Source organism: Microvirga sp. HS2, assembly GCF_055792805.1.
Window position 1 is genome coordinate 1 of the sequence record NZ_JBVVAJ010000019.1, and the last position, 57,036, is coordinate 57,036.

At 64.1% G+C, this 57,036-nt stretch carries 48 protein-coding genes and 1 tRNA gene (1 of these 49 only partly in view); 33 read left to right on the forward strand and 16 right to left on the reverse strand.

Going from position 1 to position 57,036, the window contains the following annotated elements; translation table 11 throughout:
• The first annotated feature begins 316 nt into the window (after positions 1-316).
• The gene (locus ACS5Q0_RS16405) at positions 317-1,306 is read left to right on the forward strand and encodes an SPFH domain-containing protein (RefSeq protein ID WP_473127727.1); all 990 of its coding nucleotides are present in this window, start codon (positions 317-319) and stop codon (positions 1,304-1,306) included.
• Positions 1,303-1,752: an NfeD family protein gene (locus ACS5Q0_RS16410; RefSeq protein ID WP_473127728.1), complete on the forward strand. Its 450-nt coding sequence runs from the start codon at positions 1,303-1,305 to the stop codon at positions 1,750-1,752. Before ACS5Q0_RS16405 ends, ACS5Q0_RS16410 begins: the two co-directional genes overlap by 4 nt.
• On the opposite strand, the gene ACS5Q0_RS16415 is transcribed toward ACS5Q0_RS16410, so the two are convergent.
• Both ACS5Q0_RS16415 and galU read right to left on the reverse strand, forming a co-directional pair.
• Positions 1,749-2,744, reverse strand: coding sequence for a KpsF/GutQ family sugar-phosphate isomerase (locus tag ACS5Q0_RS16415; RefSeq protein ID WP_473127729.1), 996 nt, complete (start codon positions 2,742-2,744; stop codon positions 1,749-1,751). The two genes, ACS5Q0_RS16410 and ACS5Q0_RS16415, sit on opposite strands and share 4 nt — an antisense overlap.
• A 49-nt stretch (positions 2,745-2,793) precedes the next feature.
• Entirely contained in the window at positions 2,794-3,660 is an 867-nt protein-coding gene (galU, locus tag ACS5Q0_RS16420; protein WP_473127730.1) for a UTP--glucose-1-phosphate uridylyltransferase GalU, read from the reverse strand.
• Between the two features lie 248 nt (positions 3,661-3,908).
• Between galU and galE the strand changes: the two genes are divergently transcribed.
• The 3 genes from galE to ACS5Q0_RS16435 all read left to right on the forward strand — a co-directional run bounded on the left by galE (position 3,909) and on the right by ACS5Q0_RS16435 (position 7,496).
• A complete protein-coding gene (gene galE, locus ACS5Q0_RS16425; RefSeq protein WP_473127731.1) occupies positions 3,909-4,895 on the forward strand; it encodes a UDP-glucose 4-epimerase GalE in 987 nt (328 codons plus the stop codon).
• An 81-nt stretch (positions 4,896-4,976) separates the two neighbouring features.
• The gene (locus ACS5Q0_RS16430) at positions 4,977-6,203 is read left to right on the forward strand and encodes a lytic murein transglycosylase (protein WP_473127732.1); all 1,227 of its coding nucleotides are present in this window, start codon (positions 4,977-4,979) and stop codon (positions 6,201-6,203) included.
• Positions 6,204-6,257: 54 nt separating this feature from the next.
• A complete protein-coding gene (locus ACS5Q0_RS16435) occupies positions 6,258-7,496 on the forward strand; it encodes an SGNH/GDSL hydrolase family protein (protein WP_473127733.1) in 1,239 nt (412 codons plus the stop codon).
• Positions 7,497-7,567: 71 nt separating this feature from the next.
• On the opposite strand, the gene ACS5Q0_RS16440 is transcribed toward ACS5Q0_RS16435, so the two are convergent.
• Positions 7,568-8,989 (reverse strand): glutamate synthase subunit beta, encoded by a 1,422-nt coding sequence (locus ACS5Q0_RS16440; RefSeq protein ID WP_473127734.1) that lies wholly within the window; start codon positions 8,987-8,989, stop codon positions 7,568-7,570.
• A gap of 18 nt (positions 8,990-9,007) precedes the next feature.
• Positions 9,008-13,726, reverse strand: a complete 4,719-nt coding sequence (gene gltB, locus ACS5Q0_RS16445) for a glutamate synthase large subunit (RefSeq protein ID WP_473127735.1) — start codon at positions 13,724-13,726, stop codon at positions 9,008-9,010.
• A gap of 495 nt (positions 13,727-14,221) precedes the next feature.
• Here gltB and ACS5Q0_RS16450 point away from each other — a divergent pair, with 495 nt between their 5' ends.
• On the forward strand, positions 14,222-15,298 hold the full coding sequence (locus tag ACS5Q0_RS16450; RefSeq protein ID WP_473127736.1) for a threonine aldolase family protein: 1,077 nt from the start codon (positions 14,222-14,224) through the stop codon (positions 15,296-15,298).
• Between the two features lie 300 nt (positions 15,299-15,598).
• Here ACS5Q0_RS16450 and ACS5Q0_RS16455 read toward each other — a convergent pair whose 3' ends face one another.
• Positions 15,599-16,057 (reverse strand): Hsp20 family protein, encoded by a 459-nt coding sequence (locus tag ACS5Q0_RS16455; RefSeq protein ID WP_473127737.1) that lies wholly within the window; start codon positions 16,055-16,057, stop codon positions 15,599-15,601.
• A gap of 190 nt (positions 16,058-16,247) precedes the next feature.
• On the opposite strand from ACS5Q0_RS16455, the gene ACS5Q0_RS16460 reads away from it, so the two are divergent.
• Positions 16,248-17,309: an alpha/beta hydrolase gene (locus ACS5Q0_RS16460; RefSeq protein WP_473127738.1), complete on the forward strand. Its 1,062-nt coding sequence runs from the start codon at positions 16,248-16,250 to the stop codon at positions 17,307-17,309.
• On the opposite strand, the gene hisN is transcribed toward ACS5Q0_RS16460, so the two are convergent.
• Positions 17,229-18,011: a histidinol-phosphatase gene (hisN, locus tag ACS5Q0_RS16465; RefSeq protein ID WP_473127739.1), complete on the reverse strand. Its 783-nt coding sequence runs from the start codon at positions 18,009-18,011 to the stop codon at positions 17,229-17,231. The genes ACS5Q0_RS16460 and hisN overlap by 81 nt on opposite strands.
• Before the next feature lie 103 nt (positions 18,012-18,114).
• On the opposite strand from hisN, the gene ACS5Q0_RS16470 reads away from it, so the two are divergent.
• Positions 18,115-19,383 (forward strand): MFS transporter, encoded by a 1,269-nt coding sequence (locus ACS5Q0_RS16470; protein ID WP_473127740.1) that lies wholly within the window; start codon positions 18,115-18,117, stop codon positions 19,381-19,383.
• A gap of 170 nt (positions 19,384-19,553) precedes the next feature.
• Here ACS5Q0_RS16470 and ACS5Q0_RS16475 read toward each other — a convergent pair whose 3' ends face one another.
• The gene (locus ACS5Q0_RS16475; RefSeq protein WP_473127741.1) at positions 19,554-20,444 is read right to left on the reverse strand and encodes an N-formylglutamate amidohydrolase; all 891 of its coding nucleotides are present in this window, start codon (positions 20,442-20,444) and stop codon (positions 19,554-19,556) included.
• Positions 20,445-20,618: 174 nt separating this feature from the next.
• Between ACS5Q0_RS16475 and cpdR the strand changes: the two genes are divergently transcribed.
• The 5 genes from cpdR to ACS5Q0_RS16500 all read left to right on the forward strand — a co-directional run bounded on the left by cpdR (position 20,619) and on the right by ACS5Q0_RS16500 (position 22,975).
• On the forward strand, positions 20,619-20,975 hold the full coding sequence (gene cpdR / locus ACS5Q0_RS16480; protein WP_473127742.1) for a cell cycle two-component system response regulator CpdR: 357 nt from the start codon (positions 20,619-20,621) through the stop codon (positions 20,973-20,975).
• 91 nt (positions 20,976-21,066) lie between these two features.
• Positions 21,067-21,141: transfer RNA gene (locus tag ACS5Q0_RS16485), tRNA-Val, on the forward strand.
• 42 nt (positions 21,142-21,183) lie between these two features.
• Positions 21,184-21,309 carry a type B 50S ribosomal protein L36 gene (gene ykgO, locus ACS5Q0_RS16490; protein WP_009763379.1) on the forward strand — a complete coding sequence of 42 codons (126 nt, stop codon included), beginning with the start codon at positions 21,184-21,186 and terminating at the stop codon, positions 21,307-21,309.
• A gap of 69 nt (positions 21,310-21,378) precedes the next feature.
• A complete protein-coding gene (locus ACS5Q0_RS16495; protein WP_473127743.1) occupies positions 21,379-21,978 on the forward strand; it encodes a tetratricopeptide repeat protein in 600 nt (199 codons plus the stop codon).
• 13 nt (positions 21,979-21,991) lie between these two features.
• The gene (locus ACS5Q0_RS16500) at positions 21,992-22,975 is read left to right on the forward strand and encodes an alpha/beta fold hydrolase (RefSeq protein ID WP_473127744.1); all 984 of its coding nucleotides are present in this window, start codon (positions 21,992-21,994) and stop codon (positions 22,973-22,975) included.
• Here ACS5Q0_RS16500 and pyk read toward each other — a convergent pair.
• The 3 genes from pyk to ACS5Q0_RS16515 form a co-directional block, all read right to left on the reverse strand.
• Positions 22,966-24,402 carry a pyruvate kinase gene (gene pyk / locus ACS5Q0_RS16505; protein WP_473127745.1) on the reverse strand — a complete coding sequence of 479 codons (1,437 nt, stop codon included), beginning with the start codon at positions 24,400-24,402 and terminating at the stop codon, positions 22,966-22,968. The two genes, ACS5Q0_RS16500 and pyk, sit on opposite strands and share 10 nt — an antisense overlap.
• A complete protein-coding gene (locus ACS5Q0_RS16510) occupies positions 24,399-24,866 on the reverse strand; it encodes a DUF1036 domain-containing protein (protein ID WP_473127746.1) in 468 nt (155 codons plus the stop codon). The genes pyk and ACS5Q0_RS16510 overlap by 4 nt, the downstream gene beginning before the upstream one ends.
• A 207-nt stretch (positions 24,867-25,073) precedes the next feature.
• Positions 25,074-25,997 (reverse strand): DMT family transporter, encoded by a 924-nt coding sequence (locus ACS5Q0_RS16515; protein WP_473127747.1) that lies wholly within the window; start codon positions 25,995-25,997, stop codon positions 25,074-25,076.
• A 107-nt stretch (positions 25,998-26,104) separates the two neighbouring features.
• On the opposite strand from ACS5Q0_RS16515, the gene ACS5Q0_RS16520 reads away from it, so the two are divergent.
• The 13 genes from ACS5Q0_RS16520 (at position 26,105) to ACS5Q0_RS16580 (ending at position 41,623) form a co-directional block, all read left to right on the forward strand.
• Positions 26,105-26,938, forward strand: coding sequence for an N-formylglutamate amidohydrolase (locus ACS5Q0_RS16520; RefSeq protein WP_473127748.1), 834 nt, complete (start codon positions 26,105-26,107; stop codon positions 26,936-26,938).
• A gap of 13 nt (positions 26,939-26,951) precedes the next feature.
• Entirely contained in the window at positions 26,952-27,257 is a 306-nt protein-coding gene (locus tag ACS5Q0_RS16525) for a DUF1244 domain-containing protein (protein ID WP_473127749.1), read from the forward strand.
• Positions 27,258-27,320: 63 nt separating this feature from the next.
• Entirely contained in the window at positions 27,321-27,578 is a 258-nt protein-coding gene (locus tag ACS5Q0_RS16530; protein ID WP_036361868.1) for a DUF2312 domain-containing protein, read from the forward strand.
• A gap of 529 nt (positions 27,579-28,107) precedes the next feature.
• Entirely contained in the window at positions 28,108-29,781 is a 1,674-nt protein-coding gene (locus ACS5Q0_RS16535) for a diguanylate cyclase (protein WP_473127750.1), read from the forward strand.
• A gap of 224 nt (positions 29,782-30,005) precedes the next feature.
• A complete protein-coding gene (locus ACS5Q0_RS16540) occupies positions 30,006-32,855 on the forward strand; it encodes a sensor domain-containing protein (RefSeq protein WP_473127751.1) in 2,850 nt (949 codons plus the stop codon).
• A 178-nt stretch (positions 32,856-33,033) separates the two neighbouring features.
• Positions 33,034-33,813, forward strand: a complete 780-nt coding sequence (locus tag ACS5Q0_RS16545) for a DeoR/GlpR family DNA-binding transcription regulator (RefSeq protein ID WP_473127752.1) — start codon at positions 33,034-33,036, stop codon at positions 33,811-33,813.
• Positions 33,814-33,962: 149 nt separating this feature from the next.
• Positions 33,963-35,489: a glycerol-3-phosphate dehydrogenase gene (glpD, locus tag ACS5Q0_RS16550; RefSeq protein ID WP_473127753.1), complete on the forward strand. Its 1,527-nt coding sequence runs from the start codon at positions 33,963-33,965 to the stop codon at positions 35,487-35,489.
• A gap of 11 nt (positions 35,490-35,500) precedes the next feature.
• Positions 35,501-36,589: an ABC transporter ATP-binding protein gene (locus ACS5Q0_RS16555; RefSeq protein ID WP_473127754.1), complete on the forward strand. Its 1,089-nt coding sequence runs from the start codon at positions 35,501-35,503 to the stop codon at positions 36,587-36,589.
• Positions 36,590-36,599: 10 nt separating this feature from the next.
• Complete coding sequence (locus tag ACS5Q0_RS16560) at positions 36,600-37,700, forward strand: ABC transporter ATP-binding protein (RefSeq protein ID WP_473127755.1); 1,101 nt, start codon at positions 36,600-36,602, stop codon at positions 37,698-37,700.
• A complete protein-coding gene (locus ACS5Q0_RS16565; protein WP_473127756.1) occupies positions 37,697-38,593 on the forward strand; it encodes a carbohydrate ABC transporter permease in 897 nt (298 codons plus the stop codon). Before ACS5Q0_RS16560 ends, ACS5Q0_RS16565 begins: the two co-directional genes overlap by 4 nt.
• 104 nt (positions 38,594-38,697) lie before the next feature.
• Positions 38,698-39,474 (forward strand): carbohydrate ABC transporter permease, encoded by a 777-nt coding sequence (locus tag ACS5Q0_RS16570; protein WP_473127813.1) that lies wholly within the window; start codon positions 38,698-38,700, stop codon positions 39,472-39,474.
• Between the two features lie 11 nt (positions 39,475-39,485).
• Positions 39,486-39,767 carry a DUF2160 domain-containing protein gene (locus ACS5Q0_RS16575; protein WP_473127757.1) on the forward strand — a complete coding sequence of 94 codons (282 nt, stop codon included), beginning with the start codon at positions 39,486-39,488 and terminating at the stop codon, positions 39,765-39,767.
• A 152-nt stretch (positions 39,768-39,919) separates the two neighbouring features.
• Positions 39,920-41,623 carry an ABC transporter substrate-binding protein gene (locus ACS5Q0_RS16580; protein WP_473127814.1) on the forward strand — a complete coding sequence of 568 codons (1,704 nt, stop codon included), beginning with the start codon at positions 39,920-39,922 and terminating at the stop codon, positions 41,621-41,623.
• A 217-nt stretch (positions 41,624-41,840) separates the two neighbouring features.
• Here ACS5Q0_RS16580 and ACS5Q0_RS16585 read toward each other — a convergent pair whose 3' ends face one another.
• The 3 genes from ACS5Q0_RS16585 to ACS5Q0_RS16595 all read right to left on the reverse strand — a co-directional run bounded on the left by ACS5Q0_RS16585 (position 41,841) and on the right by ACS5Q0_RS16595 (position 44,409).
• A complete protein-coding gene (locus tag ACS5Q0_RS16585) occupies positions 41,841-43,547 on the reverse strand; it encodes a PAS domain S-box protein (protein ID WP_473127758.1) in 1,707 nt (568 codons plus the stop codon).
• 140 nt (positions 43,548-43,687) lie between these two features.
• The gene (locus ACS5Q0_RS16590) at positions 43,688-43,828 is read right to left on the reverse strand and encodes a hypothetical protein (protein WP_473127759.1); all 141 of its coding nucleotides are present in this window, start codon (positions 43,826-43,828) and stop codon (positions 43,688-43,690) included.
• Positions 43,829-43,962: 134 nt separating this feature from the next.
• A complete protein-coding gene (locus ACS5Q0_RS16595) occupies positions 43,963-44,409 on the reverse strand; it encodes an acyl-CoA thioesterase (RefSeq protein ID WP_473127760.1) in 447 nt (148 codons plus the stop codon).
• Between the two features lie 138 nt (positions 44,410-44,547).
• On the opposite strand from ACS5Q0_RS16595, the gene ACS5Q0_RS16600 reads away from it, so the two are divergent.
• Complete coding sequence (locus ACS5Q0_RS16600) at positions 44,548-45,408, forward strand: urea carboxylase-associated family protein (RefSeq protein WP_473127761.1); 861 nt, start codon at positions 44,548-44,550, stop codon at positions 45,406-45,408.
• Between the two features lie 32 nt (positions 45,409-45,440).
• Here the strand turns inward: ACS5Q0_RS16600 and ACS5Q0_RS16605 are convergent, their stop codons facing one another.
• From ACS5Q0_RS16605 to ACS5Q0_RS16615, 3 genes are all read right to left on the reverse strand, one after another.
• Entirely contained in the window at positions 45,441-47,120 is a 1,680-nt protein-coding gene (locus ACS5Q0_RS16605; RefSeq protein ID WP_473127762.1) for a peptidoglycan L,D-endopeptidase MepK, read from the reverse strand.
• 136 nt (positions 47,121-47,256) lie between these two features.
• On the reverse strand, positions 47,257-49,008 hold the full coding sequence (locus tag ACS5Q0_RS16610; RefSeq protein ID WP_473127763.1) for a L,D-transpeptidase family protein: 1,752 nt from the start codon (positions 49,006-49,008) through the stop codon (positions 47,257-47,259).
• A 106-nt stretch (positions 49,009-49,114) separates the two neighbouring features.
• Positions 49,115-50,149 (reverse strand): sigma-54-dependent transcriptional regulator, encoded by a 1,035-nt coding sequence (locus ACS5Q0_RS16615; protein WP_473127764.1) that lies wholly within the window; start codon positions 50,147-50,149, stop codon positions 49,115-49,117.
• 171 nt (positions 50,150-50,320) lie between these two features.
• Here ACS5Q0_RS16615 and ACS5Q0_RS16620 point away from each other — a divergent pair, with 171 nt between their 5' ends.
• The 6 genes from ACS5Q0_RS16620 to ACS5Q0_RS16645 form a co-directional block, all read left to right on the forward strand.
• A complete protein-coding gene (locus ACS5Q0_RS16620; protein WP_473127765.1) occupies positions 50,321-52,165 on the forward strand; it encodes a M3 family oligoendopeptidase in 1,845 nt (614 codons plus the stop codon).
• Between the two features lie 88 nt (positions 52,166-52,253).
• Positions 52,254-53,621: an ABC1 kinase family protein gene (locus ACS5Q0_RS16625; RefSeq protein ID WP_473127766.1), complete on the forward strand. Its 1,368-nt coding sequence runs from the start codon at positions 52,254-52,256 to the stop codon at positions 53,619-53,621.
• A gap of 174 nt (positions 53,622-53,795) precedes the next feature.
• Positions 53,796-55,013: a glycosyltransferase gene (locus ACS5Q0_RS16630; RefSeq protein ID WP_473127767.1), complete on the forward strand. Its 1,218-nt coding sequence runs from the start codon at positions 53,796-53,798 to the stop codon at positions 55,011-55,013.
• 111 nt (positions 55,014-55,124) lie between these two features.
• Entirely contained in the window at positions 55,125-55,418 is a 294-nt protein-coding gene (locus ACS5Q0_RS16635; RefSeq protein WP_473127768.1) for an aa3-type cytochrome c oxidase subunit IV, read from the forward strand.
• A gap of 69 nt (positions 55,419-55,487) precedes the next feature.
• Positions 55,488-56,624, forward strand: coding sequence for a Re/Si-specific NAD(P)(+) transhydrogenase subunit alpha (locus tag ACS5Q0_RS16640; RefSeq protein WP_473127769.1), 1,137 nt, complete (start codon positions 55,488-55,490; stop codon positions 56,622-56,624).
• Positions 56,625-56,642: 18 nt separating this feature from the next.
• Positions 56,643-57,036, forward strand: partial view of a proton-translocating transhydrogenase family protein gene (locus ACS5Q0_RS16645; RefSeq protein WP_473127770.1) — the 5' portion only. It continues 56 nt past the right edge of the window; 394 of the gene's 450 nt are visible here — the first part of the coding sequence; its start codon is at positions 56,643-56,645; its stop codon lies beyond the right edge, outside the window.

Here is a 57,036-nt window from a genome sequence, read left to right on the forward strand (position 1 = left end):
AGTGCGCTCGCGGCGGGTGAGATCGACAAGATAGCGCTTGAGCATGGGAGAGCCCTCCCTCAGATCCGCTCAGTTTACACCCCCTCGAACCATCCCGCAGCTCCCCTGTGGCAAAGGACTAGCATGGCGTGCGGGACGCGGCCCTGGTCTTCGCCCCTGCGGATCTGAAGGGCCGCTTCAACGATGCGCTCTTCAAAGAGAGGAGCATCGGATGAGCCCCAAAAGTGCAGATCCACTTTTGGGTCCGATGCTCTAGGAACTTCTGCTTCCATCGGATAGCCTGCCCTGACTGCAACTGCGTTGCTTTGAGGGTTTCATGCTGCTCGGTGGATTCGACATCTTCGTCATCGTTCTCGTGCTCGTCGTCGTCGTGACGATCGCCATGGGCGTGAGAACGGTGCCCCAAGGTTATGCCTATACGGTAGAGCGGTTCGGCCGCTATTCGCGCACGCTCACCCCCGGCCTCGGCCTGATCGTTCCCTATATCGAGCAGGTGGGTAAGAGGGTGAACGTCATGGAGCAGGTGCTCGACGTTCCGAGCCAGGAGGCTTTCACCCGGGACAACGCGGGCGTCACGATCGATGCCGTTGCGTTCTTCCAGGTGCTTGATGCCGCGCGCGCCTCCTACGAGGTGGCCGATCTTCACCAGGCCCTCATGGTGCTGACCACGACCAATATCCGCACGGTGGTGGGGTCCATGGACCTCGATCAGCTCCTGTCCCACCGGGACGAGATCAACGAGAAACTGCTGCGCGTCGTCGATGCGGCGGCCTCTCCCTGGGGCGCGAAGGTCACCCGCGTCGAGATCCGCGACATCGTCCCGCCGGCCGACTTGGCTGGGGCCATGGCCCGGCAAATGAAGGCCGAGCGCGAGAAGCGCGCCGCCGTGCTCGAGGCGGAGGGGCTGCGGCAGGCCGAAATCCTGCGGGCGGAAGGCGAGAAGCAGGCGCTCATCCTCTCGGCCGAGGGCCGTAAGGAAGCAGCCTTCCGCGATGCCGAAGCGCGCGAGCGTCTCGCGGAAGCGGAGGCCAGGGCGACCGGTATGGTCAGCGATGCGATCACGCACGGTGATCTCGCGGCGGCCAACTTCATCGTGGCAGAGAAATATATCGACGCGATCCGCAGCATCGCCACGGCTCCCAACCAGAAGGTCGTGATCGTGCCCATCGAAGCGGCGGGCCTTGCCGGCACCCTCGGGGGCATCGCGGAACTCACCAAGTCGGTCTTCGGCGGCGATGGCGGTGCAACGGCGTCAAAGCCCTCACGCAGCGTGCCTGCCGTGACGAAGAGAGCGGAGCGCCCATGATCCGAGACGCATTCGTCAGCCTCGGCGCCTGGAGCTGGGTCATCCTCGGCCTCGTGCTGATCGGCATCGAATTGCTGGCGCCCGGCATTTTCTTTCTCTGGCTCGGGCTGGCCGCGCTGGCGACGGGCTTGCTCGATGCGGCGCTCGATCTTTCCTGGCAGGCGGCCTCTCTCGTCTTCGCCCTGCTGGCCGTGGTGGCGGTGATCACAGGGCGGTTCGTGACCCGATCAAAGGAGCCCCTTGAACCTTCGGCCGCTCATCTCAATCAGCGCGGTCAGGCCCTCGTTGGACGCGTGTTCACGCTCGAAACGCCGATCAAGGACGGGGAAGGGCGGATCCGCGTCGACGACAGCTCATGGCGTGTCACGGGCGCCGATCGTCTGAAGGGCGCAAGAGTCCGCGTCGTGCGCGTGGAAGGCTCGACCCTCGTCGTGGACGATCCTTAAGCGGCGCCGGCCCGCAGCAGGTCGAGATAATGCACGAGGCCGACGGGCCTGCTGTTCTCGACCACGATCAGCGCGGTGATGCGCGCGGTTTCCTCGATCTCGAGCGCGGTGGCCACCAGGGCATCCGGCGCGATGGTGCGCGGCGTGCGGGTCATGATGGCGGTCACCGGCAGGGTGCGGAGATCGGGGCGGAGGTTGCGGCGCAGGTCGCCGTCGGTGACGATGCCGGCGAGCGTGCCGTCCCCGTTCACCACGATGACCGAGCCGAAGCCCTTGCGGCCGATCTCTTCGATGGCCTGGTCCATGCGGGCGTCGACGCCGATGATCGGCAGGCGCTCGTCCTTGTGCATGATGTCGCGCACGAGCTTGAGGCGCGCGCCGAGCTTGCCGCCCGGATGGAAGACGCGGAAATGCTCCGCCGTGAAGCCGCGCCGCTCGAGCAGCGCGATGGCCAGCGCATCGCCGAGGGCGAGCTGAATGGTGGTGGAGGTGGTGGGCGCCAGCCCGTTGGGGCAGGCCTCCTTGGCCTTGGGAAGAGCCAGGCAGATATCGGCGGCCTGGCCCAGGGTCGAGCCCGCATTCGAGGTGAACGCGATCAACGGCACCCGGAAGCGCTTGGCATAGCCGATGACGTCGGCGAGTTCCGCCGTTTCTCCCGACCAGGACAGGGCGAGGATCACGTCGTCGGCCTGCACCATGCCGAGGTCACCGTGGCTGGCTTCCGCCGGGTGGACGTAATAGGCGGGGGTGCCGGTGGAGGCGAAGGTGGCGGCGATCTTGCGGCCCACATGGCCGGATTTGCCCATGCCGGTCACGATGACCCGCCCCTTTGCGGAGGCGATCGTCTCGATGGCCGCGGTGAAGAGGGGACCGAGCCCGTTGCCGATGGCTTCCATCAGGATGGTCAGGCCCTCGCGCTCGGTGTCGAGGGTGCGAAGGGCCGATGAGACTGCCTGGTCGGGCGAAGCGGATTGGGTCTGTGCAAGTGCCATGGCCGCCCTCTAGCATATCAGGGCGGCCATAGGTAACCCTGAAACCGGGTTACTTTTGGCGCAGGAAGGCTTCGAGTTCCTGGCGGAGGGCGGGTCCGAGATCCTCGCGCTCCAGGGCATAGGCCACGTTGGCCATCAGAAAGCCGATCTTGGAGCCGGTGTCGTAGGTCGTGCCCTCGTATTTCATGCCGAAGAACTTCTGGTCCTTCATCAGGCGGATCATGGAATCGGTGAGCTGGATCTCGTTGCCCGCGCCCCGCTCCTGGTTCGACAGCAGGTCGAAGATCTCGGGCTGCAGGATATAGCGGCCGGAGATGATGTAGTTCGAGGGGGCGGTGCCCTTCGGCGGCTTCTCCACCATGCCGGTGATCTCGAAGGTCTGGCCGAATTCCTGGCCTACCGAGACGATACCGTATTGATGGGTCTGATCTTCCGGCACTTCCTCCACGGCGATGATGTTGCCGCCGTGCTTCTCGTAGGCTGCCAGCATCTGCTCCATGGAGCCACGGCTGAGCATGTCCGGGAGAAGGACGGCGAAGGGCTCGTCGCCCACGAGCTCGCGGGCGCACCAGACGGCGTGGCCGAGCCCCAAGGGCTCCTGCTGGCGGGTGAAGCTCGTCTGGCCGGCCTCCGGCTGGTCCTTGGCCAGAAGCTCCAGCTCTTGGGTCTTGCCGCGGGCTTCCAGGGTCTTGTTGAGCTCATAGGCGATGTCGAAATGGTCCTCGATCACGGCCTTGTTGCGGCCGGTGACGAAGATGAATTGCTCAATTCCCGCGGCCCGGGCCTCATCCACCACATGCTGCACCACGGGACGATCCACCACGCACAGCATCTCCTTCGGCACGGCCTTGGTGGCCGGAAGGAAACGGGTGCCGAGACCGGCAACGGGAAGGACTGCTTTGCGAATGCGCTTCATCGATCAAGCCATGTTTGAGCAGGGAAGGGGGGACAATCTAAGGCAGGACAAGGAAAAGAAAACCGTCCACAGTCAAGCTTAGGCATCCTATAACACCGGATGCACTGCCTTGTTGCATCGGTGCGGATCTTCTTTGAAGCTCCGGACCTGAATCGAAGCTGAAGCGTTTGGGTTAAGCTGCGTGAACATTGGATAAGAAGCGGACTCCGCCCGGTGTTCCAAACAGGCAGCTTCCGAGGAGAACGGACATGGCGGTACTGGTGACGGGCGGAGCCGGTTATATCGGCAGCCACATGGTGCTCGAGCTCATGGATGCGGGCGAGCAGGTGGTGGTTCTGGACGATCTCTCCACGGGGTTCCGCTGGGCCGTGCCTCAGGATGCCGCTTTCGTCGGGGGCGACGTGGGCGACCAGGCCCTGGTGGCCAAGGTCATCGAGGAGCATGGGATCGACAGCATCCTGCATTTCGCCGCCCGGATCGTGGTGCCTGAATCGGTCACCGATCCTCTAGGCTACTATTTTAACAATACGGTGAAGACCCGGGCGCTCATCGAGACGGCGGTGCAGACCGGTATCCGGAATTTCGTCTTTTCCTCCACGGCGGCCGTTTACGGCAATGCCGATGCGGCGCTTCTGTCCGAAGACCGGCCGCTGGCCCCGATCAACCCGTACGGGCGCAGCAAGCTCATGAGCGAATGGATGCTCCAGGATGCCCACACGGCCCATGGCTTGCGCTATGCCATCTTGCGTTATTTCAACGTGGCGGGCGCGGATCCGAAAGGGCGCTCCGGCCAGTCGACGCCCCAGGCGACCCATCTCATCAAGGTGGCGGCTCAGGCCGCCCTCGGCCAGCGCCCCCATCTCGACGTGTTCGGCACGGATTATCCGACGCCGGACGGCACCTGCATCCGCGACTATGTCCAGGTGAACGACCTTGCCCGCGCCCATCTCACGGCTCTGAAGTCCCTGCGCGAGGGCGGCGATTGCGCCGTCATGAACTGTGGCTACGGCCACGGCGCCTCGGTGCTGGAGGTCGTGGAGGTGGTCAAACGGGTCTCCGGGGTCGATTTCGAGGTCCGCCTCAGTCCTCGCCGTCCGGGCGATCCGGCCCGGCTCGTGGCCCAGGTGGACCGGATTCGCGCTCTCGGCTGGCAGCCGCAGCATGACGATCTGGCGGAAATCGTCGGGCAGGCTCTGCGCTGGGAAAGGACCCTGGCGGAGCGGAAAGCCGCATAACCCACCACTATCAACCGGTTGTTAACTCCCTTAGTGTCGCAATGGCGGGACAATTCTGTCCTGTTTCCGTGAGCGACATTCATGCACCTGCCGCTTCTCCCGGTCCGCCGTTTCTGCGGCGCTCTCCTTCTCGCTCTGAGCGTCACCATGGGCGTGGAGGGCTCGGTGCAGCCGGCGCAGGCGCAAGCGGTGTCCGAGGCGGGGTTCCAGCGTTTCGTGCAGGGCCTGTGGCCCGCGGCCAAGGCGCGGGGCGTTTCGCGCGCCACCTTCGAGGAAGCCTTCCGGGGCGTGACGCCTGATCCGAAGATCATCGCGCTCACCAAGAAGCAGTCCGAGTTCGTCCGCCCGGTCTGGGACTACATCAACGGTGCGATTTCGGCCCAGCGTCTTCAGCGTGGCCGTGACATGGCCGCCGAATGGCCGAAAACCCTGACGGCCATCGAGAAGACCTATGGCGTTCCGCGCTCCGTCATCCTCGGCGTCTGGGGCATGGAAACCAATTTCGGCAGCTTCACCGGCTCCATCTACGTGGTGCGGGCCCTCGCGACGCTCGCCTATACGGGCTATCGGGAAGACTTCTTCAAGGAGGAGCTGCTGATCGCGCTCCAGATCCTGGAGCAGGATCACATCAGCCGCGACAAGATGCTGGGCTCCTGGGCCGGGGCCATGGGGCAGACCCAGTTCATGCCGTCGAGCTTCATGAAATATGCCGTCGACGGCAACCGGGACGGCGTGCGCGACATCTGGTCCTCGGTGCCGGACGCCATGGCCTCGACGGCGAATTACCTGCGCCAGCAGGGCTGGGAGCCGGGCCTGCCCTGGGGCTTCGAGGTCAAGCTGCCGCCGCGCTTCGATTTCCGTTACCTGAAGCTGACCTTTCCTCAGTGGCAGAGCCTGGGCCTCCGCCGCATAGACGGAGCGGCCATGCCCCGCGCCGGTGAGGCGACCCTGTTCCTGCCGGGGGGAGCCGGCGGTCCCGCTTTCCTGGTCACGAAGAACTACGACGTGATCAAGAGCTACAATTCGTCGGACGCCTACGCCATGGGCGTGGCCCATCTCGGCGACCGGATCATGGGCGGCCCGGCCATCCAGGGATCCTGGCCCAAGGATCAGCCCATGCTCGACAAGGACGAGCGCCACGAGCTTCAGCAGCGCCTCGCCCGGCTCGGTTTCTATGAAGGCGAGACGGACGGCAAGTTCGGGTCAAAGACCCGGGAGGCCATACGGAACTTCCAGCTCAGGCGCGGCTTGATTCCCGACGGCTACGCCGATGTCGCGGTTTTGCGCGAATTGCGCGCGGCCCGCTGACAGGTCCGGCAAAAGCTCTATAACCTGGGTGGTGCGGACCTTGTGGGAGCACCAATGCGGTTGCTGACGATCTTCCGTCTGTTTGTCTTGAGCCTGCTTCTCGTCCTGGGGAGCGGGGCATCGGTCGTGGCGCAGGGCTATTATTACCCGCCGCAACAGCAACAGCAGCAGCAGCCTTACCGCGATCCCCGGGCCTATCCGCCGGGCTATTACCCGGGCAAACTCGTCCAGCCGGCACAACCCCAGCAGGGCTTCAGCCTGCGCCGTTTCTTCGGCGTTCCGGACGACCCGCCGCCTCCGGCGCGGGCTCCCGTCGCAAAGCCGCGCAAGGCGCCTGCCCCGGCACCGGTTGCGCGTTCCGACAAGCCCAAGGTCAATCCCAGCACCACTATCGTCGTCTTCGGCGATTCCCTCGCCGAGTTCGCGCGCCAGGGGCTCGACGCGGTCTATGCGGACAACCAGGACGTGGCCGTCGTGGGCAAGATCCGGAACGGCAGCAATCTGGTGCGAAGCGACCCGGCGGAGTGGCCCAATTTCATCAAATCCACCCTCGATTCCGGCCAGAAGGCGACCGTCGCCGTCGTCATGCTGGGCCTGAGCGACCGCCAGAGCCTGCAGGAGGGCGATGAGCGGATCGAACTTCTCTCCGACCGGTGGAAGGACCTTTACGGCAAAAGGATCGACGGGATCCTGACTGCATTCCGGGAACGGAACATCCCCGTCGTGTGGATCGGCCGGCCGCCTATGAAGAGCAGCAGGCTTTCCGACGATCTTCTGGACATGAACAATGTCTACCAGGAAAGCGTGCAGCGCCACGGCGGGGCTTACGTGGATATTTTCCCCGGCTTCGTGGACGACGAGAACCGCTATACCTCCACCGGACCGGACGTGGACGGCGAGCCGGCGCGGCTGCGCACGGACGACGGCGTCTCCTTCACCAAGGCAGGGGCTCGCAAGATCGCCTTTTTCGCGGATGTGGAGGTCAAGAAGATCCTGGAATCGCTGCGGACCGGTACCCCGGTAGCGACCACCCCCACGGCTGGCTCGGATATAGAGGCGGCGCTTCCGGCGCCTCCAGACGCCGCCGCGCCGGTTTCGCTCCCCGTCAAGCCGCTCGTCGGCCCCGTTCTGCCCCTGACGCGCCAAGACGTGACGCCGGGCGGCACGCTCGTGTCCGGTGCGCCGAAGCTCAACGGTGATCATGCCTATCCGGTGAGGCGCGCCCTGCGCACGGGCATCGCGCCGAGCTCCCGCCCGGGTCGCGCTGACGATTTCCGCTGGCCGAAATCCTGATGGCTGCAACACACAACAAAAGGCGGCCGATCGCCCAGATCGGCCGCCTTTTTCTTGCTCGGATCTGAGGATCAGACGGGCAGGTCGCTCGATCCCGTCAAATAGGTGTCGATGGCGCGCGCGGCCTGGCGGCCTTCACGGATCGCCCAGACCACGAGGGACTGCCCGCGGCGCATGTCGCCGGCCACGAAGACCTTGTCGTTCGAGGTCCTGTAACTCTTGTCGTCGGCCACCACGTTGCCGCGCCGGTCCATTGCGACGCCCGACTGCTCCAGCAGGCCTTCCTTCACGGAGCCCGCAAAGCCGATGGCGATGAAGACCAGATCGGCCTTGAGCGTGAACTCGCTGCCCGGGATCGGCTGACGCTTCTCGTCGACACGGGCGCATTGCACGCCAGTCGCCTGGCCCTTCTTGCCGACGATGCCGAGCGTTGCGGCCAGGAACTCGCGTTCCGCGCCTTCGGCCTGGGAGGAGGAGGTGCGCATCTTCGTCGGCCAATAGGGCCACACGGTCAGCTTGTCCTCGCGCTCAGGGGGCTTGGGACGGATGTCGAGCTGGGTGACGGAGAGCGCGCCCTGACGGAACGCGGTGCCGACGCAGTCGGAAGCGGTGTCGCCGCCGCCGATAACGACGACGTGCTTGCCGTTGGCGAGAATCGGCTCGTCGGTGACGTCCTCACCGCCCACGCGCTTGTTGGACTGGGTGAGATAGGGCATCGCGTAGTGAACGCCGTTCAGGTCCTGCCCCGGCAGGTTCGGGTTGCGCGGATCCTCCGCGCCGCCCGCGAAGAGCACTGCGTCGTACTCGTTGTGGAGCGAGGCGAAGCTGCGGTCGACACCGATATTGACGCCGCAATGGAAGACGACGCCTTCGGCCTCCATCTGCTTCACTCGGCGGTCGATGTGGTACTTCTCCATCTTGAAGTCCGGGATGCCGTAGCGCAGCAGGCCGCCGGGCCTGGCCTGACGCTCGAACACATGCACCTCGTGCCCCGCGCGGGCGAGCTGCTGCGCCGCTGCCAGACCCGCAGGGCCGGAGCCGATGACGGCAACGCGCTTGCCCGTGGAGACATCGGCAGGCTCGGGCTTAATGTAGCCCATCTCCCACGCCTTGTCGGCGATGGCCTGCTCGATGGTCTTGATGATGACCGGCTGGTTCTCGAGGTTCAATGTGCAGGCTTCCTCGCACGGGGCGGGGCAGATGCGGCCGGTGAACTCGGGGAAGTTGTTGGTGGTGTGGAGATTGCGCGCAGCCTCCTCCCAGTCGCCCTGCCAGACCAGATCGTTCCAATCGGGAATCTGGTTGTGCACGGGACAGCCCGTCGGCCCGTGGCAGAAGGGGATGCCGCAATCCATGCAGCGTCCCGCCTGCTTTTTCAGATCGTTGTCGTCGAGCGGCAGCGTGAACTCGCGGAAGTGGCGCACGCGCTCACCGGCGAGCTGATACTTCTGCTCCTGCCGGTCGTATTCGAGAAAGCCTGTGACCTTGCCCATCGGTTTGCCCCTTGTTCCTTATTCCGCTGCCTGCAGGTTCCGGAGACGATCCATCTCCTGGAGCGCGCGACGGTATTCGACCGGCATCACCTTCACGAACTTGGTGCGGAAGGTCGCCCAGTTGTCGAGGATCTCCTTCGCGCGGGCCGAGCCCGTATAGGTGTGGTGATTGGTGATGAGCTGCATCAGGCGCTCTTCATCGGGGCCGGACATGTTGGCCATGATGTCGATGCGGCCCTTGGTTTCCAGATCGCCGCCGTGATGGTGGAGGCGGCGCATGAGGTCCTCCTCCTCCTCGACGGGTTCGAGATCGACCATGGAGAGGTTGCAGCGCTTCGAGAACGTGCCGTCCTCGTCGAGCACGTAGGCGATGCCGCCCGACATGCCCGCCGCGAAGTTGCGGCCTGTCTGACCCAGCACGACCACGAGGCCGCCGGTCATGTATTCGCAGCCGTGATCGCCGGTTCCTTCCACCACCGCGATGGCGCCGGAATTGCGCACGGCGAAACGCTCACCTGCCACGCCGCGGAAATAGGCCTCGCCGGAGATCGCGCCGTACATCACCGTGTTGCCCACGATGATCGAGCGCTCGGGAACCGCTTTCGAGCCGAGCGACGGCCTGATGATCAGCTTGCCGCCCGAGAGGCCCTTGCCGACATAATCGTTCGCTTCTCCCTCCAGGTTCAGCGTCACGCCGGCGGCCAGCCACGCGCCGAAGCTCTGACCCGCCGTGCCTTTCAGGTTCACGGTGATCGTGTCGTCGGGCAGGCCCTCATGGCCGTAGCGCTTGGCGACCTCGCCCGAGAGCATCGCGCCCACGGAGCGGTCGGAGCTGCGCACCCGCGCTTCGATGGCGATGGGTTCGCCCTTCTCGAGAGCGGGCCCGGCCTGAGCGATCAGTTCGCGGTCGAGCACGTTCGTGATGGGATGGGCCTGACGCTCCTGGTGACGGATTGCCACGTTCGACGGCACCTCCGGCTTGTGGAAGAGCTTCGTGAAATCGAGGCCCTTCGCCTTCCAGTGGTTGATGGCCGCGTTCTTGTCGAGCAGATCGGATCGGCCGATCATTTCGTCGATGGAGGTAAAGCCCATCTCGGCCATCATTTCGCGCACTTCCTCGGCGACGAAGAAGAAGTAGTTGATGACGTGCTCCGGCAGACCCTTGAAGCGCTTGCGCAGAACCGGGTCCTGCGTGGCCACGCCCACAGGGCAGGTGTTCAGGTGGCACTTGCGCATCATGATGCAGCCAGCGGCGATCAACGGCGCGGTCGAGAAGCCGTATTCGTCGGCGCCGAGAAGCGCCGCGATCACCACGTCGCGGCCGGTGCGTAAACCGCCATCGGCCTGCAGTGCCACGCGTCCGCGCAGACGGTTGAGCACGAGGGTCTGCTGCGTCTCGGCCAAGCCGATCTCCCAGGGCGAGCCCGCATGCTTGAGCGAGGTGAGGGGAGAGGCGCCCGTGCCGCCCTCGAAGCCCGAGACGGTGATGTGATCGGCGCGCGCCTTCGCCACGCCTGCCGCCACCGTGCCCACGCCCACTTCGGAGACGAGCTTCACCGAAACGTCGGCCTGAGGATTGACGTTCTTCAGGTCGAAGATCAGCTGCGCAAGATCCTCGATGGAGTAGATGTCGTGATGTGGCGGCGGGGAGATGAGGCCCACGCCCGGGGTCGAGTGGCGCACGCGGGCGATCTTCACGTCCACCTTATGGCCGGGCAGCTGACCGCCCTCGCCGGGCTTCGCGCCCTGAGCGACCTTGATCTGCATCATGTCCGCGTTGACGAGATATTCCGTCGTCACGCCGAAGCGGCCCGAGGCCACCTGCTTGATGGCGGAACGCTTGGAGCGCCCGTCGGGCAGCGGCTTGAAGCGCTCGGGCTCTTCGCCGCCCTCGCCAGTGTTGGACTTGCCGCCGATGGCATTCATGGCAAGCGCGAGCGTCTCATGCGCTTCCTTCGAGATCGAGCCGAAGGACATGGCGCCCGTGGAGAAGCGCTTCACGATCTCCTGCGCGGGCTCGACTTCGCTCAACGGAACAGGCGCGCGGCCCGTCTCTCCGGCGTTCTTGATGCGGAAGAGACCACGGATGGTCTTGAGCTCGTTGTCCTGCTCGTTCACGAGGCGCGCGAATTCGCGGTAGCGGTCCTGCGCGTTGAGGCGCACGGCGTGCTGGAGTGTGGCGACCGTGTCGGGATTCCAGGCATGCACCTCGCCGCGCTGGCGGAAGGCGTATTCGCCGCCCACGTCGAGCGCATGGCGATAGACCGGCGCGTCGCCGAAGGCGTCGCGATGGCGGTGCACGTTCTCTTCCGCCACCTCCTCCATGCCGATGCCTTCGATGGTGGTCGCGGTGCCGAAGAAGTCGCGCGCCACGAAATCGGACTTGAGGCCAACGGCATCGAAGATCTGCGCGCCGCAATAGGACTGGTAGGTGGAGATGCCCATCTTGGACATCACCTTGAGCAGGCCTTTGCCGATGGACTTGATGTAGCGCTTGATCGCTTCGTCCGCGTCCACCTCTTCCGGGAGCTCGCCGCGGGCGTGCATGTCGGCGATGGTCTCGAAGGCAAGGTAAGGGTTGATCGCTTCCGCGCCGTAGCCGGCCAGGCATGCGAAGTGATGGATTTCGCGCGGCTCGCCGGATTCGACCACGAGGCCGACCGAGGTGCGCAGGCCCTTGCGGATGAGATAATTATGCACTGCCGCGGTGGCGAGAAGCGCCGGGATCGGGATGCGATCCGGACCCACCATGCGGTCGGACAGGATGATAATGTTGTAGCCGCCGTGGACCGCCGCTTCCGCGCGGTCGCAGAGACGGTCGAGCGCGCCGTCGAGGGCGGATGCGCCGAGCTCGGCATCATAGGTGATATCGAGGGTCTTCGTGTCGAAGCGGTCCTCGAAATGGCCGATGCAGCGGATCTTCTCCAGGTCCTCGTTGGTGAGGATCGGCTGGCGCACTTCCAGGCGCTTGCGGCGCGAGGTGCCTTCGAGATCGAGAATGTTCGGGCGCGGTCCGATGAACGACACGAGGCTCATGACGAGCTCCTCGCGGATCGGGTCGATCGGCGGGTTCGTCACCTGCGCGAAGTTCTGCTTGAAATAGGTGTAGAGGAGCTTCGGCTTGTCCGAGAGCGCGGAGATCGGCGTGTCGGAGCCCATGGAGCCCACCGCCTCCTGGCCGGTCACGGCCATGGGCTGCATGAGCAGCTTGAGGTCTTCGGCCGTGTAGCCGAAGGCCTGCTGGCGATCAAGAAGCGACACGTCGGTGCGCGACTCGCGCGCCTGAACGGGCTTCAGGTCTTCCAGCACGATCTGCGTGCGCTTCAGCCAATCCTTGTAGGGATGGGCGTTGGAGAGCTGCTGCTTGATCTCGTCGTCCGAGATGATGCGGCCTTCCTGCAGATCGATGAGGAGCATCTTGCCCGGCTGCAGGCGCCATTTCTCGACGATCTTCTCCTCCGGAATCGGCAGCACGCCCATCTCCGAGGCGAGCACCACGAGCCCGTCGTCGGTCACGAGGTAGCGCGCGGGGCGAAGGCCGTTGCGGTCGAGAGTCGCGCCGATCTGCTTGCCGTCGGTGAAGCACACGGCGGCCGGGCCGTCCCACGGCTCCATGAGGGCGGCGTGGTACTCGTAGAATGCACGCCGGTCGTCGTTCATGAGCGGGTTGCCGGCCCAGGCTTCCGGGATCAGCATCATCATGGCGTGCGACAGCGAGTAGCCGCCGCGCACCAGGAATTCGAGCGCGTTGTCGAAGCAGGCGGTGTCGGACTGGCCCTCGTAGGAGATCGGCCAGAGCTTGGAGATGTCGTTGCCGAAGAGCTCGGAATCGACCGAAGCCTGGCGCGCGGCCATCCAGTTCACGTTGCCGCGCAGCGTGTTGATCTCGCCGTTATGCGCGACCATGCGGTAGGGGTGCGCGAGCTGCCAGGTGGGGAAGGTGTTGGTGGCGAAGCGCTGGTGCACGAGGGCGATGGCGCTCTCGAAGCGCGGATCCTGCAGGTCGAGATAGTATTGCCGCAGCTGGGTCACGAGCACCATGCCCTTGTAGACGATGGTGCGCGAGGACAGGCTCACCGGATAGTAACCGGCGGTGCGCTCGTCCTTCATGTCGTAGACGGCGTTGGAGATGACCTTGCGGGCGATGAACAGGCGACGCTCAAAGGTCTCCTGGTCGTCCATGCCCTTGCCCTTGCCGACGAAGATCTGGCGGTGCAGGGGCTCGGTGGCCTTCACGCTCTCGCCGAGGTCGCTGGAATCGACCGGCACCTCGCGCCAGCCGAGAACCTGCAGACCCTCGTCGGCGATAGCCTTCGAGACGATCTCCTCGACGAGCTTGAAACCCTCCGGATCGCGGGGCATGAACAGGTGGCCGACGCCGTACTGCCCTTCCTCCGGCAGCCAGATGCCGAGCTTGGCGCATTCGGCCGAAAAGAACTTGTGCGGAATCTGCACCAGAATGCCGCAGCCGTCGCCCATCTTCGGGTCTGCGCCGACCGCGCCGCGATGATCGAGATTGTGCAGGATCGACAGGCCCTGCTCGACGATGTTGTGGGACTTGCGGTTCTTCATGTCGGCGATGAAGCCGACGCCGCAGGAATCCTGCTCGTTGTTGGGATGATAAAGACCCTGAGGGGCGGGCAGGCCCGGATCGCGCACGAATTTGACGGTGTCCGCCGTCGTGGCCGTGCGGCTTGGCACTTGGCTTTCCAGGCTCTTCGTTGGCACGTTGCTCATGGCAGATCCTTACATCCGAACACGTCTTCAAGGTTGTTGAGGCGGCTTTCGGGCCCGTCGGATGGTTGGATCGTCCGGATGCCCGCCGCTTCTCGCGTCTTGCGAGGGTCGGGTCACCGGAGGGAGAGCCCGCACCTCGCGGGCATCCCAGGCTTGAATTCAGCCCAAAGTTGCCCGCCCCGCCCACGTTTTGCGGGCAGGTTTTTCGGTATCTCGCGTCGTTCGCATTTGACGAAGCATCAAGAAAACCTCAGGCGAAGGGTGCAGGGACCCCAAATGGGACAGCATCGCTGTCCTAATGCCGGCAAATTGCCAGAGAACCGGAAAGGGCACAAGAGGGACTTAGAAAAATTTTAGACAAAAGTTACAAGGCGCAAACCGGGAATGTAACAAAAGCAACTTTTGACACCTGGAAACGAAAGTCTTCGTCGATGGGTCAATGATCTTGACATGTTGCTCCCCATGGGGAGGCTTGCGCTCCCAAGGAGACAATTCATGAATTTCGCAAGCGACAACATCGTGGGCGCCAGCCCTCAGGTTCTGCAGGCTCTGAACCAAGCCAATGCAGGATCCATGGCAGCCTATGGCGGCGACGAGATCACCAAGCGCGTGAAGGCGCGCTTCAACGAGATCTTCGAGCGGGAGGTCTCGGTGTTCCTCGTCACCACCGGAACCGCCGCCAACGCGCTTGCGCTCTCCTCGGCCGTGCCGCCCTATGGCCTGTGCGTCTGCCACCGGGAGGCGCACGTGATCGACGACGAATGCGGCGCGCCGGAATTCTTCATGCATGGCGCCAAGCTTTCGGGTCTTCCCGGAACCGGCGCGAAGCTCACGGCCGAGGCCGTCTCGACCTATCTGCGGGGGCTGTCCAGAGCCGTGAAGCAGATGCCGCCCAAGGCCCTGTCGATCTCCCAGGTCACGGAATGCGGCCTGGTCTACGGTCTCGATGAGCTCAAGGCGCTCGCCGATGTCTGCCGCGAGCACGGGCTCTCCTTCCATATGGATGGGGCGCGCTTCGCCAACGCCCTCGTTTCGCGCGGCTGCACTCCGGCGGAGATGACCTGGAAGCAGGGTGTGGACATCCTCTCCTTCGGTGGAACGAAGAACGGGTGCCTGATGGCCGAGGCCATCGTGGTGTTCAGGCCGGAGCTCGCCGAGGCGCTCGACTATCGCTGCAAACGAGCCGGCCAGATCGTCTCCAAGGGCCGCCTGATCTCGGCTCAGTTCGAGGGCTATTTCGCCGACGATCTTTGGTACGCTAATGCCCGCCATGCCAACCGCCTAGCGAGGCTTCTCTCGGACGGCCTGTCCGAGCTTCCCGGCGTGCGTCTGGCTTGGGCGACGGAAGCGAACGAGGTCTTCCCGATCATCCCAGCCGCCATGGACAAGGCGCTTAAGGATGCCGGCATCCTTTATCATCCCTGGACGGAGCTGAGCCTGCCCGCTGGCGAGACGGTCGGACCGGATGAGGCCCTGATCCGCCTCGTGCTCTCCTTCGCCACTCAGGAACAGGACGTGCGAAAGCTGTTGGAGATCGCCCGTTCGGCGGCTGCGCGGCAGGCGGCGGAGTGAGGCTGCCCTAACCCTGCCGCATTCTCCCGCGATGTCTGGCTCTAAGAGACCTGACCAACGGGGTTCACCTCCAGCCCCGGCGGGACGATCAGGACCAGGAATCAAAAACAAAAGCGCCTCGGATCAACCGGGGCGCTCTTTTTGTTTTTGGAACTTTGGTATTCGCTCCGTCATCCCCGGCCTTCGAGCCGGGGGTCCACGTCTTTTGGCGCTGTGCTTTAAGGCGTGGATGGCCGGGCCTGATCCCCGGATCAAGTCCGGGGACGGCCATGACGCGGCATGATTGTTCCGTGATTCGCTTTACGCAGCCTGCCTGGTCTCGATCGCCTGGGCGCTGTTCGTGGAAATCGGGATGAGCTTCGGCTTCTTGGCCTCAGGCGTCTCGCGCACGAGATCAAGGTGCAGCAGGCCGTTCTCGAGGCTGGCACCCGTCACCTGGACGCCGTCGGCCAGCTGGAAGCGCCGGTCGAAGCTGCGCGCCGCGATGCCCTGATGGAGCACTTCGGCCTTGCGCTCTTCATTGGGCTTCTTCTCGCCGCGGACGGAGAGGGTGTTTTCCTTCACCTCGATGGTGAGGTCTTTGTCGGTGAAACCGGCGACCGCAATCGAGATGCGGTAGGCATTCTCGCCGGTGCGCTCGATATTGTAGGGCGGGTAGCTCGGGGCCGCGTCGACGCCGACCATCTGGTCGAGCATCGAGAACAGACGGTCGAATCCGACCGTGTTGCGGTACAGGGGAGCAAGATCGAACTGTCGCATGGCATATCCTCCATCAGAAGCAACATGCATTCGTTGGGGACCCACCTGTGAAGAGGCTGGATCCGGGTTCGTGCCGCCCATTGGGCCGGCACACCATCCATGTGGGAATAGATCCATTTGCGTTCAAGAGGCTCGCCCCCGGGGCCCAATACGCCCTATAAAGGGGTGACATCGTTTCGTGAGGCCTGCCGTGGAATTCTTCCCCACCCCCGACAATCCCGTGCCCGGCGAGCCGGTTTTGACCGGCATCACCACCGCCGACGGCATCGCCTTGCGCGTCGCCTACTGGAAGGCCGAAACCGACAGGCCCAAGGGAACCGTCTGTATCCTGCATGGACGGGCCGAGTTCATCGAGAAATACTTCGAGACGGTCCGCGATCTTCTCGACCGGGGCTTTGCGGTCGTGACCTTCGACTGGCGCGGGCAGGGGCTCTCGGGGCGGCAGGTGAAGAATCCCCGCAAGGGCCATGTGAGGCGTTTCGCCGACTACCGGCTCGACCTGGAAGCCGTCCGCGACCAGATCCTGATGCCGCACATGCCCGAGCCTCATTTCGCGCTCGCCCATTCCATGGGCGGGGCCATTGCGCTCAATGCAGCCTATGAGAGCTGGCTGCCGTTTCGCCGCCTTGTCACCACCACGCCGATGATCGCGCTGTCCATCGTCAAGCGAGCCCAGGGCGCGGCCTTTCTCGCGCGTCTCCTGAGGCTTCTCGGCTTGGGCAAGATGTTCGTTCCCGGCGGTGGCGAGACGTCGATTTCCACGTTGCCGTTCAAGGGGAACCGTCTCACAAGCGATCCGGTGCGCTATTCCCGCAACGCGGATGCGGCGACCGCCATCGGGCCCGGCGCCATCGGCGCTCCGACGGTGGCATGGATGGATTCGGCCTTTCGCTTCATGAAGTGCTTCACCGCGCCGAACTATGCGCTGAAGATCCGCCTGCCCACGCTGATTGTCGCCGCCGGAGCGGACCCGGTCTGCGCGACCCCGGCGACGGAGCGCTTCGCGGCCCGGCTGAAAGCGGGGCATGCCATCGTCATTCCCGGGGCGCGGCATGAAATTCTCATGGAGCGCGACGAGATCCGGGAGCAGTTCTGGGCCGCGTTCGACGCCTTCATCCCCGGAACGGCCGATCCGTCCTCAGAGCGGAAGGCCGACTTGGCGGCGCTGGGATTATCGGCTGAGCAGCTCGACGGCGGCGGCGTGGACCCTTCGGTCGCCGGCCGCGACGATGCGCCCGCCCTGGGCGGCTGAGCCGCCGTCCCAGGTGGTGACGATGCCACCCGCGCCCTCGATGATCGGCACAAGCGCCGCGATGTCGTAGGGCTTGAGACCCGATTCCACGACGAGGTCGATGTGGCCTGCGGCAAGCATGCAATAGGCATAGCAATCGCAGCCGTAGCGGGCGAGGCGCGCCACGCTTTCCACACGGTCATAGGCGCGCAACTCCTCGCCTGCGAAGAGGCGCGGGCTCGTGGTGGAGATCACCGCGTCCTTCAGCGAGGTGCAGCGGCGCGTCATGAGCTTGCGCTCCCCGCCTGGTCCCCGATAGGTGCTAGAGCCGCCGTCTCCGAAGAAGCGCTCGCCCGTGAAGGGCTGGTGCATCATGCCGAAAACCGGCCGGCCCTTGTAGGTGAGGCCGATCAGCGTGCCCCAGGTGGGGAGGCCCGCGATGAAGGCGCGCGTTCCGTCGATGGGATCGAGCACCCACACGTAATCCGCATCCGCGTTCTCCGACCCGAATTCCTCGCCGACGATGCCGTGAGTCGGGAAGCTGCGCTTGATGAGGTGGCGCATGGTGGCCTCGCTGGCCCGGTCCGCCTCCGTCACCGGATCGAACGCTCCGCCGCGGGATTTGTCCTCGGACGCGATGGCCGTGCGGAAGAACGGCATGATCGCCTGACCGGACGAGGTGGCGAGCTCGTTGACGAAATGCGTGAAGTCGATGAGCCCCATGCTTGGATTTCCTCGCGAATCGTGCAGGCTGGCCTTGGCCTGCTACCGCCCCGCTTTTATCAAGCGTTCGGCGCACGGCAAGTGAGCAGAGCGCGGGAAGGGCATGACATCCATGGATTCGGCAGCCAAGGTTTCTCCAGCACGCTCGGAGGCTGCTGTTTTCCTCGTCGCGTCACTGGTGGCAATGTACGCCGTCAGTCAGTTTCTGCGCAATTCCATCGGGGTTATCGCCAACGATCTGGCGCGGGAGATGACCCTCTCCGCCACGCAGACCGGCCTTCTCTCGAGCGCCTTCTTCCTCACCTTCGCGGCGGTTCAGGTCCCGATCGGGATCCTCATCGACCGCTTCGGCCCCAAGCGGGTCATGCTCGCCACGGCCGTGGTCGCCGTGGCGGCCACGATCATGTTCGCGATGGCTCCCTCGGCGCCCCTGCTGATCGCCGCCCGTGCCCTGATGGGGCTCGGCTGCTCCACCTTCTTCATGGCGCCCCTCGTGATCTACGCGCGGCGCTTCCCGCCGCAGCGCTTTGCGGGTCTCACGAGCATTCAGATGGGCGGCGCCAATCTCGGAACGCTCGCGGCCACCGCGCCGCTGGCCGCGTCCTCTGCGGCGATCGGCTGGCGCGGCTCGTTCCTGATCGCCGCGGCATTCACCGTCGTCATGGTGCTGGTGATCATGGTCGCGGTGCCGAAGGATGCCGACGGCTCCAACGGGCGAGAGAGCTGGGGCGAGGCCCTGAAGGGGGTGGCGGCGGCCGTGAAGGTGCCGTCCTTCCAGTCCGTCTTCTTCATGCACCTGACCACCTATTCCTGCTTCGTGTCCATCATCGGCCTCTGGGGCGGACCCTGGCTGACGGACGTGCACGGGGCGGATCTCGCCACGAAAGGGCGGATCCTGCTGCTCGGGGCCGGGGCCCAGATCTGCGGCATGCTGCTCTGGGGGGCCACCGACCGCCTCTGGGGCAGCTACAAGAGGCCGATCTTCGTCGGCGGAATGGCGGCGGTCCTGATGATCGCGATTCTCGTCTTCATGCCCTTGGATATGACCCTGGTCCCGGTCTGGTTCATCCTGTTCGGGCTGAGCGTGTCCTACACCCCCATTCTCACCTCGCACGGGAAGTCGCTGTTCCCCCGGCACCTGACGGGCCGGGGCATCACGCTCATGAATATCGGCACCATGGGCGGGGCCTTCCTGTCGCAGAGCATCACCGGGATCCTGATCGATGCGGTGGGACGCTCCGGGAGCGGAGGCTATGCGGCGGAGGGGTATCGCCTCGTCTTCGCAGTCTTGGGGGGCTGGCTGCTTCTGAGCCTGGTCTTTTACAGGAGGGCTATCGACCCTCATCCCAGCAGATATGCGCACGAGGCATAGCAAGGCGCGATTTTCTTATTGATTTTTGTGCAGCGCGAAGGCAATATTGCACTGCGATATGGCGATGGCGTCGCCTTGTCGTAGCCCTTCTTGGGCGTTTCCTCCCTAAACTTCGGGCTGCCGGCGACGGTGGCCTTTTTTCTTGTCTGGGCTGCGCTTTGCGACTGCCGTCACTCCGCCGCGATGCGCCGGGTCGTCAGCTCGCCTTCGATGTCCCCGATGACCTGGTGGAAGGCCTGGAACAGATCGTTCGCCAGAACCGCGAAGCCAGCCTTCTTCATCATGCTGCGCTCCTCCATGTAGAGCGCCCGGTTGATCTCCACCTGCAGGGCATGCCGTCCCAGGGCGGGCTCCCCGTAATGCTCGGTGATGAAGCCGCCCGCATAGGGCTTGTTGCGCACCACCGTATAGCCGCGCCCTCTCAGAGCCGCTTCGACGAGATCGACGAGCAGGCCCGCGCAGGAGGTGCCGTAACGGTCGCCGAGGACGATATCGGCCTTCGTGCCGTCGTCCCGGCTCACGCTGGACGAGGGCATGGAATGGCAGTCGATGAGAACCGCATGGCCGAAGAGATCCGCCGTGCGGCGCACGATCTGACGCAATGTCCGGTGATAGGGCTTGTAGAGCCATTCGATCCGGTGAAGCGCTTCGTCGACCGGCAGGCGCGACTGATAGATCTCCTGCCCGTCGGCGACGATGCGAGGAATGGTTCCCAGGCCTCCGGCCACCCGCATGGAGCGGGTATTGGCGAAGGGCGGCAGCCGGCCGTCGAACATCCGGGAGTCGAGCTCGTAGGGCTCCCGGTTGAGGTCCAGGTAGGCACGCGGGAAGCGCGCCGCCATCAGGGGTGCCCCCAGCTCCGTGACCGAAGAAAAGAGCTCGTCGACATAGGCGTCCTCCGACCGGCGCAAGGCCACGGCGTCGAGGCGGGACGCCGCCAGGAAGGAGGCCGGGTACACGGCGCCCGCATGAGGGGCATTGAAGACGAACGGAATCGTCTGTGCCGCAGGTTCGTTCAGGACGAAGGGGGGGTCGAACTCGTCGACGATGGCTGGCCGCATGAAAACTGGCTATTCTGAAGTGGAAATCGGCTTTTTCGCTAGTGTAAGGCAGCGGCGCCGCCTGTCCACGACAATATGGTGGGGTCGCTGCGTCGTTCTTTCACGGGTTATTTACCCGTCGGGGGCATGAAAGGCTCCTGAGATCATTCGCCACGATTCGGGGCTTGGCAGCCGATGAAGATTCTTCTTGCCGAAGACGATAACGACATGCGGCGCTTTCTGGTGAAGGCGCTGGAGAACGCAGGCTACGAAGTGGCCCCGTTCGACAACGGTCTTTCCGCCTATAACCGCCTGCGGGAGGAGCCTTTCGAGCTTCTCCTGACGGATATCGTCATGCCCGAGATGGACGGAATCGAGCTGGCCCGCCGGGCCACCGAGCTCGACCCGGACATCAAGGTCATGTTCATCACCGGCTTTGCCGCCGTGGCCCTGAACCCGGATTCTCAGGCTCCGAAGGATGCGAAGGTGCTTTCCAAGCCCTTCCACCTGCGCGACCTCGTGACCGAGGTCGACAAAATGATGGCAGCCTAAAAAAGGTTGCTCATCATGACTTGCGCATATGCCCGGTTCTGGGTATATCGCCCCCACAGCCGAGACGGGACGTCAAACATCACCGTTTCCCGGGCGCGTAGCTCAGCGGGAGAGCACTACGTTGACATCGTAGGGGTCGCTGGTTCGATCCCAGCCGCGCCCACCATTTCTTTTTCCGGCCTTCCCGAAGGGCCGCAGGAGACCGGATATGAAGATCCGTAACTCGTTGAAGTCGATCCGCGGCCGTCACCGCGACAACCAGCTGGTGCGTCGCAAGGGCCGGGTCTACATCATCAACAAGACCCAGAAGCGCTACAAGGCCCGTCAGGGCTAAGTTGGGCGCGGCGATCCCGCGCACGCTTTTATGAATTGACCGCGCATGCCGGGATCCTAAAATCCCGGCATGCGCTTTTTTGCGTCCCTGCTGACCGTATTGCTGAGCCTTGCCGCGTATCCCTCGTATGCGCAGGAGGGGGCTCGACCCAAGCCGCCTCAGGCGAAGGAACAACCGCCCAAGCCTAAGCCGATCACGCTCGACGATCTGTTCGATCGCCTCGCCAAGGCCGGTTCGGAGCGCGAGGCGGACGGCATTTCGAACTTGATCGAGCGGCGATTTGCTCGCTCGGGCTCCGATACGGCGGACCTGCTGCTCAGCCGGGCCACCGAAGCCTTCGAGAAAAAGGAGTTCCCGCTCGCCATCGAGCTGCTCGATCGGGTGCTGGCCCTCCAGCCGAACTGGGCGGAAGCCTGGTATCGCCGTGCGACCGTGTTCTACCAGCTCGACGATCCCGTCGGAGCCATGGCGGACCTCAATCGGGCCCTGACGATCGAGCCGCGCCATTTCAACGCCTGGACCGGCCTCGGCCATATCCTGATGGCCTCCGACGACAAGGCGCGGGCGCTCGTGGCCTATCGGCACGTGCTGAAGATCAATCCGCAACAATCGAGCGTGCAGACCATCGTGAACCGCCTCATCCCCGACGTGGACGGGCAGGATCTCTGACCCGCGGTCCACGATGAACTTCGTCCTCGGCCTCCTGGCTGCATTCCTTCTCCTGGCCGCGGCCGGGGCGGCCTTCACCCAAATCTATGCCTGGATCGTCGGGCGTCGTTATCCCCCGACAGGCCGATTCATCGAGGTCGCAGGTTCGAAGCTGCACTACCGGGATATCACGCCCGAAGGCCGGCCGCGTGGCACCATCGTCCTCCTGCACGGCGCGTCGTCCAACCTCGTCGAATCGATGCTCGGCCTCGGTTCGTTTCTTGCGCAGCGCTATCGGGTCCTTGCCTTCGACCGTCCCGGCCATGGCTGGAGCGAGCGGAAGAGGGGCCTGAGCGAAGCGGAGCCGGCGCGGCAGGCGGCTTTGATGGCCGAGGCCTTGCGCCGGCTCCAGGTGCGCAACGCTGTCATCGTCGGGCATTCCTGGTCCGGCACCATCGTGCCCCATTTCGCGCTCGATCACGGGGACGTCGCGGGGGGCATCGTCATTCTGGCTGGAATCACCACGCCATGGCCGGGCGGCTATACGGGCTGGTACCGGCGGCTCGTCTCATCCTGGGCGGGGTGGCTTGCCATGCGGACGCTCGCGCTGCCCGTCACGCTCGTCCTGCGGCCGTGGCTGAAGCGAAAGACCTACGCTCCGCAGCCGCCGACGCCGGGCATCGTGCGCAACGGCTTCATACCGCTCGCCTTCCGGCCCCGCGCCTACGAGGCGAACATGCACGATTTTGCGGTCATGTACGATGCCGTTGTCCGACAAAGCCTACGCTACGGCGACATTCGCATGCCGGCCCTCGTCATCGCCGGCGAGTGCGACGAGATCGTCTGGACCGATCTGCACAGCCGCTCCTTCGCGAACGCGGTGCCCGGTGCCGAGCTCATCCTGATGCCGGGCATCGGGCACATGCCGCAATACGCCGACGGAAAGCGGGTCCTTGCGGCCATCGAGGCCCTGGCCGAGCGGATCTCGTCGGCCAGGGTCGAAACGGATCAGGCCTGAGCGGCATGCTCCTGATTGACGAAGGCGATGCGCACCATGTTGGTGGCGCCCGGCGTGCCGAAGGGAACGCCCGCCACGATGATGATGCGGTCGCCCACCTCCGAGTGGCCTTCGCGCAGGGCGAACTTGCAGGCGCGGAAGGCCATATCGTCGATATCGCTCGCATCCTTGGTGCGGATCGGGTGAACGCCCCACACGAGGGCGAGACGGCGGGCCGTGTCCTGGCTCGGCGTGAGCGCGATCACCGTCGAGTTCGGCCGCTCGCGCGCGATGCGGAAGGCCGTGGAACCGGACGAGGTCCAGGCGGCGATCGTCTTGAGGTTGAGCGTGTCCGCGATCTGATGGGCGCCGGCCGCGATCGCGTCCGAACCGGTCGCTTCCGGCTCGGTGTTGAGGGTGCGCATGATCGACCAGTAGTTCTGGTCTTGCTCCACCTCTTCCGCGATCCGGCTCATGGTGGCCACCGCATCGATGGGATACTGACCCGAGGCGCTTTCGGCCGAGAGCATCACCGCGTCGGCGCCGTCATAGACGGCGGTCGCAACGTCCGACACTTCGGCGCGGGTCGGCACCGGTGACGTGATCATGGATTCGAGCATCTGCGTCGCCACCACCACGGGCTTGCCGAGGCGCCGCGCCGCGCGGACGATGCGCTTCTGGATGCCGGGCACCTTTTCGAGCGGCATCTCCACGCCGAGATCGCCGCGGGCGACCATGACGGCGTCCGAAACCTCCATGATCTCGTCGAGACGCGTGATCGCTTGAGGCTTTTCGAGCTTCGACATGACGAGCGCCCGCCCGCGCGCGACCTTCTTCACCTCGGCGACGTCTTCGGGACGCTGCACGAAGGACAGCGCGATCCAATCGACGCCCGCATCGAGCGCCGCCTCGAGATCCGAGCGATCCTTCTCGGTCATGGCGGCCACGGGGATCGTCGTGTCCGGCAGGCTCACGCCCTTGCGGTTCGAGATCTTGCCGGCGACCTCCACGGTGGTCGCGGCGGAGCCCTGCTTCACGCTCTTGACCCTAAGGCGCAGCTTGCCGTCGTCGATGAGCACCGTGTGACCGGGCTCGAGGGAGGAGAGGATTTCCGGATGGGGCAGGTGCACGCGCTCCGCGCCGCCGAGCGCGGTGTCGGCGTCGAGCGTGAAGGTCTGTCCCGGCTTCAGCATGGCGCTGTCGCCCTCGAATGCGCCTACGCGCAGCTTCGGGCCCTGAAGATCGGCGAGGATCGCGATGGGGCGCTTGAACTTCGCCTCCACGGCGCGGATCATCGCCACGCGCTCCTTCAGCTTCTCGCGCGGCAGATGGCTCATGTTCAGGCGGAAGACGTCGGCGCCCGCCTGGAACAACTTTTCGATCATTTCCTGGGACTCGGAGGCCGGTCCGAGAGTGGCGAGAATTTTCGTGCGCCTTGAGCGTCTCATGGCTGTGCCCCCCCTGGGCGATTCGTCTCTGTCAGCTGGATGGTCCAGCTCTTCTGTTCACCGGTATCGACTTCGAAGAAGCCGCTGCGATCAAAGCCTCGTGCAAGGCAATCTTCCGTGCCGCGGATCGTGAATTCCCGCTCGCGCGTACACATGAAGGAGCGTCCGCTCCATTCCCCGCCTCGGTCGTAATCGATGGCGTAGATGTAATAGAAGCGGCCGCCGAGCTGCCCCTTGAGCAGGGTTTCGCATCCGCGGGCGCTCAGGTTCCACCAGCCCTCCGTCACCCATCCCTGCGGGTCTCGGTAGCCGAGCGCGACGCCGACGCGGCTCGACGTCATGTTGCACAGGCGTAGATCCGCGCGGGCCGGAGAGGCCGCGAGCAGGAGGCCGCCCAACGGGACTGCCATCAGCGCGAGGCTTCGCAGCCGGCAGGAGGCCGAGGGGAGTGTCAGAACCTTCATGGACGTCGATTCGGTCAACGGGTCAGGAATGAAATCGCACAATGCTTCGAGAACTATGTCGAATCCTTGTCGGCCAGAAGACGCATTGCATCAAGACCAAAAGGCGCTCTCAGAGACGTTTAGCCTGCTAAAAACCGCGGATACGGCCCGGGGCGGCTTTCGCAAGGCCATTTCCCCTCTCTTCGAAGGGGGCGGGTCTGCCGCGGCCTAGTTCTCCGGCCGAGCGACCCAGATCCCCAGCAGAATCAAAGCGCCTCCCAGGCTCTGGATCAGGGTGAGCGGCTCGCCGAGGATCACCCAGCCGAACACGGCCGCTGCAATCGATTCAAGGAAGATGACGAGGGACGAGAAGGTCGGGGGCAGAATCCCGAGAGCGATGGAGAGCAGGCCCTGGCCGCCCGCATGGCTGACATAGGACATGGCGAACAGCGACGCAGCTCCCTGCCAGGTCTGCGGCATGATCCGGCTTTCGAAGACGAGCGCGACCACGAGGAGAAGGGCAGCGGTGATGAGGCTGGTCTCGAAGGTCACCCGCGCCGCTCCCGCGGTTTTGCGCGCCTTGCTCGCGACGATGAAATAGAGGCCGAAGAAGAAGGCGGTGGCCAAGCCGAGCAGATCGCCCGTGAGGCGGGCGGGTTCGGCATGCATGCTCTGGCCGATGAGGGCGGCGCCGCCGAGAAGGCACAGCCCCAGGCCGATGAACGTGGCGCGCGCAACTTTCTGCCGCAGCACCAGCCATACCACCAGCACCACCACGAGCGGGGCCATGGTGGCGAAGAAGGTCGCGTTGGCCACCGTGGTCTTGAGAATGGCGAGGTGCCAGACCAGAAGATCGCCCGTGAAGACCAGGCCTCCCAGAATCGCAGCCCTGGAAAAGGGGACTCGTGGCGCATCGGCGGGCGCCTTTCGCTCCTCCAGCCGCATCCAGGCATACAGCAGCGGCAGGCAGAGGGAGACGCGCCAGAAGGCGCTGGCGAAGGGGCCCACATCGGCCGGCGCCCCGGCTATGCCTGCGGAGGCGAAGCGCACGAAAATGGGGGAGATGCCCATGGCGACCGCGCCCAGGCAAAGGGCCGCGAAAGCGGTGACGAAACCGGACTCGGACCGTGCCGGAGTGGATATGGAGGACATTGTTTTATCGCCAGGTCGTTGCGCGGATGGTCGCGTTGTCAGGGGGCGGCGCGCAGGGTAAGGATTTTCATCTGTCAATCAATGTCTTGTTTCTCACACCTTAAGCCATGTCCGCTTCTGCCGCGCTCAAGAGCGCCGAACCCGCCCTTGAGCCCCATCCGGTCGAGATCGTCGAGGGAGCCCTCGAATCCGGCCTTCTCCTCCTCTGCGACCATGCTTCCAACGCCGTGCCGCCCGATCTCGGCGATCTCGGCCTGCCGGCAGGCGAGTTCCAGCGGCACATCGCCTATGACATCGGTGCGGCTGCCGTCACCCGATCCCTGGCCCGCCGCCTGAACGCCCCGGCGATTCTCACCCGGTTCTCGCGCCTGATCATCGACCCGAACCGGGGGCGGGACGACCCGACCCTCGTCATGCGCCTTTCCGACGGCGCGGTGGTGCCGGGAAACGCCAAGGTCGACGAGGCGGAGATCCAAAGGCGCATCGAGCGTTTCTACGATCCTTACGATTCGGCCATTTCGGAGGCCATCCACAAGGCCATGGCCTCGGGCCATCCGCCTGCAATCGTGACGGTGCACAGCTACACGCCGGTCTGGCGCGGCTGGCCGCGTCCCTGGCATGTGGGCATCCTGTGGGATGCGGACGAGCGCTATGCCCGGCCCCTCCTGGAGGGCCTTACGGCCGAGAAAGGACTCGTCGTCGGCGATAACGAACCTTATGATGGGGCGCTCGCCGGCGATACCGTCGACCGGCATGCCACGATCCGGGGGCTCGCCAATGCGCTGATCGAGATCCGGCAGGATCTGATCGCCTCGGACGAGGGGGCGGAGGAATGGGCCGAGCGCTTCGCCCGGCTTCTCAAGCCCTTGGCAACGCGGGAGGATCTGCGCAAGCCAGCGATCTTCGGAACGCGGACCCGCGAGCGCTTGCGCCAACACTGAAGGGGGAGGGCTCATGAAGGACCTCGATGATGCGACCCGCACCGAACTGGAGGCTGCCGCCTTTCGCAGACTGCTGGAGCACCTGCGGGAACGCACCGATGTCCAGAACATAGACCTCATGAACCTGGCGGGCTTTTGCCGGAACTGCCTGTCCAACTGGCTGAAGGACGCCGCCGACGCCAAGGGCGTGCCCCTCTCCAAGGACGAGAGCCGGGCCTACGTTTACGGCATGGCTTATGATGAGTGGAAGGCGCGCTACCAGAAGGACGCATCCCCGTCGCAACTCGACCAATTCGAGAAATCGAAGCCGGGGCATTAAACCCACTTCAACCAAATCGACAGTAACACTGGCGCCAACGCCATCAATTCAAGGGGCTTCATCATGGATGACGCAGCTTTCAACACCGAATCCGTCGCGGCCGATCAGCTGAAGGCCTTCATCGAGCGCATCGAGCGCCTCGAGGAGGAGAAGGCCGGAATCGCGGGCGACATCAAGGACGTCTATGCCGAGGCCAAGGGCAACGGCTTCGACACAAAGGTGCTCCGCAAGATCATCTCCCTCCGCAAGCGCGATTACGCCGAGCGCCAGGAGGAGGAGGCTATTCTCGAACTCTACATGCAGGCGCTCGGGATGGTCTAAGCCGCGACCCCGTAAGGGGACGCCATGTCGGGATCGATCCGATCCTCGATCGCTGGAATAATGCATCTCCGATCACGGAAACCGGGAGCACCGACCGCAAAAGTGAGAATCGGTTTCGCGTGAAAGGATGCTCGAAAACAAGATCTTAGAGGATCGAACGTGAGTTCGAGCACGCGTCCGACGCTCTAAGCCTTTGGTCTGTCGCCCATGATGTCCTTTCATGGGCGACAGACCAAATGCCGATGCTGCTACCGGCCACTGATCACCGACAGTGAAAACCGTAGCATCCAGCCGTTCTCGCGGCTCTGCGAGGGACGCCCGGCCGAAGCCTCGGGTCCCGCTGGCCCTCTACCCAGATGGGAGTTGACACTCCTTCCCTAAGGGAGCTTCAAATTCTCCCAGGGCGCGTGCGGATCTCAGGCCAGAATTGCGCACCCGTCGCAGGGGGGCTTTTCTCGTGTTGCCGGTATCATTGTCAGCAGGCGCCGCTGCTGACCGCGTCAGAGTACTTTACGCTCCGATCGCGACATTGCTCGATTCACTTGGCATTGCAGTCTACATCCTCGATGCGGATGACCGGGCCGTCCTCTGGAACGACACGTTCCTGCAGTTCTTTCCGGAACATGCAGGGCATATTGCGATAGGCGAGCACTACAGCGAGAATCTGCGGCGGTTTTACGCACTCCGGTTGGACGAGAACGAGATCCAGTTCGTCGACGAATATATCGAGCGCAGTGTTGCGCGGCACCGTTCCGATCACCCTCCTTATATCTTCAGGCACCGTGAGCGCTGGGTCCGCGTTGCGGTTCAAACGCTGGACGGCATGGGAAAGATGCGGGCCTGGACCGAAGTGCCCATGCCTCAACGCAGGGACCGCGGCTTCTTCCTGCCTGCCAATGCGCCCCCGGAACTCGCGCATCTGACTTCCATGGAGAACATGCCGGATCCGATCGTCGTGCTCGATCGCGACAACATCATCGTCTCCTGCAACGATCTGTTCCGACGTCTCTACGAGGTCCCGCCAGAGCAGGATATCGTGGGGCAGGCTCTCGAGAAGTTCATTCAGGCCCTGTGGCAGCGGCATTCCGAAGAGGGGGGCGGCGAGCATTACGAGCGAACCATAAGGCCCATCCTTCAGGACGAATCGCGTTCTACCGGCGTCGCCTATGAAATTCCGCTGCCGAAGAACCGCTGGGTTCGCATCGTCGAACAGCGCAACCGCGCGGGACTGCGAACCTGCGTGCATTTCGATATCACGCGCTACAATCGGGAGCGACAGGCCCTTGAGTTGGCAGAGAGCCAAGCCCGTGCGCAGGAGGCGCGCTTCAGGGCCGTGATCGAGCGCTCGCCGGTGGGCATGTGCATTGCTTCCGACGACGGCACGATCCTTGAGGCCAACGAAGCCTATGGACGGTTTCTCGGATATGCCCCGGGAGATCTGATCGGGAGGAAGCTCTGGGATTTCATGGATCCCGACGAATGGAGTTCCGCTCGCGCGGATATGGCCGAACTCGTGACTGGACAAATCTCGTCCCTCGAGCGGGAGACGCGGTTCATTCATTGCGACGGATCGCTGAGGTGGGCCCTGCAGTCCGCGGTCCACTTCTCCGACGGCGTGTCGAATGGCGAGGTGATCAGCCAGATTCAAGACCTGACGGCGCGCAAGCACGCGGAAAGCGAGCGTGACGCGCTGCTGTCCGATCTTGCTCATCGGGCCGCCCATGACGGTCTCACGGGCCTGCCCAACAGAACTGCCTTCGAAGACGCGCTGAGTTCTGCGATGAAAGCCGCGCAGGGGGGAAATCGTCCACACGCATTGTGCTTTATCGATCTCGATGGGTTCAAGGGCGTCAACGACGTAGCGGGGCATGTCGCCGGCGATCAGGTACTTCGCATGGTTGCGGAGACCCTGAAGCAGCAGATCCGTCCGACGGACTTTCTGGCGCGGCTTGGTGGGGACGAGTTCGGCCTGATCCTTTACGAGGCCGATCTCGAAAGTGCGATCGCATGCGTCAGTACTCTCATCAAAGCTATCTCGACCACGAACTTCGTCTGGAATGATCGCAGCTTCGTCCTTGGCCTGAGCGTCGGGATCACGAAGGTCACAAGCCATGATCTCTCCATTGACAGGCTCCTCAGGCGCGCCGATGAGGCCTGCTATAGAGCCAAGCGATCCGGCAGAAATTCGGCTGTCGTGGCTTGAGCATCCTGGACGGGTATGCAGCTCAAGAGTGACTTTTGCGTGCCAGCGCGCGCGTGCCGCCGCTTTTTGGCGCCCCCGCACAGAGAGAAACGTTATGTTGGCGCAAGAAGTTGTCGGCCGCGTTTAAGCCTTTCTTTAAGTGCGGAAAATTATCGTCATCACTGGCGCTTTGAGCCTCCCCGCTTCGGATTGATGAAAGTAAGATCGGCAGAAATTTTATTATCATGGGGACGGATGAGACCACGGCTGCACGCACGCTCTTGAGCAGGGAGATATCCGAGATCGACATCGATGCGGTGCCGCACATGGTCTGGGTCTTCACTGCTGACGATTGCAGGAACGCCTACAACAAACGCTGGCGTGAATTCACCGGCGTCTCTCATCCGGTCGTCGGAGAAGCGTGGCTCCATCTCATTCATCCGGACGATCGGGACGCCGTTCTTGCGAATTGGAGGAACGCGCTCGCGACGGGGTCGGATTACGAGAACGAGCATCGGCTCCTTCATCACTCGGGCGAGTACCGGTGGGTTCTGTGCCGCGGCACTCCTGTTCGCAGCCCGCACGGACAGATTGAACGGTGGGTCGGCACCTATACGGATATCCATGGTTGGAAAGAAGCCGAGCAGGCCTTGGCCGAGAGCGAGGGGCGATATCGTGCCCTTGTCGAAGCCACCGCGGCGATCGTCTGGCGTGCGGCGCCCGACGGCTCGATCCAGTCCGGATGGGGATGGGAGGAGTTCTGCGGCCAGCAGCCGGACGAATATGCGGGTCATGGTTGGCTCACCGCCGTTCATCCGGAGGATGACGAGCCGCTGATGAAGATCTGGCGCGATGCTCTGGCATCCGGCGAAGCGACGGAGACGGAATTCAGGGTCAGGCACAGGAGCGGCGAGTTTCGCTGGGTCGTATCGCGCGCCGTCCCGTTGAAGCATTCCGACGGCTCGGTTCGGGAATGGGTCGGGACCATCACGGATGTCCACGACCAGAGGCAGGCCCAGGACACGCTGAAGAGGAGCGAGGAGAGGCTGCGGCTCGCGGCCGAGACGACCTCCGCGGGGATCTGGGATCTGGATCTCGTCACAGGCGCCGCGGAATGGAGCGTCGAGACGAGAGAGATCCTGGGCTTCGCGCCGGATGTCCCGGCTTCCGCAGAACGATTCTTCGAACGCATTCATTCCGATGACCTTGCCGGCGTCAGCGCCAAGGTCTTTGTCGATGTCCCGGGCAAAGGACCCCGTTACAGTGGCATATTCCGCATCATCCGCGCGGATGACGGGCAGGTGCGATGGATCGCGTCGCGGGCGCGAACGGTGCTCGACGAGAGCGGGCAGCCTGTTCGCAAGGTCGGGATGATCCAGGACGTGACACAGCGCAAGCTGTCGGAGGATGCGCTGCTCGCGGCCGAGGAGCGGCTGAGATTGGCCATGCAGGCCGGGCGCATGATCGCCTGGGAGCATGACCTCGAAACCGGCATCGTCACCCGTTCGGCGAATTCTGTCGAATTGCTCGGCATCGGTTCCGGGCCCATATCGGGGTTTCTCGAGAGAGTTCCACATGAGGATCGGCTCGCGCGGGAGCGCTTCATCGCGAAGATCAGCACGACGGGCTGCGATACCCTGGAGTTCCGATACCGGCTGCCGAGCGGAAAGATGCTCTGGCTGGCCTCGCGTGGAGAGTGGGCGGGCCCCAATCGCGTGGTGGGCGTCACGTTCGACATCACGGAGCGCAAGCTCGCGGAGGAGGAGGTTTGGCGGTCCGCAAATCATGATGGGCTCACCGGATTGCCCAATCGCGTTCTGTTCCAGCGCCGTCTCGATTTCGCCCTCAAGGAGGCCAAGCAGAACGGCACCAGCGTCAGCCTGTTGATGATCGACCTCGACGACTTCAAAGACGTCAACGACACGCTGGGCCATGATGCCGGCGATATGCTGCTGAGGGAAACGGCGGACCGCCTGTCGGTGATGATGCGGGATCAGGACACCGTCGCCCGCATCGGAGGAGACGAGTTCGCTGTCCTGGTCGTCGAGCCATTGCGGCTGAGTCATGCCGCCAATCTGGGCGAGATCATCCTCAAAAGGCTGCGTCAGCCGTTCATGTATGCTGGAAAAGCCCTCATGAACCGAGCGAGCATCGGTGTCGCCGCCTATCCGGATCACGATTCCGAGCCGGTCGAGCTCATGAAGGATGCCGACATCGCCCTTTATCGCGCAAAAGCGGAGGGACGGAGCCGCGTCGTCACCTATGCTCCCGAAATGCGCCTGGTCACGGAGCAGCGACTGGCTCTGGGGCGAAATGTGAGAGAGGCGATCTCCCACGATCAGTTCGTGCCTTTCTACCAGCCCAAGGTTTGTCTTTCGAGCGGAAGGATCGTTGGTCTCGAGGCGCTTGCCCGCTGGCTGCATCCAGACAAAGGCATTCTCGAGCCGGGCTTCTTCGGCGCCATCTTCGAAGATCCTGAGCTCGCGCCCGTGATCGGCAAGCGGCTGATCGGAAAGATCGCATCCGATATGCGCCGATGGCTCGACGGAGGGTACCGGTTCGGTCGGGTGGCCTTCAATCTTTCCTCAGTCGAGTTCAACCAGCCGAGCATGGCGGATGAAGTCATCCGCATCCTCAATCTGGTGAAGGTCCCGGCCCGATGCTTCGAAATCGAAGTGACGGAAAGGGTGCTGCTCGACGGGCAGTTCGAGCTTGTGTCGCATATTCTGGAGCGGTTCCACGAGCATGGCGTACAGATCGCGCTCGATGATTTCGGAACGGGCTATGCATCGCTGACGCACCTCAAGCGGTTCCCGGTCGGCCATATCAAGATCGATCACAGCTTCGTCGCCGACCTGGAACAGGACGAGGACGATGCCGCCATCGTGGCGGCCGTCATCGGTCTCGGCAAGAGCTTGGGCCTGCATGTCACGGCAGAGGGCGTCGAGACCGAAGGACAGGTCCAGCGGCTTCGAAAGATGGGCTGCCACAGTGCCCAGGGCTATTTCTATGCGAGGCCGATGTCTGCGGCGCAGATCACGGAGTTGCTCGACGCCTGGCCATTCGATTCCCAGGCGGCGGCTGCCCGCTTCTGACAAAGGGCGATGCCGCTTTCTCGTTGTGCGTGCGACGAGGTCGAGCCGCAACCCGAAAGGCTGAGCCATGTCTATTCGGTCGTGCCGCCTCGGCATCGCCTTGACGGTTCAGGCCACGGCGTGCTTCGATTCTCGCTCGCTTTATGCTCGAAGCGGTACAGAAGCGAAATCTTCAGCCATGGACCAGATGCTCACGCCCCGGCAGCAGGAAATCGTTGATCTCGCCCGCCTGCAGGGACGCGTCAATGTGGATGATCTGGCCACCCGGCTCGACGTGACGCAACAGACGATCCGCAAGGACCTCAATGAACTCTGTGAGCTGAGGCTCATGACCAGGGTTCATGGCGGCGCCATCATCGCCTCTGGCGTCGAAAACGTGGCTTACGAGGCGCGGCGTCTGATCGCCCAGGCCGAGAAGCAGGCGATCGGTGCCGCCACCGCGCGCCTCATTCCCAACAACAGCTCTCTTTTCATCAATATCGGGACGACCACGGAAGAAGTGGCCCGGGCTCTCCAGGACCATGAGGGACTGCTCGTCATCACCAACAACCTCAACGTCGCCAATCTTCTCTATCGCCATTCCAAGATCGACGTCATCGTGACGGGAGGGCCTGTGCGGCGCTCGGACGGCGCCGTCATCGGAGCGGCCGCCGTCGACATCGTGCGCCAGTTCAAGGTCGATTACGCGGTGATCGGCACATCGGCCATCGACGAGGACGGCTCGCTGCTGGATTTTGACGTCCGCGAAGTGCGCGTATCCCGCGCGATCATCGACAACGCCCGAAAGGTTGTTCTCGTCGCCGATCATCTCAAGGCGGAGCGATCCGCTCCGGTGCGGATCGGGCATCTCCGAGAGGTCGACATCTTCGTGACCGACGCGCTCGTCTCGCCCCATCTGAGGGATCTGTGCCACGACGCTCAGGTCCGGGTGATAGAGGTGGGACGTTTCGGCGAATAGGGGCCCGCTCGGAAAGCATTCGAGAAGTGGCTGTTCCTCCTGCTGACGGCTTGGTTCCTTGTGGGTACTTGCCTTCGCTTTGGGGAGCGCGTAGCCTGAAACGAATATAAAACGAAAATTGTCCCGGGGGCCTGAGCCGGGAGACGCCAGTGGACTCGCTCGAGGGAGCGACGTTCGACGTCGCGATCGTCGGTGGTGGCGTGAATGGGTGCGGAATCGCACGGGATGCGGCCGGCCGCGGCGCCTCCGTGGTTCTCTTCGAGCAAAATGACCTGGCCAGCGGCACATCCTCCGCCTCAACGAAGCTCATCCATGGCGGCTTGCGCTACTTGGAGCATTATGAGTTCCGCCTCGTCCGCGAAGCCCTCAAGGAGCGCGAGGTGCTCTGGAAAATCGCGCCCCATATCGTCTGGCCGCTGCGTTTCGTTCTCCCTTACCATCGGGGATTGCGACCACAATGGCTGCTGCGGTTGGGCCTGGCCCTCTACGACAATATCGGCGGCCGGAAGCTGCTGCCGCCGACCCGGACGCTCGATCTGAGGGCGGATCCGGCAGGCGCTCCTCTCAAGCCGGATTTGGTGAAAGGCTTCGAATATTCCGATTGCTGGGTCGAGGATTCCCGTCTCGTCGTGTTGAACGCGCGGGATGCGGCGGAGCGCGGCGCGCGGATCCACACCCGAACCCGTGTCACGCACGCCGAACGCTCGGGTTCCTCCTGGATCGTCACATCGGAGGACATGCGAACGGGCCATCAGGAGCGCGTCAGGGCGAAGGTGCTGATCAATGCTGCCGGTCCCTGGGTAGAGAAGGTCCTCAACGGCGTCGCCAAGTCCAACACCCCTGCCTCGGTGCGCATGGTACAGGGCAGCCACATCGTCGTGAGAAAGATCTTCCAGCACGACCGGGCTTACATCTTCCAGAACAAGGACAATCGCATCATTTTTGCGATTCCCTATCAGAGTGACTTCACGCTGATCGGGACGACCGATCGCGACTACGACGGCGATCCGGCCCTCGTGAGGGCGACCGAGGAGGAGATTATCTACCTCTGCGACGCGGCGAGCAAGTACTTCAGACATCCCATCCGGCGGGAGGATGTCGTCTGGACCTATTCGGGCGTTCGCCCTCTCTACAACGACGGAGCGTCGAAGGCCCAGGAGGCCACCCGCGATTACGTGCTCGTGCTCGATGCCCCGGAGGGGCAGCCGCCGATGCTGTCGGTCTTCGGCGGCAAGATCACGACCTATCGCCGCCTCGCCGAAGCGGCTCTCGACAAGCTCAAGGATCACCTGCCCGCAGCCCGAAAGCCCGCCTGGACAGGCGGGGCTGCGCTGCCGGGCGGCGATTTCCCGCAGAGCGGTTACGAGACATTGGTGGGTGAAGCCTGCGCCGAATACCCCTTCCTCGAACGTGCCGTGGTCGCGCGGCTCGTGCGTGCTTACGGCACAGGAATTCGGGACATGGTGGGGCGCGCGCGATCGATGCGCGATATGGGCCAGGCTTTTGGCGCCGGCCTCACCGAGCGCGAAGTCGAGTATCTCATGGATCGGGAATGGGCGATCACGGCGGACGATGTGCTCTGGCGGCGGAGCAAGCTGGGATTGAGGCTCTCCGATATGCAGGCGGAGGCGCTCGACGGTTTCATGCGCAACGCCGCCACGTCGAGCGTGGCCTGAAGGGAGGATAGATGACGCTTGTTCTCGAAGGAGTGTCGAAGAAGGTCGGAGCGTCGACGCATATCGACGATATCTCCCTGACCTTGGCGCGAGGCTCGCTCAACGTTCTCCTGGGTGCGACCCTTGCCGGAAAGACGTCGCTCATGAGGCTCATGGCTGGGCTCGATGCGCCGACGAGCGGCCGTGTGCTCGTGGACGGAGCGGATGTAACCGGCTGGCCCGTGCAGCGGCGCAGCGTCGCCATGGTGTACCAGCAGTTCATCAACTACCCGTCCCTCAGCGTCTACGAGAACATCGCCTCGCCTTTGCGTGTCGCGCGTCTGCCGCACGCCGAAATCGAAGCCCGCGTGCGCGATGCGGCCAGGCTTCTCAAGCTCGAACCCTATCTCGACCGCAAGCCGTTGAACCTGTCCGGAGGCCAGCAGCAGCGCACGGCCATTGCGCGGGCTCTGGTGAAGCGCGCGGATCTGGTGCTCCTCGACGAGCCTTTGGCCAATCTCGATTACAAGCTCCGCGAAGAGCTGCGGGAGGAACTGCCACGCGTATTCGCCGCGTCCGGCGCCATCTTCGTCTATGCGACGACGGAACCATCTGAAGCTCTGCTGCTCGGCGGCAACACGGCGACCCTGTTTCAGGGGCGTGTGACGCAGTTCGGCCCGACGCCGCAGGTTTACCGCAAGCCTCAGAATCTCGTCACCGCGCGCGTGTTCTCTGACCCACCGCTTAATACGCTGATGATCCGCAAAACGGGTGACAGCGCCACGTTGAGCACGGGCGGGCGGGTCCGTGCGACGGAGGCGCTCGCGGATGTGCCCGACGGTGATTACACCGTCGGCTTTCGCGCCCATCACCTTATCCTCGATCCGGCAGGACCAGACGAGATCGCCATCCCCGCTGCCGTATCGGTGGCCGAGATCACGGGTTCCGAAAGCTATGTGCATCTTGATGCCGGTTCGCACCGGTTCGTGTCCCTCATGCCGGGGGTGAGACGCTGGGAACCGGGAACCCCGGTCACGGCCCATCTGAACCCGCGCCATCTCTTCCTGTTCGACCAGACCGGCCGTCTTGCCTCGGCCGGGGCTGCGCAGAAAGCCGCATGAGGAGAGCGCCATGGCCCGCATCACCCTGGACCATCTCGCCCATTCCTACCGGCCGGATCCGCGGACGTCGGACAATTACGCTCTGAAGGAGATCAATCACGTGTGGAACCAGGGCGGTGCCTATGCGCTACTGGGCCCCTCGGGATGCGGCAAGACCACTCTTCTCAACATCATCTCGGGCCTCGTGCGGCCGACGCGAGGGCGCATCCTGTTCGACGACCGCGATGTGACCGACCTGCCGACAGAAGCGCGCAACATCGCACAGGTGTTTCAGTTTCCCGTGGTGTACGACACGATGACGGTGCGCGAGAACCTCGCATTTCCCTTGAAGAACCGTCACGTTCCCAAGGACAGGACGGCGCAGCGGGTCGAGGAGATCGCGCGCCTGCTCGATCTCGCGCCCGTTCTCGGACGCAAGGCCAGCAACCTCACGGCGGATATGAAGCAGAAGATCTCGCTCGGGCGCGGTCTCGTGCGCTCCGACGTGGCGGCTATCCTGTTCGACGAGCCGCTCACGGTGATCGACCCGCACTTGAAATGGCAATTGCGCTCCACGCTCAAGGAGATCCATCGAGCGTTGGACATCACCATGATCTACGTCACCCATGACCAGACCGAGGCGCTGACCTTCGCCGACAAGGTCGTCGTCATGCATGACGGCGCGGTGGTCCAGACCGGAACGCCGGACGAGTTGTTCGCGCGCCCTGCCCACACCTTCGTCGGTCATTTCATCGGTTCTCCGGGCATGAACGTTCTACCCTGCCGCGTGGAAGGCGCAACCGCCTATCTGGGTAGCGCGCCAGTGGCGCTTCAATGGGGATACGCGAACCTGCCGCAACAGGAACGGATCGAGCTCGGCATCAGGCCTGAATTCGTCGAACTCCAACCGAAGGGGAGGGGACTGCCTGTCCGGATCCGGCGCATCGACGATATCGGGCGCGGACGCATCGCACGGGTGGAGCTCGATGGACGCATGCTCGCGGCGAGCGTCCCGGACAGTCTTGTGATCGGCGACGACGAGGCTTCGCTTCGCCTCGATCCGCGCCATATCCACATCTATGCCGATGGGCACCTGGTCGCCGGAGAGCCGCTGGAGGGGCAGGCCGCATGACGAAGACCGTCGACAACAAGGCCTGGTTCCTGGTCCTGCCCGTCTTTCTCATCGTGGCCTTCTCGGCGGTTCTCCCGCTGATGACGGTGGTGAACTACTCGGTGCAGGACACCTTCGGAAACAACCAGTTCTTCTGGAACGGCGTCGGCTGGTTCCAGGAGCTGCTCGATCCTTCGACCGACCTCGGCGGCCGCTTCTTCGACGCGCTCTGGCGCACGCTCATGTTCTCGGCGATCATTCTTCTGATTGAGGTGCCGCTCGGGATCCTGGTGGCCCTGTCCATGCCGCGCGAGGGCTGGACCGTGGCGCTCTGCCTTGTCCTCATGGCGCTGCCGCTCCTGATTCCGTGGAACGTGGTCGGCACGATCTGGCAGGTCTTCGCCCGCGGCGATATCGGCCTGCTCGGCTGGCTCGTGAACCATCTCGGAATCGACTACAATTATACGGGCGACCCGCTCGATGCATGGGTCACTATCATCGTCATGGATGTGTGGCACTGGACGAGCCTTGTCGCGCTCCTGTGCTATGCTGGGCTGAAATCCATTCCCGATGCCTATTACCACGCTGCGCGCATCGACGGCGCCTCCCGCTGGGCGGTCTTCCGCACGATCCAGCTTCCGAAGATGCGGCGCGTGCTGCTGATTGCGGTCCTCCTGCGCTTCATGGACTCGTTCATGATCTATACCGAGCCCTTTGTCCTCACCGGTGGCGGACCTGGCAACGCCACGACCTTCCTGTCCATCGACCTGGTGAAGCTTGCTCTCGGACAGTTCGACCTCGGCAAGGCGGCGGCCATGTCGCTCGTCTACAACCTGATCATCCTCGCCATCTGCTGGGTCTTCTACACCATCATGATCAACGTCGATGCGCGGAACGAGAGAGTCGAGGCATGACAGATTCCGTCGCCATCAGATCCTCCGACGTGAAGACCGAGGCGGCCCCCGTCGCCGCGAACAAAGCCCTCGTCGGGCCGCGCGTGAACGGGCGCGTGGTGGTGATGACGCTCTACCTCCTGTTCCTCATGATGCCGATCTACTGGCTCGTGATCATGAGCCTGAAGACGAACACGGAGATCACCTCCGGCCTGACCCTCTGGCCCCAGAACCTCACGTTCGAGAATTACGTCACGATCTTCACGGACCGGAGCTGGTATTCGGGCTACATCAACTCGCTCACCTATGTGCTGATCAACACGGTGCTGTCGATCGCCGTCGCGCTGCCCGCGGCCTATGCCTTCTCGCGCTACCGTTTTCTCGGCGACAAGCATTTGTTCTTCTGGCTTCTCACCAACCGCATGGCGCCGCCCGCGGTCTTCGCGCTGCCCTTCTTCAACCTGTATTCCGCGATCGGCCTCTTCGACACGCCGTGGGCGGTGGCGCTGGCGCATTGTCTGTTCAACGTGCCTCTTGCCGTCTGGATCCTCGAAGGCTTCATGTCGGGCGTACCGCGCGAGATCGACGAGACCGCTGCCATCGACGGCTATTCCTTCCTGCGGTTCTTTATCAAGATATTCATGCCGCTCATCGCCTCCGGTGTGGGCGTCGCCGCATTCTTCTGCTTCATGTTCTCGTGGGTGGAACTGCTGCTCGCGCGCACGCTCACCGCGGTGAACGCCAAGCCCATCGCGGCCACCATGACCAGGACCGTCTCAGCCGCTGGCATGGATTGGGGGCTTCTGGCGGCGGCGGGCGTGCTCACCATCATTCCCGGCGCGCTCGTGATCTGGTTCGTGCGCAACTACATCGCCAAGGGCTTCGCCCTGGGGCGGGTCTAAGGGAGGCGCGCATGCCCGATTTGAGCTGGATGGCATGGACCTGGCAGACGGGCCTCTTCTTCGCGGGCATCGGGTGCCTCCTCGTCGTGATGACGATCCTCGCGATCTACCGTCCCGAGTCCCCGCGTATCGGAATCCTTCGCATTCCGACCACACGCGGGGACCGTCTTTTCATTTCTCTCCTGGGCTCCGCCTTCATCCACCTCGCGTGGCTTGGGCTGGTCGGGCCCGATCTGTGGTGGGCTTCGGGCCTGTCGCTCCTTTACGCAGCGCTGGTGTTCCGCACGGCGTGAAAGGCGGCAGGTCCCAACAATTCCTTCGGACAGTCCGGGCCGGAGGAGACAACGGCGAGAACGCCAGTCAGGACACCATTTGGGAGGAACGCATGAAACGACCCCAATCTCACCGGCGCTTGAGACTCTTCGTCTCGACGAGCGCCATCGCCATGGCGCTCGGATCGAGCGCAGCCTTCGCGGGCATGGATGAAGCCCGCCGCTGGATCGAAACGGAATTCCAGCCCTCCACCTTGTCCAAGGACGAGCAGATGAAGGAGATGGAGTGGTTCGTGAACGCGGCGAATCCGTTCGCCGGCATGGAGATCAACGTGGTCTCCGAGACGATCACGACCCACGAATACGAGTCGAAGGTTCTCGCCAAGGCTTTCTCCGAGATCACCGGCGTCAAGCTCAACCACGACCTCATTCAGGAGGGGGACGTGGTCGAGAAGATCCAGACCCAGATGCAATCGGGCCGCAACATCTACGATGCCTGGGTCAACGACTCGGATCTCATCGGCACGCATTTCCGCTACAAGCAGGCGGTTTCACTCGACGATTGGATGGCGGGCGAAGGCAAGGACGTGACGTCGCCGACGCTCGACGTCAACGACTTCATCGGCAAGTCCTTCACCACCGCGCCCGACGGCAAGATGTACCAGCTGCCGGACCAGCAATTCGCGAACGTGTACTGGTTCCGCTACGACTGGTTCCAGCGTCCCGATCTGAAGGAGAAGTTCAAGGCCAAGTACGGTTACGATCTCGGCGTGCCCGTGAACTGGTCGGCTTATGAGGACATCGCCGAGTTCTTCACCAACGACGTGAAGGAGATCGACGGCGTCAAGGTCTACGGCCATATGGATTACGGCAAGAAGGACCCGTCGCTCGGCTGGCGCTTCACCGATGCGTGGCTCTCCATGGCCGGAAACGGGGACAAGGGGATCCCGAACGGGCTGCCGGTGGATGAGTGGGGCATTCGCATGGAGGGCTGCCGTCCCGTCGGCTCCTCCGTCGAGCGCGGCGGCGACACGAACGGCCCCGCCGCAGTCTACTCCATCGCCAAGTATATCGATTGGCTGAAGAAATATTCTCCGCCGCAGGCGAACGGCATGAACTTCTCCGAATCAGGCCCAGTTCCGGCGCAAGGAAACATCGCGCAGCAGATCTTCTGGTACACCGCCTTCACGGCCGACATGGTGAAGCCCGGCTTGCCGGTGATGAACGAGGACGGCACGCCCAAGTGGCGCATGGCTCCCTCTCCGCATGGCTCCTACTGGAAGGAGGGCATGAAGCTCGGCTACCAGGACGCGGGCTCTTGGACGCTCCTGAAGTCTACCCCCGTCGAGCGCCGCAAGGCGGCCTGGCTCTATGCGCAGTTCGTGACCTCGAAGACGGTTTCGCTGAAGAAGAGCCACGTGGGCCTCACCTTCATCCGCGAAAGCGACATCTGGGACAAGAGCTTCACCGAGCGTGCGCCGAAGCTCGGCGGCCTGATCGAGTTCTACCGCTCGCCAGCTCGCGTGCAATGGACGCCGACCGGCAACAACGTGCCGGATTATCCCAAGCTCGCGCAGCTCTGGTGGCAGAACATTGGTGACGCGGCCTCCGGCGCCAAGACCCCGCAGGAGGCGATGAACTCGCTCGCCGCGGCGCAGGACGAGGTGCTCGGCCGTCTCGAACGCGCCAATGTGCAGGGCGAATGCGGTCCGAAGCTGAACCCGAAGACTTCCGCAGAGGAGTGGTTCAAGAAGGCGGAAGCCGCCGGCAACATCGCGCCGCAGCGCAAGCTCGCGGACGAGAAGCCGAAGGGTGAGACGGTGGACTACGACACACTCATCAAGAGCTGGCCGGCCTCTCCGCCGAAGCGCAGTTGATGAATCCGGCCCCGCCCCACGGGGCGGGGCCCGCTTAGAGCATCGGACCCAAAAGTGGAATCCACTTTTGGGTCCGATGCTCCCTTCTTGGATGAGCGCAGCGCGGGGCGCGGAAAACCGGATCCACTTTTCACTGACGTGGCCCTTCGGGTCGCTGCGCGGCCCGCTGGGTCCGCACGATGCGCTAGCGCGGACGTCGGCGCCCGTTCGTCTCGGCCTATTCGCTCATGCCCGGGATGTCCGCCGTGAAGACGACCCCTTTCGGCAGGAAGTCTATTTTCATCTTTCCTTCGAGCTCGCGCGCGAGACTACGCTCGATGAGGCGCGTTCCGAAGCCCCGTCTCGTCGGAGGCTCGACGGGCGGCCCGCCGCTTTCCCTCCAGGTGAGATGCAGGTGCAGACCATCTGGCGCCTCCGCAAGGTACCACCCGATGGCCACGATTCCTTCGTCATTCGAGAGAGAGCCGTATTTGGCGGCGTTCGTTGCCAATTCCTGGAGAGCCATGGCAAGAGCCAATGCCTGTTGCGGCGTCAGCCGCGTTTCCGGCCCCGTCACGTGAAAGCGGCCTTTGCCGCGGCTCAGATAGGGCGCAATCGCCTGCGCGACGATGTCCGAGAAGCGTGCGCCCTCCCAGTTTTCGCGCGTCAGGACGTCGTGGGCCCGGGACAGGGCCAGCAGTCGGCCCTCGAGGTCCTCTGCCGCCTGCTCGGGCGTGCGGGCGTTGTGCAGGGTCTGCCGCGCGATGGACTGCACCGTCGTCAGGGTATTCTTCACGCGGTGATTCAGCTCGTTGATGAGAAGGCTCTGGCTCTGCTCGGCGCGCTTTCGCGCGGAGATGTCCCGGATGACGCGAATGCCGTAGAGGGGGCGTCCCTCCAGGTCGTCCACGCGCGATGCGGAAACCGCGATCCAGACGGGATGCCCGTCCCTGTGAACGAGGCGCTTCTCGATGGAATAGCTGGTGACGTCCCCGTACATCTGCTTGTGAAACATATCGAGCTCGGACCATCGATCCTCGGGATGCGTGATGTCTTCCAGGGTCATGGAAAGCAGCTCGTCGCGATCGTATCCGCTGATGGCGCAAAGCCGCTCGTTGACCCGGATGAACCGGCCGCCCGGCTCGACTTCGCCGATCCCGATAGCCGCCTGCTCATAGGTGGCGCGAAGCCTCTGCTCGCTCTCGCGCAGCGGCGCCTCGGTCACCTTGCGCTCATGGATGTCCGTGGAGCTGCCGAACCAAGCCAGGATCTCGCCGCTCGTGGAGTGGCGATACGGGTTGGCGCGCACGACATGCCAGCGGTAGGCGCCGTCATGGCAACGGTAGCGCATTTCCGTTTCATAGCGGATGCCGTGGGTGCGAACCTCGTCCCAGCGCCGCAATGTCTCCGCAACGTCGTCGGGATGGATCGTCTTGAGCCAGCCGTCGCCGAGAGCCTCGTGCGGCGGGCGCCCCGTATATCTCGCCCAACGTTCGCTGGTATAGGTGATCTCGCCCTGGGCATTGCTGATCCACACGAGGGCGGGCACCGAGTCCGCCAGCAGGCGGAACCGCTCTTCGCTTTCCCGTAAACTCTGTTCGTACTGCCTGTCGGCCGATATATCGATGCAGACGGCCAGAGCTTTGTCCGGCCGGCCGGCTTCATCGCGGATCAGGCTTGCGGCGGTGCGGGTCCAGACGACGGAGCCGTCGGGCCGCAGGTAGCGTTTCTCGACCTCATAGCGATCCTCCTTCAGAAGGCCGGCGAGAAGAGCTTCCGTCCGTGGAAGGTCGTCCGGATGCACGACGTCTCTGAGGTGACGTCCGATCAACTGGTCGCGGCTGCGCGCGAGCATGGCGCAGAAGTAATCGTTCGCCCGCAGGATGCAGCCACTCAGATCGCACTCAGCAAGGCCGACCGTTGCCTGGTTGAAGAGTGCGTCCACAGAGTTTCGCTCCCGGTATGTCCTGTTCCAAAAAGGTATTGGGGAGGAAGTGTCGGGGAGGGGCAATGTTCCGAAGTGACACTGGCCAAAACGGAGCATGGCGCGCCGTCGATCGCCATGGTCATGGCTTCGTGGAACGGTCACGCAGCCAGAACGATGGCGAACACGATCATGCCGACGGCCGCCGACAGGCCGACCCAATCCAGCATTCGGGCGAGATCATCGTTCGCGGGCGATTGGGGCGGCATTTCGAGAAGTCCGTCGCCGTCTTCGTCATCCATGGCCGGCTCCACGCATCACGTGTGAGTCCTAGGCCCGCAGAGCGCACGAAGCGACCACTCTTAAGCAGACATACCATAGGGCGAATGGGGAGAATTGGCCCGGAAGGAGTACCGCGAAGCGCTCGGATGGCGGCTTACTTCTCCGGCGGGCCCGGAAGACGAAGGTGATGAAGCGCCGCAATGGTGTCGGGAGGCAGCTTTGTGGAGCGGCGCGTCTGCTGGTCGACCATGACGAGGGTGTTGTCCACTGTCGCGACCAGGCGACCGTCGTTGAACATGCCCTGCGCCAGGCTGAAGGAGCTTCGGCCGATCTTAAGAACGCCGGTGCCGATCTCGACCGTGCCGGGCCAGAAGAGCTCCGCCCGGAATTCGATCAGAAGCCGGGCGACCACGAAGCTCGTCCCTGGAGGGGCTAGAGGGCGCGCGGGGTCGTACAGGAAGGCCACCCGGCCGATTTCCGAATAGGTTGCGAAAACCGCGTTGTTGACATGGCCCTGGCGGTCCAGGTCGGCATAGCGGATTTCGGCTGAGGTGCGGTGCGGGTAGTCCTCGATCGAGCGGGTTGTCTCTGCGTCGTTCATCGGGCCGTCCTTGGGCTGGTGTCATGGAACAGGAAAAGAACCATGGGCGAAAGGCCTTTTCCGAACTCTTCGCTTGCCGCCTCCGGAGCCGTCCTCGTATATCCGGACAGGTGAGCATCGGGTTACCAGGAGTGAGCCATGAAGAGAGCGCGCAACGAAGTCACGGAGCCTCAGGACGCCGATGAGCGCCGGAAGATCCCTCCGGTCATCTGCTACCCGGTCGATACGCTTCCCCGCCCGAACCTCTCCGGCTATCAGGCGGCCCGCGACGGGTGGGAGAAGGTGGACGAAGTGATCGTACCGCCGCGCGAGGCACGCTGCTTCTCGGTGCCGGCCGGCTCCTTCTTTCGCATCGTCAGCATCGAAGGGCCGCAGGTCGGCGACTTGAATCTGTGGGCGGCGGAAGACCTCAACGAGCGCTTTTTCTCCGGGAAGACGCGCGCGCTGCACGGCACGCACCTGTCCACCGGGGACCAGCTCTGGTCCTGCCTGCCCTATCTCCGGCCCATGGCGACGATCACGCATGATACGCTCGATTGGTACGGCTTCGACGAATTCGGCGGATCCGTGCACGACGTGATCGGAACACGCTGCGATCCCTACACGCACAAGCTCCTCTCGGGCCACGAGTATCATCATTGCTGCCACTCGAATCTCACGCGCGCGCTCGCCGATCGAACCGGCCGCTCGCGCGAGGCCGTGGAGCCCGCGGTCCATGACGTGCTCAACGTCTTCATGTGCACGGGCTTCACCCGCGACACGGGCCAGTACTTCATGAAGGCGAGCCCCGTGCGTCCGGGCGATTACCTGGAATTCTTCGCGGAGATCGATCTGCTCGGCGCCCTGTCGGCCTGCCCCGGCGGCGATTGCAGTGCGGAGCATTCGAGCGACGTGGCCGTCTGCCACCCGCTGCTCGTCGAGATCTACAAGCCGAAGGCCGCGCCTGCGGGATGGGCCTCTCCGCCTCGCAACGGCTACAGCCGCAGGCACGGCGACTGACTACGAAAAAGGGCCCCGTTCGGGGCCCTTTTTCATCTCACCACCGGCAGCGGCTTGACCGCCGGACCTGTGAACTTGTTCGTCGCCAGATCGCCGATCGGCTTGCTGGAGAAGCCCATGTGAACGCTGGGTTCGGCGGACATCAGGGAGGTCAGCGCCGTGACGGGTTTCTGCGGCTTCTTCCCGGCAGGAGCCTTGACCTCGGGAAGCGGGACCGGGCTTGCCTTGGTGTCCCTCGGCAGGGGCTTGGCAGGCAGCTTCGGGGTCGAGCCCGTGACCGGGATATCGACGGCGCTTGCGGAGGCGACGACGATCAGACGATCCGGCCGCGGCGGGGGGAGCGGGGCCGAGCTCGCCACCACGGTTTCCGCCGGGCCGCGCAGCTCGCTCAGCACAGGGATCGGGTTCGTCGCCGCGAGCGAGCCGGGGCGGGCAGGCGGGAGCGGGGCATAGGCGAGCGCGGTGGTCTCGGCGACCTCATCCGCAGCCCCGCCCGAACCCGGACGACGCGGCGGCATCGGCGCGAAGGCCATGCCCTTGGCGATCGACATGTCGTTCTGGGTGCCCGGGCCCTGCTGCCATGCGAGCGTCGGGCCGCTTTCGGTCTGCACCGTGCTCGGCAGGCCGCTGATCCGGGTGGGCGGCAGGGGCGCCGCCGCGGGCGGGGACAGATCCTCACGCAGGGCAGGCGCCATCGCAGCCATCACCGCCGGAGCAGGCTGAGGCTCCGGCCGGGCCTGCGCCACGGCCGCGGGAGCCTGGCGCGCAACCGGCGTATTCCTGTCCTCGTATTGCCGAAGGGCGGCAATGGGCGAGGAATTGCGGTCATCCGCATAATAATTGCCGGGCCCGCTGCGCGAAGCCATGATCGCGCTGCTGGGGCGTGACGCCGTGCGGATCTCCTCCACGTCCTCCGCCTCGTCGTCGCCGAGGCCGAACAGAGTGGCCCAGAAGCTCTTGCGGCGCGGCTGCTGAGCGGCGATCGCCTCCTCGGCGTCCGCATAGGCGCTGTAGCCTGCGACCGTGCCGCCGCCGGCGAGCACTTCGGCCCTGGCGAGCTCGTAGCCCGGCAGAGGCCTGCCGTCGGCGGGGATGTGCACCGTCTTGCCGTCGGGGAAGAGGCGCACGAGCTGATCGCGCGTCATGCGCGGCCAGGCGCGCACGCTGCCCACATCGAGGTGCACGAAAGGCGTATAGGCATTGGGGTAATAGCCGACGCCGCCCCTCTGCAGCTTCATGCCGACGGCCCGCAGGCGATCGGCGGAAATATCCGGCAGATAGAAGTCCAGGGCCTTGCCCTGCATGTGCTGGCTGTTCTTCGCCACCACGCTGGAGCGGCGGCGCAGCATGGCGTTGGTCTGGGGCGAGCGATAGGCCGAGTTCACGCGCACCGGCGCGCTCGAGCCCACCTCGCGGTAGACCTCCCACACCGTATCGAACAGGCGTGGATCCATCCGGGTCGCCTCGTCCCGCCGCCAGTCGCGCAGGAACCAGTTGAGCTGCTGCAGGGCAGCCGAATCGTACTGGCCGTTGCGCCGGAAGGTGACGGTGAGGGTTTCCTTCGTGTTGTTGTGGTAGAAGGTCAGCGTGCGCGTATCGCCATTGGCGACGGCATCCTGCGTGCCGCGCACGCCTCCGACCATGACGGCCAGAAAGGCCGCAAGACCAATGCCGGCGCGGCGCGCCATGCCGTCGGAACGCAATACTCTCACTGGGATACTCGTTTTACTCGCCGCATTTCTGGGAAATGCGGTACCCACATATCGTGAAGGGATCTTTGCCGAAGACGGTTACCTTCAGGTTAAATGGGCACAAAAAAGCGGCCGTGGGGCCGCTCTTCGAAGAGGCTCACTGGGCGAGATTCAGGGCCGCCCGGACCTTCTGGTCGAGGCCGTAGAGGTCGGGATAGGACTTGAGGGAACCCTTCTCGTCGACCGCAAGGGTGAAATAGGCCAGATGCACCGGAAGCGGCTTCGGCAGGAACACCGTGCGCTCGCCCTTGCCGATCAGGCCGCGCAACTTCTGCTCGTCCCACTTGCTGCCCTCGCCCATGATGAACTCTGCGAGCTCGAAGGGCTTCTCCACACGCACGCAGCCATGACTGAAGGCGCGCTTGGCGGACGAGAAGAGATTGCGGTTGGGCGTGTCGTGCAGATAGACCGCATGCTTGTTCGGGAACATGAACTTCACGAATCCCAGCGCATTGCGCTCGCCCGGAGGCTGCTGGACGATGAGCCGTCCATTTTTGCGGATGACGTTGTAGCCCTTTTTAGCGGCATAATCCGGGTCGTTGGCGAGCGCGGGGAGAATCTCCTTCTTCATGATGGACGGCGGGATCGTCCAGGACGGGTTGACCACCAGGTATTTCATGTCCTCGGAGAAAATCGGCGTCTGCGACTGCTCCTTGCCGACGATCACCCGCGTCTCGTGGGCGACCTTGCCGCCATCCACGAGCTGCAGACGAAACTCGGGCACGTTCACCATGATGTGGCGCTTGCCGAGGTCTTCCGGCAGCCAGCGCCAGCGCTCCATGTTGGCGATGAGGTTCGCCTCGCGCTGGGCCGGCGAGGGGCCGGAGAGGGCGGCCACCGTCTGCGCGGTGAGGACGCCGTTGCTCTGAAGGCCCTTTTCCTTCTGAAACGCCGCCACCGCCGAGGCCAGACGCTTGTCGTAGACGTTCTGGTTGTCCTCGTCGTCATGCAGGTTGAAGCGTGCGCGGATCAGCGGAACGCGCGGGTCCTTCATGCCCACGCGCAAGGCGGGTCCCTTGGGCACGTGCACGCTCGGCTGCGTCGGATGGCTCGCCCGCAGCTCCGCGAGCTGCTTCTTCAGGGCGCGATAGCCGGCATGCGGCGGGTTGTAGGATTCGAGTGCCGCGTTCGCGTCCTTCGCGAAGGCGACTTTCCTGAGGACCTCGCCGGCGTCGGGAAGAGCCAGCGTCGGCGTGACCAGCGGCGAGAGGCGGGACGGATCGAGGCGCCCGCCGCGTGCATCGCGGGCATAGCGGATCACGGAAGCCGAGAGCTTCAGATCGGCCTCCGCCCATTGGGCGGGCGGGGCATCTTTGCGCAGCTTCACATCGGGCAGGGGATAGTCTGTGACGTCCAGGCCATCCTCGTCCGCATCCTTCAGCCGTGCGATGGCTCCCATGGCCGCCTGCATGAAGGCTCCGTCCTGAGCCCAGGCGAGGGGGCGCTCGGATTGTGCATAGAAAGCCCGCATCGCCTCGCGCTCCTTGGTCGAGAGGCGAAGATCGCGCATCGCGGCATCGTCCGCGAGGAGGCCTTCGACCGTCAGGCGCAACACGTCCTGCTGCATGAGCGCCGTGACGGGGGCGGCTTCGGGAAGCGGAATGTCGATGACGGGCTCGGGGCTCCGATCCGCAGTCTCGAGAACGACCGGTGCGGGCTCTGGCACGGGAATCGCATGGAGAGCGTTCTTCTCCTGCGCCGAGGCGGGATCGGTGGGGCTTTGCGCCGGTACGGGCTCGGACAGGCCCGGTGAACCATTCGTTGCCGTCTGCGCCATTGCGGAAAGAGACAAGAACGAGGCCGATCCGATCAGACCGAGCCATAATGCCGTCTTGCGCAAGTCACGCATGACCTTCTCCTTCTCGCAACGGTAACGGAGGACGTTGCATCCTCCGCATCCTCTGTTTTTCGTCCGTGCGCGGGCACACCTCTGCCACGCTTAACGCGCAAAGGCGTCATGCGGCTGCATCGTTTAAGCCGAGTTCCTTCAATTTTCGGTAAAGCGTGGAGCGCCCGATCCCGAGATGACGCGAAATGGCCGACATATGTCCTTGATAATGCACGAGGGCGAAGCGGATCGCGCGCTCTTCCAGCTCCGCCAACGTCAGCATGTCTCCGCTTTCACGAATCAGTGAAAGCGCATGAGGATCGTGGCCTGGGCCCGGTTCCTGCGCACGAAGGGGGGCAAGCGTCCGCGCCGCCGGAACCGGCGGGATGTCGATGCGGAAACCTTCCACCTGGGACGCGATCTGGGGAAACTCGCTCGGCGTCAGGAAAGCTCCGTCCGCAAGAATCACGGCGCGATAGACCGCGTTCTCGAGCTGCCGGAGATTGCCCGGCCAGTCGTAGCGGGCGAGCAGGGACATGGCATCCGCGGACAGGCCCCGGACCGTCTTGCTCTCATCCGACGCAAAGCGCTCCGCGAAGAGAACCGCCCATTCGGCGACGGCCTCCCTCTGGGCTCTCAAGGGAAGCAAGGTGAGTGACAGGGCCTGGAGGCGATAATAGAGGTCCTCCTTGAACCGGCCCTCCCGGACCTTGTCCGACAGGTCGAACCCCGCGCTCGCGATGAGACGGATATCCAGGCGTCGTCCCGAGCGTGGTCCGGCTTCAAACTGGAACAGCGCCTCCGTCAGGCGCTCCTGTGCGGTTCCGGACAGGTACCCGACGTCCTCGATGAACAGCGTGCCGCCGCGAGCCTCCTTCATATGGCGCAGGAGGGCGGCTTCCTGGGATTCCCGATCGGAAAAGGCTTCGTTCGCCCGGAAGGCGACGAAGGGGCGTGATTTCCGCTCGCCGCTGTCGTGGATCGCTTTGGCCAGGGCCCTGGCGCCGCTGCCCGCCTCCGTCTCGATCAGCACGGGCAGGGCCGAGCGGGCCGCACGATCCGCCAGCCGCGCCATCCTTTTCCGTTCTGAGCCCGCCTCGAAGCCGTCCGAGCCCTGGCGGAGGGCGCGGATATCGTCTGCGAAGAAGCGGTGAAGGGGCATTCGAAAAGGACGCGGTCTGAGGGAATCGTTCCGGCGATGCTGGGCAAGAAGGGTAAATCCGGCCTTAACGCCGGGAGCGTTCGGGCGGATCCATATCCCCGTCCTCTGGGTTGATCCGGAAGGCTGGACCGCCAATATGTGGTTCACCTTCTTTCAACCCCGCTTCCAGTCATGTCCCAGAAAGCTTCTTCCGTGCCCCAGACATCTTCTACCGGCGCCGTCCAGGTCGACATCGGCTCGCTCCCAGAGTGGAACCTGTCCCACCTTTATCCGGGCATGGACAGCGAGGCGTTCAAGAGCGACCTCGCCAAGGCTGAGGAGGAGTGCAGGGCCTTCGCAGAGGCTTATCGCGGCAAGCTCGACGCCATGGCGCGTGGCGAGAACGCTCCTCAGGTTCTCACCGACGTGATCAAGCGCTATGAGGCGCTGGAGGATCTTCTCGGCCGCATCATGTCCTATGCGGGCCTGATCTATTCCGGCGACACCACCGATCCGGTCCGTGCGAAGTTCTACGGCGACACGCAGGAGCGCCTCACCACGGCCTCCACCGAGCTTCTGTTCTTCGGCCTCGAACTCAACCGAATCGAAGACGCGGTGCTGGACAATGCCCTGGCGCAGGAGCCGCTCTCGCATTACAAGCCCTGGATCGAGGATCTGCGCAAGGACAAGCCCTACCAGCTCGACGACAAGATCGAGCAGCTCTTCCACGAGAAGTCCGTGACCGGGCGCTCCGCCTGGAACCGCCTGTTCGACGAGACCATCGCGTCCCTGCGCTTCACGGTCCGCGGCGATGAATTGCCCATCGAGCCCACGCTCAACAAGCTCCAGGATCCGGACGAGACCATGCGCAAGGACGCGTCCGACGCCCTTGCCAAGACCTTCAAGGCACATCTTCGGACCTTCACGCTGATCACGAACACCCTCGCCAAGGACAAGGAAATCTCCGACCGCTGGCGCGGCTTCAAGGACGTGGCGGATTCACGCCACCTCGCCAACCGGGTCGAGCGCGAGGTGGTGGATGCGCTGGTCGCTGCCGTCCGCGAGGCCTATCCCCGCCTGTCGCATCGCTATTACGCGCTGAAAGCCAAGTGGTTCGGCAAGGACAAGCTCGACCATTGGGACCGCAATGCGCCGCTGCCGAAGGTCGAGCAGCGCACCATTCCCTGGACCGAGGCGCGCGATACCGTGCTCTCCGCCTATTCCGCGTTCTCGCCGCGCATGGCCGATATCGCGCGCCGCTTCTTCGACGAGGGCTGGATCGATGCGCCGACCCGCCCCGGCAAGGCGCCCGGCGCCTTCGCGCATCCGACCGTTCCGTCGGCCCATCCTTACGTGCTGCTCAACTACCAGGGCAAGCCGCGCGATGTGATGACGCTCGCCCATGAATTGGGCCACGGCGTGCATCAGGTGCTCGCCGCGCCCAACGGTGCGCTGATGGCGCCGACGCCGCTGACGCTGGCGGAAACCGCGAGCGTGTTTGGCGAGATGCTCACCTTCCGCCGTCTGCTCGATCAGACCAAGGATCCGGTGCAGCGCAAGGCCATGCTGGCCGCCAAGGTCGAGGACATGATCAACACGGTGGTGCGCCAAATCGCGTTCTATTCGTTCGAGCGCAAGGTGCACGTGGAGCGCCGCAACGGCGAGCTGACCGCCGAGAATCTCTGTGAACTCTGGATGTCCGTGCAGGACGAATCGCTCGGCCCCGCGATCCGCCTCGGCCCCGGCTACGAGACCTTCTGGACCTATATCCCGCACTTCATCCATTCGCCGTTCTACGTCTACGCCTATGCCTTCGGCGATTGCCTGGTGAACTCGCTCTACGGCATCTACGAGCGCTCGAACGAGGGTTTCGTGGATCGTTACTTCGCGCTGCTCTCGGCGGGCGGCTCCAAGCCTTACACCGAGCTTCTCGCCCCCTTCGGGCTCGATGCCCGCGACCCGTCCTTCTGGCAGATCGGCCTGTCCATGATCGAGCGCCTGATCGGCGAGCTGGAGGCCATGGAAAAGACAGCGTAATGCTTGCTCTGGCGCAATGTGCCGATGAGCGTCCTCGACGAAGAGGCTCATCGGCATATTCGTAACATGATCGGAAAGACCTTCTCCCATGGCTGATCGCGACAACGAAGCGAACCGCTTTTCCGCCCGCGCCGCGCGCTATGCCCGCGTCGGCGCGAATATGGGCGGCGTGGCCGCGCGCATGGCCGGCGCGCGGCTCTTCGGCGGCGACGCCCGCGACGCCTCCAGCGCGGCGGCGCTCGCGCAGGCCTTGGGGGGATTGAAGGGGCCGATCATGAAGGTGGCGCAGCTGCTCGCCACCATTCCCGACCTCATTCCCCCGGAATATGCCGCCGAGCTGCAGAAGCTGCAGAGCGAGGCGCCGCCGATGGGTGCCGCTTTCGTCAAGCGGCGCATGCAGGCGGAGCTGGGGCCGCAATGGCAGGGCCGTTTCGGCTCCTTCGACCTCAATCCTTCCGCTGCGGCGTCCCTGGGCCAGGTTCACCGGGCCACCACGAAGGACGGCGAGAAGCTCGCCTGCAAGCTGCAATATCCCGACATGCAGTCGGCCGTCGAAGCCGACCTGAAGCAGCTCGAACTCGTCTTCGCCCTGCACCGGCGCATGGACCCCGCCATCGACACCCGCGAGATCGCCAAGGAGATCGGCGAGCGGGTGCGCGAGGAGCTCGATTACGAGCGCGAGGCCAAGCACGCGTCCCTCTATGCCGAGACTCTGGCGGACGTCGAGGACGTGCGCGTGCCGAAGGTGCATCCCGAGCTCTCCACGAAACGGCTCCTGTCGCTGCAATGGCTGGAAGGCGAGAAGATCCTGCAGTTCACGGAGAGTCCGGTCGAGATCCGCAACCGGCTGGCGATCGCCATGTTCAAGGCCTGGTGGCACCCCTTCAGCCATGCCGCCGTCATCCATGGCGATCCGCACCTGGGCAATTACACGGTGTTCTCCGAAGACGGCGAGGCGAGGGGAATCAACCTTCTCGATTACGGTTGCGTCCGCATTTTCCACCCACGTTTCGTCGGCGGCGTGGTCGACCTCTACCGGGGCCTCCAGACGGACGACCGCGCCAGGATCGTCCATGCCTACGAGACCTGGGGCTTCCGGGATCTCTCGAACGAACTGATCGACATCCTCAACATCTGGGCGCGCTTCATCTACGCTCCCCTGCTCGACGACCGGGTCCGCACGGTCGCGGACGGGGTGAAGCCCGGAGAATACGGCCGCCGGCAGGCTTTCGAGGTGCACAAGGCCCTGAAGGAGAAGGGGCCCGTGACGGTGCCGCGCGAATTCGTCTTCATGGACCGGGCCGCGGTGGGGCTCGGCGCCGTCTTCCTGCACCTCAAGGCCGAGCTGAACTATCACCGGCTCTTCGAGACCGAGATCGAGCGATTCTCGCTGGATGGCTTGGCACGGCGCCAGACCGAGGTTCTGACTGCTGCCGGTCTGCCGCTTCCCGTGTAATGAGGTTGCGTTTCCCGCGGGCAGGCCTTACAGGCCTTATCCAAGCGCATCGTGCGGAAAAGTGGATCCGGTTTTCCGCGCCCCACGATGCGCTCGTCCAGGAATGGGGCATCGGATGGATCCCAAAAGTGGATTCCACTTTTGGGTCCGATGCTCCAGCGTGAGGGGCAGCCCATGAAGATCGTCTTCGTTCACCAGAACTTTCCAGGCCAGTTTCTGCGTCTGTCTCAGAGCTTCGTGGCCGAGGGACACGAGGTGGTTGCGCTGGGCATGGTGAAGCAATGCCATCTGCCGGGCGTGAAATATTACCGCTACGACCCTGTGCCGGGGCCCGAGGATCCGCAGCACGAAGCACGGTTCTCCCCGATCATCCCCCGCCTGCGGCGGGCCTACGGCGTGGCGCACAAGGCGCGGGAGCTCGCCCGCCAGGGCTTCGAGCCCGATGTGGTGGTGGTCAATACCGGCTGGGGCGAGAACCTGTTCCTGAAGGACGTATGGCCCAAGGCCAGGCATGTGGCCTATTTCGAGTATTACTACCGCGCCAAGGGCCAGGACCTCGATTTCGACCCGGAATTCCCCGTCACCAACGAGGAGGTGATCTGGCGCCTGCGCCTGAAGAACTCCATGCAGCTCGGCGCGCTCGACGCCGCCGACGCGGCCGTCGCGCCGACCCGGTACCAGCGGGACACCTTTCCGGCCTACCTGCATGATCAGATCGCCATCATCCACGACGGCATCGATACGAAGAGGCTCGTGCCGGACCCGGGGGTCGGGATCCAGATCGGCAAGGACGGGCCGAAGCTGACACGCCAGAAGCCGGTGGTTACCTATGTGACCCGCAATATCGAGCCGATGCGCGGGGCCCATATCGTCTTCAAGAGCCTGCCTGACCTGCTCGACATCGACCCGGATCTCCAGGTCGTCGTCATCGGCGGCAAGGGCAACAGCTATTCGGGGTCGGCCCCCGGAGGGCTCTCCTGGTACGAGCATTTCAAGTCCAAGATCGATCGCCCGGTGGACTGGTCGCGGGTCCATCTGGTCGGGAACCTGCCCTACGACCAGTTCGTGAGGGTGCTCCAGGTCTCCTCCGCCCATGTCTACATGACGTATCCCTTCGTCCTGTCCTGGTCTTCCATCGAGGCCATGGCCCTCGAATGCCGGATCGTCGCCTCGGATACGGAGCCGGTTCGCGAGATCGTCACGGACGGGGTGAACGGGCGTCTTTTTCCCTTTTTCGACCACAAGGCCCTGGCGGAGCGGGTGCGGGAAACCTTGGCCGAAAAGGAAAAATCCGCCACCATGGCGATGGAGGCGCGCCGGATCGCGGTGGAGCGCTATGACTATGAGACTGTCTGCCTACCCCAATGGCGTGAATTCCTGGGGATAAAATAACGGTCCTGTGCGTTCATAAAGTTTCCCCGGAGTTGCTTGGAAAGATTGCGGCTCCTCACCGCATGCGTTAAACGCAGCAATTAACAACCGATGCTAATAGGGCGTTGAATCATGGCCGATACAAAACATGCGCCGCATGGGGGTTATAGTCCGGATATGGACGGCCCTACCCATGAGGTGACCTACAGTGGGTTCGTGCGGTTTGCCGAGATCGCGACCGCCGTCATCATCTGTCACGTGCTGGCTCTGGCGGTCGGCGGCATCAAGCATGCGTGGCTGACAGCGATTTTCGGCGTGATCCTATCGCTTGCGTCCGGCGCGATCGGGGCCATAGCCCCATCGATCGGGGTCCGCGCCCCGGCGGCCGTGGGTGTGCTGCTGTTGCTTGCACTCATCTTCTACTGACATTCTAAGGACTATGAGGCCCTGTTTCAGGGCCTTTTCTTTGTCTTGATCGATCGCAGGGGGGCTACGATGCGAATCACCGTTCTTTCCGAGGCTGATGGAGCGGAGACCCGCGTCGCCGCGACCCCTGAGACGGTCAAGAAATACAAGGCTCTGGGTGCCGAGGTGGTCGTCCAGGCCGGAGCCGGCGCCAAGGCCGGCATTCCCGATGCGGAGTTCGAGGCGGCCGGAGCCGTGATCGCGCCTTCCCGCGAGGAGGCCCTGCGGGATGCCGATGTCGTCCTGAAAGTGCGCCGTCCGGCCGAAGGCGAGCTCGCCGGCGTGAAGCCCGGCGCTCTCGTCATCGCCATCATGGACCCTTACGGCCAGGATGCGGCGCTCAAGGGCCTGGCGGAGGCCAAGGTCGCTGCCTTCGCCATGGAGCTGATGCCGCGCATCACCCGCGCGCAGGTCATGGACGTGCTGTCCTCCCAGGCCAATCTCGCCGGCTACCGCGCCGTCATCGATGCCACCGCCGAATACGGCCGCGCCATGCCGATGATGATGACGGCGGCCGGCACTGTGCCGGCGGCCCGCGTTTTCGTCATGGGCGCGGGCGTGGCGGGCCTCCAGGCCATCGCCACGGCTCGACGCCTCGGCGCGGTGGTGACCGCCACCGACGTGCGCCCGGCTGCCAAGGAGCAGGTGGAAAGCCTGGGCGCCAAGTTCATCGCGGTGGAGGACGAAGAGTTCAAGCAGGCAGAGACCGCCGGCGGCTACGCCAAGGAGATGTCGGCCGATTACCGCGAGAAGCAGGCGGCCTTGGTGGCCTCCCACATCGCCAAGCAGGACATCGTCATCACCACGGCACTCATCCCGGGCCGTCCCGCGCCCAAGCTCGTTACCCGCGCCATGGTCGAATCCATGAAGCCCGGCTCCGTGATCGTCGATCTCGCGGTCGAGCGCGGCGGCAATTGCGAACTGTCGAAGCCCGGCAAGGTGACGACCCACCAGGGCGTGAAGATCGTCGGCCATCTGAACATGCCCGGGCGTCTCGCGGCCACGGCCTCCAGCCTTTACGCCAAGAACCTCTACGCCTTCGTCGAGACGCTCGTCGATAAGGAGAGCAAGGCGCTGTCCGTGAAATGGGACGACGACCTCGTGAAGGCCACCTGCCTGACCCGGAACGGCGCGGTGGTTCACCCCGCCTTCCAGCCCGCAGCTTAGAACTCCAAGGGGGATCTCATGGCGACTCTCACGCCCGAACAGGCCGTCGAGCAGGCCCGCGCAGCGGCCGAAACGGCCCAGCGCGCCGCCGAGCAGGCGCAAATCCTGGCCGATCAGGTGGCAGCCGCCGCAGGCGCGGCCGTCTCCACGGTCACTCACGGCGCGGTGGACCCCACCGTGTTCCGTCTGGCCATCTTCGTGCTGGCGATCTTCGTCGGCTATTACGTGGTCTGGCAGGTCACGCCCGCGCTGCACACGCCGCTCATGTCGGTGACGAACGCGATCTCCTCGGTGATCGTGGTCGGCGCGCTGCTGGCGGTGGGCGTCAACGTGGCCGACAGCCTGGGCGACGGACCGATCTGGGCGCGGGCCCTCGGCTTCATCGGCCTCGTTCTCGCCAGCATCAACATTT

Excerpts from the sequence above, each read along its gene's own strand:
- ACS5Q0_RS16405 (WP_473127727.1), top strand. The coding sequence starts at position 317 with ATGCTGCTCGGTGGATTCGACATCTTCGTCATCGTTCTCGTGCTCGTC.
- ACS5Q0_RS16410 (WP_473127728.1), top strand. The coding sequence starts at position 1,303 with ATGATCCGAGACGCATTCGTCAGCCTCGGCGCCTGGAGCTGGGTCATC.
- ACS5Q0_RS16415 (WP_473127729.1), bottom strand. The coding sequence starts at position 2,744 with ATGGCACTTGCACAGACCCAATCCGCTTCGCCCGACCAGGCAGTCTCA.
- galU (WP_473127730.1), bottom strand. The coding sequence starts at position 3,660 with ATGAAGCGCATTCGCAAAGCAGTCCTTCCCGTTGCCGGTCTCGGCACC.
- galE (WP_473127731.1), top strand. The coding sequence starts at position 3,909 with ATGGCGGTACTGGTGACGGGCGGAGCCGGTTATATCGGCAGCCACATG.
- ACS5Q0_RS16430 (WP_473127732.1), top strand. The coding sequence starts at position 4,977 with ATGCACCTGCCGCTTCTCCCGGTCCGCCGTTTCTGCGGCGCTCTCCTT.
- ACS5Q0_RS16435 (WP_473127733.1), top strand. The coding sequence starts at position 6,258 with ATGCGGTTGCTGACGATCTTCCGTCTGTTTGTCTTGAGCCTGCTTCTC.
- ACS5Q0_RS16440 (WP_473127734.1), bottom strand. The coding sequence starts at position 8,989 with ATGGGCAAGGTCACAGGCTTTCTCGAATACGACCGGCAGGAGCAGAAG.
- gltB (WP_473127735.1), bottom strand. The coding sequence starts at position 13,726 with ATGAGCAACGTGCCAACGAAGAGCCTGGAAAGCCAAGTGCCAAGCCGC.
- ACS5Q0_RS16450 (WP_473127736.1), top strand. The coding sequence starts at position 14,222 with ATGAATTTCGCAAGCGACAACATCGTGGGCGCCAGCCCTCAGGTTCTG.
- ACS5Q0_RS16455 (WP_473127737.1), bottom strand. The coding sequence starts at position 16,057 with ATGCGACAGTTCGATCTTGCTCCCCTGTACCGCAACACGGTCGGATTC.
- hisN (WP_473127739.1), bottom strand. The coding sequence starts at position 18,011 with ATGGGGCTCATCGACTTCACGCATTTCGTCAACGAGCTCGCCACCTCG.
- ACS5Q0_RS16470 (WP_473127740.1), top strand. The coding sequence starts at position 18,115 with ATGACATCCATGGATTCGGCAGCCAAGGTTTCTCCAGCACGCTCGGAG.
- ACS5Q0_RS16475 (WP_473127741.1), bottom strand. The coding sequence starts at position 20,444 with ATGCGGCCAGCCATCGTCGACGAGTTCGACCCCCCCTTCGTCCTGAAC.
- cpdR (WP_473127742.1), top strand. The coding sequence starts at position 20,619 with ATGAAGATTCTTCTTGCCGAAGACGATAACGACATGCGGCGCTTTCTG.
- ykgO (WP_009763379.1), top strand. The coding sequence starts at position 21,184 with ATGAAGATCCGTAACTCGTTGAAGTCGATCCGCGGCCGTCACCGCGAC.
- ACS5Q0_RS16495 (WP_473127743.1), top strand. The coding sequence starts at position 21,379 with ATGCGCTTTTTTGCGTCCCTGCTGACCGTATTGCTGAGCCTTGCCGCG.
- ACS5Q0_RS16500 (WP_473127744.1), top strand. The coding sequence starts at position 21,992 with ATGAACTTCGTCCTCGGCCTCCTGGCTGCATTCCTTCTCCTGGCCGCG.
- pyk (WP_473127745.1), bottom strand. The coding sequence starts at position 24,402 with ATGAGACGCTCAAGGCGCACGAAAATTCTCGCCACTCTCGGACCGGCC.
- ACS5Q0_RS16510 (WP_473127746.1), bottom strand. The coding sequence starts at position 24,866 with ATGAAGGTTCTGACACTCCCCTCGGCCTCCTGCCGGCTGCGAAGCCTC.
- ACS5Q0_RS16515 (WP_473127747.1), bottom strand. The coding sequence starts at position 25,997 with ATGTCCTCCATATCCACTCCGGCACGGTCCGAGTCCGGTTTCGTCACC.
- ACS5Q0_RS16520 (WP_473127748.1), top strand. The coding sequence starts at position 26,105 with ATGTCCGCTTCTGCCGCGCTCAAGAGCGCCGAACCCGCCCTTGAGCCC.
- ACS5Q0_RS16525 (WP_473127749.1), top strand. The coding sequence starts at position 26,952 with ATGAAGGACCTCGATGATGCGACCCGCACCGAACTGGAGGCTGCCGCC.
- ACS5Q0_RS16530 (WP_036361868.1), top strand. The coding sequence starts at position 27,321 with ATGGATGACGCAGCTTTCAACACCGAATCCGTCGCGGCCGATCAGCTG.
- ACS5Q0_RS16540 (WP_473127751.1), top strand. The coding sequence starts at position 30,006 with ATGGGGACGGATGAGACCACGGCTGCACGCACGCTCTTGAGCAGGGAG.
- ACS5Q0_RS16545 (WP_473127752.1), top strand. The coding sequence starts at position 33,034 with ATGGACCAGATGCTCACGCCCCGGCAGCAGGAAATCGTTGATCTCGCC.
- ACS5Q0_RS16555 (WP_473127754.1), top strand. The coding sequence starts at position 35,501 with ATGACGCTTGTTCTCGAAGGAGTGTCGAAGAAGGTCGGAGCGTCGACG.
- ACS5Q0_RS16560 (WP_473127755.1), top strand. The coding sequence starts at position 36,600 with ATGGCCCGCATCACCCTGGACCATCTCGCCCATTCCTACCGGCCGGAT.
- ACS5Q0_RS16565 (WP_473127756.1), top strand. The coding sequence starts at position 37,697 with ATGACGAAGACCGTCGACAACAAGGCCTGGTTCCTGGTCCTGCCCGTC.
- ACS5Q0_RS16570 (WP_473127813.1), top strand. The coding sequence starts at position 38,698 with ATGACGCTCTACCTCCTGTTCCTCATGATGCCGATCTACTGGCTCGTG.
- ACS5Q0_RS16575 (WP_473127757.1), top strand. The coding sequence starts at position 39,486 with ATGCCCGATTTGAGCTGGATGGCATGGACCTGGCAGACGGGCCTCTTC.
- ACS5Q0_RS16580 (WP_473127814.1), top strand. The coding sequence starts at position 39,920 with ATGGCGCTCGGATCGAGCGCAGCCTTCGCGGGCATGGATGAAGCCCGC.
- ACS5Q0_RS16590 (WP_473127759.1), bottom strand. The coding sequence starts at position 43,828 with ATGGATGACGAAGACGGCGACGGACTTCTCGAAATGCCGCCCCAATCG.
- ACS5Q0_RS16595 (WP_473127760.1), bottom strand. The coding sequence starts at position 44,409 with ATGAACGACGCAGAGACAACCCGCTCGATCGAGGACTACCCGCACCGC.
- ACS5Q0_RS16600 (WP_473127761.1), top strand. The coding sequence starts at position 44,548 with ATGAAGAGAGCGCGCAACGAAGTCACGGAGCCTCAGGACGCCGATGAG.
- ACS5Q0_RS16610 (WP_473127763.1), bottom strand. The coding sequence starts at position 49,008 with ATGCGTGACTTGCGCAAGACGGCATTATGGCTCGGTCTGATCGGATCG.
- ACS5Q0_RS16615 (WP_473127764.1), bottom strand. The coding sequence starts at position 50,149 with ATGCCCCTTCACCGCTTCTTCGCAGACGATATCCGCGCCCTCCGCCAG.
- ACS5Q0_RS16620 (WP_473127765.1), top strand. The coding sequence starts at position 50,321 with ATGTCCCAGAAAGCTTCTTCCGTGCCCCAGACATCTTCTACCGGCGCC.
- ACS5Q0_RS16625 (WP_473127766.1), top strand. The coding sequence starts at position 52,254 with ATGGCTGATCGCGACAACGAAGCGAACCGCTTTTCCGCCCGCGCCGCG.
- ACS5Q0_RS16630 (WP_473127767.1), top strand. The coding sequence starts at position 53,796 with ATGAAGATCGTCTTCGTTCACCAGAACTTTCCAGGCCAGTTTCTGCGT.
- ACS5Q0_RS16635 (WP_473127768.1), top strand. The coding sequence starts at position 55,125 with ATGGCCGATACAAAACATGCGCCGCATGGGGGTTATAGTCCGGATATG.
- ACS5Q0_RS16640 (WP_473127769.1), top strand. The coding sequence starts at position 55,488 with ATGCGAATCACCGTTCTTTCCGAGGCTGATGGAGCGGAGACCCGCGTC.